The organism is Sphingobium algorifonticola (assembly GCF_004005485.1).
Taxonomy (GTDB): domain Bacteria; phylum Pseudomonadota; class Alphaproteobacteria; order Sphingomonadales; family Sphingomonadaceae; genus Sphingobium; species Sphingobium algorifonticola.
In genome coordinates this window covers 1-56308 of sequence record NZ_RZUL01000006.1, presented here as the reverse complement: position 1 = coordinate 56308, position 56308 = coordinate 1, and the positions used below count along the sequence as shown (strand labels likewise).

Here is a 56308-nt window from a genome sequence, read left to right as displayed (position 1 = left end):
TGCCGATTGCTGCGTCCACTTCTCAGCCTGGGACGGCGGGCCAACCATCGCACTGTCCAGCCAATCCTCCGCGCATTCTCCCTCAGTCGATGAAAGGACGATCAGCGATGTCTATGATCGCTAGACTTTCGATGCTGGTCACCCTTGGGCTCGGTCTGGCTGCACCGCTCATGGCCGAAGAGGCTCCGCCGTCCTCCGATGGGGTCGAGCAGAGCAGGCCTGACGACTTCTACTGCGGCGAGCGAAAGCTCGGCCAATGGTTCTATTGCGACAGGCCGAAGGCTGCGTCGCGCGAAGCGCAGACTGCACCGCCTCAGCAGAGTGCCGTCGACCGCATGGCGGCGATCACGCGGCAACTCGATGAACTGAAGGCCAAGGCAATCCTCGAACCGTCGGAGGAGAACGTCATCGCCTATGTCCGCTTCCAGCGCGAACAGCTCGACCGCGCGTCGACCTTCTCCGACACGTGGCAGCGCGCGCTGTGGCAGAATCCGGATATCGACTACACGCTGCAAAGACCGGTCTCGACGGTGGGCAAGCGGGCTTGGCTCGACAATCGCAAGGCTGACCGCGACGCGGTGCTCACCAATCTTGGTCAGCGTTACGGGCTGTTCTATTTCTACGCCCAGAGCTGCGGTGCCTGCGAGTTGTTTGCACCGATCCTGCGTTCGGTAACCGACAGCCACCGCATGGCGGTGATGGCCGTGTCGATGGACGGCGGGCCGAGCCGCGAGTTCCCGAACTATGTCGTCGATTCCGGTCAGCGGGCGCGAATGGGCGTGCCGGGCAATGAAACACCGGCGCTCGTCCTGTTCGACACGGTGACAAAGCGCACCATTCCGGTCGGCTACGGCATCTTGAGCGCGGATGAGATCATGGACCGGATCTTCACGCTCACGAACACCAAGGTGGGGAGCGATTACTGATGGAACAGGGTTCTCGCAAAGGGCGCGCGCGCGCCTTCCTGCGCTCGGCAGGCGCCGCGATGGCAATGGTCGCCGCGCTCAATCTCGCGTGTTGCGGCGTGGCGCGCGCCGACGTTGCCTCGCAGATGAACAATTTCTTCTCGGACGCGGGCGGTGCGGCCAATGTCACCGGCCCATCGGCATTCCAGGGACAGTCGGCCGGCTACTATTCGCTCGGCAATGTCTGGACGCGCTTTCCGCAAAAGAGCGTGCAGCCGTTCAATTTGCAGCTTCCGAGCGCGCGCGCCGGCTGCGGCGGCATCGACCTCTTCGCGGGAAGCTTCTCGTTCATCAACGCGTCGGAGATCGTCGCGATGCTGAAGGCGACGGCCAACAATGCGCTTGGGTTCGCGTTCAAACTCGCGATCGACTCCGTCTCGCCTGAGATCGGCAAGGTGATGGACGAGTTCAGCCAGAAAGCGCAGCTTCTCAATCAGATGAACATCTCGAGCTGCGAAACCGCCCAGGCCCTTGTCGGCGGCATCTGGCCTCAAATGGAGACGACAAGGGCGACGATCTGCGAAGCGGTCGGCAACAGTCAGGGGGTGTTCTCCGACTGGGCCGCTTCCCGCCAGGGCTGCAACAACGGCAATCGCCGCGATTCCACGATTGCGGGCAATAGCGACGCATCGATGAAGGACCAGCTGGTCGGCGAGCCCCACAATTATACCTGGGAGGCGCTCAGGAAGTCGGCCAAGTTCGGGGCGTTCGACCAGTCATTTTCCGAATATATCATGACGCTGGTCGGCACGGTCGTGACGACGCCGTCGACCGACCCCAGCGTCGGCGGCAAGGTCGTGATGTTCGGGGCGGCAGAGGAAGCGGTTGTGACGGCGCTGCTCGACGGCACGGCGGATGCGCCGCCGGTCAAGATGCTCAAGTGCAATGACGAGAACTGCTATGATGTGGGCGAGCAGACGCTGTCGGTTCCGGCATCCTCGGCGCTGCGCCCGCGCATCGCGGCGATGATCCAGTCGATGAGCGACAAGATACGCTCGGACACCCCCCTCAACGCGGCCGAAAAGCAGCTCCTGAATCTCGCCACGGTGCCGATCTTCAAGATTCTCAGCGTTCAGGCCTATGCCCATTATGCGCTGACCGATGGTGAGATCCAGACGCTGTCCGAGATCGTCGCGGTCGATCTTCTCTCGGCGATGCTCGACAATATGCTCGACCGGGTCGAGCAGGCGAAGGTCCACTACCAGACCTTCGACCAGGAAACCGCGACTCAGTGGAAGCAGCAGATCGCGGCCACGCGCGCCAAATTTAGCCAGCGCGATGTCCGACTGAACAACAAGCTGCAGGTGACGATGCAGATCATCAACCGTAGCATCATGCTGGAATCGACGCTGCAGAACTCGATGACGCCGGGCATGGCTTCCGCGCTCAATTTCTCGCGCGGGCTGAACGCGCAGGGGCTGAACTGAAGCGGGAGCGCGGCGATGCTGGAGGTCTTCACGGTCGGCGGCGGCGAGTATCTCGTCAACGTGTTCAATGCCGTCGCGGCCTGGTCCGGGGGAGGGGGCTATCGCTCGCTCCTGCGGGTCGTCATGGTGATGGGCCTCATTTACTCGCTACTCGTTGTCGCCTTCACGCTCAACTACAAGGCATGGATGAACTGGTTCCTCCAGGCGACGGCGATCTATCTTTGCCTGATGGTGCCGACGGTCAGCATCAAGGTGACCGATCGCATCAACCCGAGCCTGGCGCCGTCGACGATCGACAATGTGCCGATGGGTCTGGGCGTACTGGCGAGTTTCACGACCCAGGTCGGGGATTGGCTGACCCGCACGGCCGAGACCGTTTTCGTCATGCCGAGCGAACTCAACTATTCGACCAACGGCATGGTCTATGGCGCGCGGCTGTTCGACGCGACGCGCAATTTCGTGGTCCGCGATGCCGAATTCTCGACCAACCTCGAAAACCATTTCAAAAACTGCGTCTTCGGCGACGTGATGCTCTACCAGAAGTCGCTGACCAACCTCGCCAAGGCGCCCGATTTGTGGGCCGCGATCGGGCCAGGCTCGGAAGCGCGCTCGCAGGAATGGCTGGAGCGGCAGGGCGATGGCACGGTCCAGAATTTCATCATCACCTGCCGGCAGGCCTATCAGGCGCTTGATGGGCAGTGGGCACCGATGATCGAGGCGAACGCGCCACTCTGGGGCAAGGAAGTCTATCCCAAGCTCAGCAATGCGCTGGCCGCCGACAAGCTCAAGCACGACGTACCGGTCGTGAACGCTGCGTTCACCGGCTCGGGAAACGATTTTACCGGGACGATGAGGCAGAACACGGCGATCAACGCCTTTATGCAAGCCAGAAATAGTATGGCGGGCGGCAGCGGAGCCTCGGCGATCGACACATTCGCGCAAACGCGGGCGGACATTCAGGCACGAAACACTTACAGTTCGATCGCGCAGCAGGCGATGGCCTGGGTGCCGATCCTCAACATCGTTCTGACCGTCGTCTTCTTCGCGATGTTCCCTGTGATTTTTCCCCTCTTCCTCATGCCGCAAACCGGGGTCGGCACGCTCAAGGGCTATGCCATGGGCTTTTTCTATCTCGCCGCCTGGGGGCCGCTCTACGTCATCCTGCATATGATTTGCATGACGAGGGCAGAGTCCGCGGCCAATGGCGTGGCCGGGGGAGGGGTGACGCTGGGCAGCTATGCCGGCATCGGCGCGGTCAACGGCGAGACGGCGACGATTGCGGGCTTCATGCTGATGAGCGTGCCGTTCCTCGCGGCGGGTCTCGCGCGCGGCGCGATGTCGATCGCCGGCCAGTCCATGTCGATGCTGGCGCCTGCCCAGAACGCCGCGGAAGCGGCTGCACTCGAGCAGACGACGGGCAACTATGCCTATGGCAATGTGAGTTGGGCGAATTCGACGTCGAACATGCGCCAGGCCGATCAGTGGACCACGGCACCCAGCTATATGGGAGGCGCGCCCAGCGTGGGATGGCGTCAGGATAATGGCGCGATGATCAACGGGTTCGGCAACGGGCAGGAGGTGTTCGACACGTCCAGCGCTATCTCGCGTCTCGGCTTCACGCCAACCATGACGACAGGATCGGTGGCCGAATGGCGCGAGATGGCCAGCGAGGCGCACCGACAGGCGCAAGCCTATGAGAATGCTGCTGCCGAGGTGCTGACCGCGACTCATGCCAATCGCAGCGCATTTGGTACGTCGACCGAACGCTCGTCGGGATGGGATTCGAGCAGCGGGAGGCAGTCTAACACCTCCGTCGATCAATTCGACCGGCGGACGGGGAGCAGCACACAGGGTCTAGAGGAGCGGGATACGATCTCGCAGGGGCAACGGATATCACAGGGGCATGATCGCCAAGCCCAGACTAACGATCAGATCATGGGATCGGTCACTGCAAATGTCGGCGGAAATCAAACTGGGGGGCGGGCAGGTGGTCGCGGCGGGGCGTTGGGAAGACTGCCGGGGATTGGCGGCAGCGTATCCAAATCCGGCAGCCAGATCGATGGGCTCCGCTACGGGACGGAGGAAACCCGCGGCAGCGACAGCGCCAATACAACCTCAAGTGGCGTGCGGGACGAACATTCAAGCGGAACCGGTGCGTCGATGTCCGACGGGACTTATTCGCGCAGCGGCAGCTTCAGCCGGGCATCGGCCACATCTTCGGCGTCGGCTAGCACTGAAGATTCCCTGGCGCTTGCGAAGTCCTATTCGGAAACGGCCCGCCGCCTTGAGGAGCTTTCCCAGCAGTTGTCTCGCGACGCCAGCTATGCGGAAACACATGGCATGCAACTCAGCGAAAATCTGAGCCAGGATCTCGCGCAATGGTATCGACGCCAGCAGGTCGAGAATCCTGGGCTTGATGCGCCGGAACTTTGGGCGACGGACTTGACCGATCAGCAGCGGGTCGTGCGCCAGGAGATGATCACGCGCTGGATGCACGACAAGCAGGACGGCATTCGGGCCGAGATCGAAGGCCGTCTGCACGAACCGGATCTCGTCGACGTAAGCCGGCCGAGCATCTCAAGTGCGGCAGACGTGAGAGGGTCTTACCGGCCACATGGACCTGGGCGTCTGCCCGCGGGCCCCGGCGGGGGTGGCGATGTGGGCGCCGCCGCGATCATCGAGGCGGGCAAGACCGAACTCAGCGGCGATCGGGCTGCTGCGCAGACAATGCGAGGACAGCGCGTGCAGGGCTCTACCGATCTGCAGCAGGAAGTGAACCGCGATCACGACCGCGGTTTCTTCCAGGATCCCAAACTTCGCGAATAAAGCTTAGAGGAGGTAGAAAATCGCTCCAACGAAGCCGGCCATCAGAAGATAAGCAAGCGCGTAGCCGATCATTCCTCCGCGAGTAGGATTGCCGTGCTGATCGGTGAACATCTCGATGTCAGCCAGTTCCTCTTCAACGACGCCAAAGACGGGGCCTCCCGGGAGGTCCTTAGTCTGGTTGTATGTGTTGAGATCAAATTTGAGGATGCGCATGGCCATCTCCTGGCAGCGGAGAATAGCCGGTTCGAGCTTTATTCGCAACGGATTGCAGGGGATTATAGGGAGATTAGTTAGCTTATGAAAAAGCCATAAACCGCCATAACCTCGCTATAGGTCCATGACTGTGGCCTGCACTGGAGGCCGTCGTTTCCGGACAGAGGGCGTCCCGTATATTGGATTATGTGCCTCAAATATATCTCTGACATACTAGTGCATGAAATTGCAAGGGGTTGAGTGACCTTGGAATTTATGCCAAGGATATGCCATGAAGGTAGCTCGAACCGATAAATTGAGGTTGCTGCTCGACGCTTGGGAGCCGCACACCGTGGCGACCAGCCCGCATCTGAAGGCGCTCGGGCTGACGGCGCAAGATCTGCAGAACTATACCGCATCGCAGTGGCTGGTGTCGCTTGGCCGCGGTGCTTTCAAGCGCCCCATGGAAACCGTGACCTGGCAAGGCGCGCTGTACAGCGTTCAATCGCAACTCAAACTCCCGGTCCATGTGGGCGCTCTGACGGCTCTCGAGATGACGGGGAACAGCCATTATTTGCGCTTCGGGACGGGCAGGGCCTACCTCTTCTCCCCGCTGCACGTCGTTTTGCCGGCCTGGTTTCAGACGTATTGGGGGGAAGCGGTTCGGCACATGCAAAGCAAGCTCCTGCCGAAGGAGTTGGGCCTCACCGAGCAGCAAACCCCGGAAGGCTATCCACTGACCACCGCGACGCCCGAACGGGCGATCCTGGAGCTGCTGCACCTTGCGCCCAAGGAATTCGATCTCGTCGAGGCCGGCCAGATCGTCGAGGGCATGACCTCGCTTCGCCCCAAGCTCATGCAATCGTTGCTCGAGGCGTGCACGTCAGTGAAGGTCCGGCGCCTGTTCCTCTATCTTGCGGAGCGGGCGGAACTGCCCGTCATGCGTCATCTGAAGATGGAGCAGATAGACCTGGGGTCGGGTGATCGCAGCCTTGTGAAATTAGGGCGCTATGTACCGAAATACAGGCTGCTCGTGCCGAGGGAGCTCGTTTCGGGTGGCAGCTGAGCAATATCGCGACCAGGTTCGTCTCTTGCTGGATGTCCTGCCGCTGGTCATGGCCGAGCCGGTGTTTGCGCTGAAAGGCGGCACCGCGATCAACCTGTTCGAATGGGACCTTCCGCGCCTCTCGGTCGACATCGATCTGACCTACCTACCGATCCATGACCGGGCCCAATCCTTGCTCGCGATCAGTGAGGCTCTCGCTCGGATCAAGGCAGAAATCGAACGTCGCCTGCCACCGACCCGCGTAACCCAGACACGCCAGGGCCAGGAAGGGATGGAGGTCAAGCTCAACTGCCAGCGCGGCAAGACCCAGATCAAGGTGGAGGTCAACCCCACCCTGCGCGGCCATCTCTTTCCCCTCCGCGACTTGCCATGTTCGGACCATGTACAGGAGCGGTTTGAGGCATTCGTCGAGGCGCGATGCCTCTCGCACGGCGAACTTTTCGGCGGGAAGATTTGTGCCGCGCTCGACCGGCAGCACCCGCGCGATCTGTTCGACGTGAAGCGCCTCCTGGACGCAGAAGGGCTGGTTGACGAAGTTCGTCACGGCTTCGTCGCGGCCCTCGTAAGCCACGGACGCCCGGTGGCTGAGCTGATCAGCCCTAGCCGAAAGGATCAAAGCGCCACGTTCAAGGCTCAGTTCGAAGGAATGCCTTTTGAGCCCTTCACCTACGTTGATCATGTCGAAACGCTCGATCGCCTTGTGCAGGCAATTCATGCATCGCTCGACGCTGGCGATCGACGGTTTCTCCTGAGCTTCGAAGCCGGAAATCCGGAGTGGGAAAGCTTCCCGCTGCCCGCTATCCGTGAACTTCCAGCACCGCAGTTCAAATTGCTGAACATCCATCGGTTCAGAGACGCGCAACCAGGGCGGCACAGAGCCGGTATGGCAGCGCTGGAAGCGGCGCTTTCGTGACAAACCCTCACGTCTAAGACGGGGCAGCCCTCTCATGGTGGCCGTTACAAAATGATGGCGTCTGCTCCGCGACCGACACCGACTGCAAAACCGAGAGATGCTCACGGCATAGCGCTCCGACCCGGCTGAAGAGCATGGTGACGCGGGACAAAGCCCAGGCGATTTCATCATGCGCAACCGTGAAAGTCGTCTCATAGCGCGCATCGGTATAAGCGCGCCGGATCAGCGCAAAGCATCGCTTCTCGAACCTGTTCGTCCTCGGCCATATCGTACGCAGATCGTCATTTTTGTCTTCAGCCAAGGCGCGCAGTTCATCGAGATTGTGGGTTCGCCGTCCACCCAGAGTGAATGTCCAGGACATGCATTGGTAAAGATGTTCGCAGGTCTGGTGGAGCAGCAGCGCGGCCATCCGCAGATTACCCTCAGCGCGGTAGAATTGTGCGCCCGAGAGAAAATCTTCGGCGCGTGGATACCAGCGGCTGAACTCCGCGTGACCACGCCGGCAGCGTTCGCCGAGCATGAGTTTTCGAGGCGTCGCCAGAGGTGTTCTCTCCAGCTCGAACAGGAGAACGCCCTCGTCGATGATCCCCGTGAAATACGGCACGCCGTCGGACAGTTCGCGGTTGAGATCCTGCAGACAGTAGACGTCGAGCTGCACGGAGCGGCAGATCAGGCCCATGGCTTGTTCCTGCCGCAAGCGGGCTGCTGCAAAGTGCCAGTGGCGATCCTTGTCCGCCAGCTCCCGATGATTGACTACGGCGAGGACATGAATGCTGCCCAAAGCCGGGAGACCATCACTTGCAACCGCAGGTCGCAGCCGCGCGATCAGCTTAAGGATCCGCCCCGCTTTGCGATGCGAGGCCTGCTTGCCCCTCATCGCCTCGTCAAATTCCTGCAGAAGAATGGCCGTTAGACGTTCCAGTTCTTGCCGGCAGTCATCAGGGAGGTGCTCAACATCCTTTTCCATCCTATTTCCCTGAAGATGATGATGGAAAATGTATTCCTTGAGAGACGAAGGTGCCGTCATCTACTGGCGTCAGTCAATTGCGATTCCTTTAGGGCAGCAAACGTGGGCGCCACACTCAGGTTTGCTGAGAGTGAAGCACCTATCAGAATCGTCAACCTCCAGACTTTCGGGGCTAGTAGTCCCATATAACGAGCTTGCCCTTGACGGCGGTATTCTGCCTGGAGAACCTGTCAGTATGCGGCGCCGGCCGCACCCTCCGGCCAATTGTTGAGGACCAAGATGCGCGTCGCCGTGTTCGGGACCAAATCCTATGATCGCCGCTTTCTCGAAGCGGCCAACGAGACGTTCTTTTTCGAAGCACGGCTCGATGACACGACGGTGGCGCTGGCGGAGGGTTTTCCCGCCATATGCGTTTTCGTCAATGATCTGGTCGATAAGACGGTCATTCTGCGCCTCGCGCAAGGCGGCACCCGATATGTGGCCTTGCGCTGCGCAGGTTATAACAATGTTGATCTCAAAGCCGCCGAAGAGGCCGGGATTACTGTGGTGCGTGTCCCCGCCTATTCGCCGCACGCGGTCGCCGAGTTCACGATCGGGCTGATGCTCGCGCTCGACCGCCAGATCCATCGCGCCTGGGCGCGAGTGAGGGAGAATAATTTCGCGCTCGATGGACTGATCGGCCGTAATCTCCACGAGCGGACCGTGGCGGTGATCGGAACAGGCGAGATCGGCGCGCTTGTCGCCCGTTCCCTCCGCCTCGGCTTTGGATGCACCGTTCTGGCGAGCGACCCCGTACTGCATGAGGGGCTGGAGGATATAGGCATCCGTTACATGCCGGTCGGCGAGGCGCTCGCCTGCGCCGACATCGTCACGCTTCACTGTCCCTTGACCCCGGACACCAGGCACATCATCGACGCCGCTGCGCTTGCTTCGGCCCGCGATGGTCTCATGGTCGTGAACACCAGTCGCGGCGCGCTGATCGACACGGCGGCCCTCGTCGAAGCGCTCAAGAGCCGAAAGGTGCGGGGCGTGGCGCTCGACGTCTATGAGCAGGAAGCCGATCTGTTCTTCGAGGACCTCTCGAACGAGATCGTTCAGGACGACCTGTTTCAGCGTCTGCTGACTTTTCCCAATGTCATCGTCACAGGCCATCAGGCCTTCCTCACCGAGGAAGCCCTGAGCGCGATCGCCACGACCACCTTGGAGAGCCTCGCCGACGCCGAAGCGGGCAGGCCCTTGCTCCACCAGATCGGTCGTGAGCGGCTTCGCCCTTCAAAGACGAGCGAATGAAGGAGCTTAATCGGCCGGGGTCACTTCGACGGACTGGGCCGTGAGCCGCGCTTCGCCAAAGGCGGTCAGGAAAGCGACATCGGCGGCGTCCCGACCGACCCCGATCTTCGCCATGACCGCTTCCTTCGCCATGCCGGTCGCGTCGAGAAGATGCCATTCGCCGCCGACGAACACTTCGGCGACCGCATGGAAATCGGGCGGGTCGACGCCGAGGGCATAGACGCTCGCGATCCGTGCAGGAATGCCGGCGGCCCGGGCGAAGGTGATCAGTAGATGGGCATAATCCCGGCAAATGCCCTGCCGGCGATGAAGGTGTCGGCCGCCGTGGTCTCGGCATCGCTCGAACCCGGCACATAGGCCAGATGATCTCTGATCCAGTCCCGCATGGCGAGCAGCAACGGCCCTCCTTCCAGAGTGCCGAATGTCGCATCGACAAAGCTCTGGAAGCGGTCGGACGGACAATAGCGCGAGGCCATCAGATATTAAACGTTCTCGCCGGGTAGCTGATGAGGGGGTATCTTCTCGAGGATCGCGCAGTCGGTGAGGATGCGATTGATCTCGACGGTCGCCTCATAGTCGACGAGCAACTGGCCCTGAATACGCAGCCACACGCGCTCGCCGATGCAATCCTGAGCCGGCACGCGCGCCAGATGGTCGCATGGCGGCAGCAGGAGCGAGTCCGCCAGAACGGACTGCTCCGGAATCCGCGCCGCCTCCAGCTGGAGCAACACATCGGTTGGCCGGGCGAACTGATAGTCAAGGTGGGCGCGGATCTGGAGTTTCATGCCGACGAAACTCGGCAACGGCGCTTCGGAGCCCAACGTCCGAAATTATTTCCTATGGCGTGTCCCTTCCTCGGGCAACGCCGCGTCAGTGTCCGGCGAACATTGCGATGGCGGTCGCCAGCATGGCGAACCCCGCCAGCAGAGCGGCCGAGATCATGATCCCGCCTTTCCGCAGCGCCGCGGCGGTCTGGCTATCGCGCTGGCTTGCGGGTTCCGCGGCCGGATCTGCTTCCAGGCGGCCGATCGCGGCGCGAAGCAGCCGAGGCGCATCATCGCCGATCTTCGCCATTTCCCAGGCCAGGGACTGCAGGATGGGCGCCCAATGATCGGGCGACAGCCGCGCGCGGGCGATCCTGAGGGCCGATCGCCGCATGGCGGCGGACAGATCGAAGCCGGGCTGAATGGCGGTAAGAACGCCGTCCATGGTGATTAGCGCCTTGAAGATCAACAGCAGGTCGGGCGGCATCAGCAGCCGCTCCTCGCGCATCAGCTGCATGAAGTCGGCCACCATGTCGCCGAGCACGAGCCGCTCGCCGCCATGACGCACGATCAGCCGTTCGGCGGCCGACCGGATCCGCTCGCGCGGAACCTCTGCGCCCTTCGACCACAGCGACAGGATGTCGGCGAGCTGGTCCGGATCGCCAAGGTTGAAGGACTGGACGAAGCTGATGAACTCTTCGCGGCGCCGCGGCGAGACATGGCCGATCATGCCGAAGTCAAGCAACGCGAGCCTGTCGCCGGGCAGGCACAGGAGATTGCCTGGATGGGGATCGGCATGGAAGCGTCCATTGACCAGCACCATGTCCAGGACGATGTCGGCGCCAAGTGCAGCGATGGTGGTAGGGTCGATGCCTGCCCGCTCGAGACGTTGGCCATCGCTGGGCGCGACGCCTTCCACATAATCCATGACGAGCAGGGTTTGAGACGTCCATTGCCAGTGGATGGCCGGAATCGTCACGCGCGGTTCGCCGCTGAAGTCGGCACGCAGCCGGTCGGCGTTACGGCCCTCATTGGTGAAATCGAGTTCGCCGAGCACGGCTTCGGCGAGTTGTCGCACCATGGCCACTGGCGCGAAGCGGCGCGCCTCGGCGCTTGCCGCCTCGGCGACGGCTGCTGATTGCGCGATAAGGCGCAGATCGGCTTCCATGCGCGCGCGAATGTCGGGCCGCCGGATCTTGAGGACGACCGGGCGGCCGTCTGGCAGCGTGGCGCGGTGCACCTGCGCCATCGACGCTGCGGCAAGCGGCTGGGGGTCGAAAGTGGCGAAGATCGCCTCCGGCGGAGCGCCCAAAGCGCTTTCCACCGCAGGGCGCAGGGTTTCGAAGGGAAGGGTGGGGGCGCCGCTGTGCAGCCGTTCAAGCTCGGCGGTCCAGTCCGGCGGGAGAAGGTCGCTGCGGGTCGCCAGGATTTGACCCAGCTTGATGAAGGTGGGTCCCAGCTCTTCCAGTGCGAGACGGGTCCGGTGGGGACGGCTGAGGGGCTCATCGGCGGCCTCACCGTCCGCCTCTACGGTGTCGCGTGGCGAGAGGCCCAGACGTTCCAGGACCAGGGTCAGCCCGAAGCGCGATCCAACACGGAATATTTCAGCGAGGCGCTCCCGGTCCCGCGCAGCGACGCGCAACGTCTGCATCATATGGCCAACTACCTTCGGGTCCTTTGCGAGTGCGAGCCTGGCGCGCGGTCCGCGGCCGAAAGCTGCAGTGCCCGCCCCCCCGATAAATCCGCCCACGCGCCCCTTGGTTCCGGCCCTTATCCCATCGCGCTTTTCCGCGCATTCCGCCAGAACGGGGACGTTGAGACTCTGTCCAAGAGCGAGGACAGCCGGGATGATGGCGCGGGCTGCGGGATTCGACTGCGGTTACTGCAGCAAGGATTCATCGCTCTTGCGCAAAGCGAGGGCCGTGCCGATGCCATGCTCTAAAGGGCGCGGGCGAAGCTGTCGGCGCGCGCCATGCGCCACCAGGCGGCGAGCCGCGGATCGCGGCAACCTTCCAGCAATTCTCCCGGCTCGACGAAGCTGTAGATTTCGTCGATCGATCGCATCTCGGCGGCATTGATTCTCTGGCGCAGGCCATCGGGGGTGAACTCATCGGGTGACTGGAGGCCGGCGGCAACGACGATGTCGTGCAGTGCGTCGAGCGTTGCTTTCTGGAAGTGAGCAACGCGCTGCGCCTTTTCCGGGATGACCAGACCGCGCTGGCGGGCGGGAGACTGGGTGGCGACGCCCGTCGGACAGGTATCGGTGTGGCAACGCATGGACTGCACGCAGCCCAGTGAGAACATGAACGCGCGCGCTGCATTGCACCAGTCCGCGCCGAGGGCCGCGTTCATCGCAAGAGATGCTCCGGAGTAGACCTTGCCAGAGGCGACAAGTTTGATCTTTCCCTTGAGATGCGTGCCGACCAGCGCGTTGCGCGCCAATATGAGCCCTTCGCGAAGTGGCATGCCGACCCGGTCGGAGAGTTCCATCGGTGCCGCGCCGGTGCCGCCCTCGGCGCCGTCGATGACGATGAAGTCGATATAGATCCCGGTTTCGATCATGGCTTTCACCACGGCGAACAACTCGTGGGGATAGCCGATGCACAATTTGATGCCGACCGGCTTGCCGCCAGATAGCTCGCGCATGCGCGCGGCGAACTCGACCAGCTCGATCGGGGTCGAGAATGCCGAGTGATAGGCGGGCGAAAGGCAATCCTGGCCTTCGGCCACATCGCGTGTTCGGGCGATTTCGGCCGTGACCTTGGGGCCGGGGAGAAGACCGCCATGCCCGGGTTTGGCGCCCTGGCTGAGCTTGATCTCCGTCATCTTGACCGCATCAAGGCTTGCCCGGTCCTTGAAGTGACCAGGATCGAAATGGCCGTCTTTGTCGCGGCACCCGAAATAACCTGAACCGATCTCCCAGACGACATCGCCGCCATGTTTGAGATGATAGGGCGAGAGGCCGCCTTCGCCGGTATCGTGATAGAAACCGCCAAGCTTAGCGCCCAGGTTCAGCGCCTCGATGGCATTGGCGCCCAGCGCGCCGAAGCTCATGGCCGAAATGTTGAGGCGCGCGGCGGCGTAGGGCCGCGCGCATTGCTCGGTGCCGACGGTTACGCGGGTGTCGCGCCGCGCCGTCCGCGACGGTGCGATGGAATGGGCAAGCCACTCATATTCGTCGGAATAGACGTCGAGTTCCGTACCAAAGGGATGGGTGGCTTCGTCGCTCTTGGCGCGGGCATAGACGAGCGCGCGCTCGTCATGGCTGTAGGGACGGCCGTCGAGATCGCTCTCGACGATGTAGGACCGCAGAAAAGGGCGCAGCCACTCGAAGAACCAGCGGAAGCGCGCCGATACAGGATAGTTGCGCCGCAGCGAATGATGGGTCTGGAAAAGATCGATGGCGCCGATGATCAGGAGGGGCACGGTCAAGAGGAGCAGCCACAGGACAGGGGGATGGCGCATTCCCAGCATGACCAGCACAAGCGTGCCTACGAGGCCGACCAGCAGCAGTATGTTGCGCGACAAGGGCGCATCGCGCAGCAGCGCGTCGGCAAGCGTCGGCCGGTTCATGACAGGAGGTTCCGGATGATGCCGGCGACCTCGCGGCCGCGGCCGCCCAGGACCGCCTTTGCCGAATAGAGCGCCATCCCTGCGACCTGACCCGCCTTGACCTTGGGCGGCATGACCAGTTCGAACCTGTCGGTCACAACGTCGAGGAGCGCGGGGCCGGGCTCTGCCAGCCAGGCCTTCACGGCAGTCTCAAGCTGGTCGGGCTGTTCCACCCGCCAGCCGCGAAAGCCGATGGCTTCGGCGACGCGAGAGAAATCGGGATTGAGCAGATCGGTATAGGTGTCGAGCAGGCCTTCGACCTTCTGCTCGATCTCGACGAAATCGAGGGCGGAGTTGTTGAACACGGCAACCTTGATCGGCAGCTGCTCCTGGACGGCGGTGAGGAGGTCTCCCAGCATCATCGCGAGACCCCCATCACCCGAGAGCGCGATAGCCTGGCGTTCGGGGAATGCGGCTTTCGCCCCGAGCGCCTGGGGCATCGCATTGGCCATCGTACCGTGGCTGAGGCTGACCACGGTTCGATTCTGCCCGGTTGCGGCGATATGGCGCAGGCACCACACCATCGGCGATCCCCCATCTGCCGTGAAGATCGCATCCGGGTCGGCCAGCCGGGAGATCGTCCGGGCAAGATATTGGGGATGGATCGCGCCGCCTTTGCCGACCTGGGCGTGTTTTGCCTGATCTTCCTCCGTCTCGCGGCGATTGGCGAGGCACTCGGAGAGAAAATGCTCGTCGTCGCGCTGCAGGATGCGGGGCAGCAGGGCATCCAGAGTTGGGGCGATATCCCCAACGACGCCGATATCCACCGGATGCCGACGCCCCAGATGGGTTCCATCCAGGTCTACCTGAAGGATCGTCGCCTTTTCAGGATAGAATTGACGCCACGCGAAGTCGCAGCCGAGCAGGAGCAATACGTCGCACGACATCAGGGCATGATATCCTGCCTCGCTGCCGAAGATGCCGGTCATGCCCACATCGAACGGATTGTCGTGTTCGAGAAAATCCTTGGCGCGGGAGGTACGGGCAACGGGCGCCCTGAGCCGGGCAGCGAGCGCAAGAACCGCATCATGGGCCTTTTCGCAGCCCGATCCGCCATAAATTGCTATACGCTTGCCAGCGTTGATCGCAGCGGCGAGCCGGTCGAGTTCGGTATCCGATGGCAGAACGACGGGCTTTGCGCGGTGCACTGCAAAATGCGGCTCTTTGGGCGCTGCCGCGCTCGACACGTCGGCCGGAACGATCAGAACCGCTACGCCGCGCGTTGCAAGTGCGGCCTGCGCAGCCATGGCGGTCATCCGCCTGGCTTGGGCCGGTGTGCGTATCTCTTCGCAAAAGACGCTGCAGGACGCGTAGATCGCCTTGAAATCGACCTCTTGCGGAAAATCGAAGCCGAGTTCGTCGCGCACGATCTGGCTGGCGATGAGGATGACGGGCGCCCGGTTGCGGTGGGACTCGAACAGACCGTTGATGAAATGGAGGCTCCCGGGACCGCAGGACCCCGCGCAAGCTGCCAATTCTCCTGTGAGCATGGCGTCGGCGCCCGCTGCAAATCCGCCGGCTTCCTCATGGCGGACATGGATCCACCGAATGCCGCTCGTGCGGATGGCGTCCGTCACATGGTTGAGCGTGTCGCCGGGAATGCCGTAACAGCGGCGCACTCCCGCTGCCTCGAGGGTTTCGACGATAACCTCGGCGACTGTGGTCATGCTTGGCCCTCCCTGGGCATTGTGTCTCGGCTTCAAGGTCGCGATGGTTCGGCGTGGCAATCCTCGCGGTCCCGGCAACTGGACAACCCGGACATGAGCTTAGGGTTGCACGGCGGTAGCGTCCAACCGAGAATGGCAAGCGTGGGTTCACGCGCGGCGCCTACAAGTGAGATCGACCCTGTTTCCTTGACTTAAACGATTGGTATGGCGCGATGGCTGCTGAACCGGCGAGAACTCTTCCCCTCAGCGTCGATGCCCGGGACACCGATCGCGCTATCTTCCGCGTCGCCCAGACCATCCCGCTGGAGCCGGGCGCACAGGTCGTGCTGGCCCTTGCGAAATGGATACCGGCCTATCATGCACCCCGCGGCGCTATCGACTTTCTCGCTGGTTTCGAATTTTCGGTCGGCGGTGAGCCCTGTCGATGGACGCGCGATCCGCTGGATCCCTTTCGGCTTGCTATCGACGTGCCTGAGGGGGCAAGCGAACTGCGCGCGACCTTCCAGGGGCTGACGCCGACCGAGGCCTGGCAGGGGCGGGTGGTGGTCAGCGATGACATGCTGCGCCTCGATTGGGGCGCGGTGTGCCTCTATCCGGCTCGCGTGGATGTCGATAGCCTGGAGGTTCGCGCAGAATTGCGTCTGCCCGACGGCTGGCTCTGGGCGACAGCGCTGGATGCCCAGAGTATTGAGGGTAGCCACCTCGCTTTCGCTCCGACAAGTCTTCGCCGTCTGCTGGATTCCCCTGTCATGGCGGGACGGCACGCCCATATCGAAACGCTCGATCCGGCCGTCAAACTCACGATCGTTGCCGACCGCGCGGACCAGCTTCCCCGCGATGACGATGTGCTGGGCGCCCACCGGCGCCTCATCGCCGAGGCCGACGCTCTTTTCGGCGCCAGGCCCTTCGCCCGCTATGATTTTCTCATGTCGTTGTCAGAGCAGACCGGAACGCTCGGCCTGGAGCATCGCGCCTGCTGCGAGTGCGGTGTGCGATCGACCTATTTCAGCCAGTGGGACGTCTCCACCACCGAGCACGATCTCCTGCCGCACGAATATGTCCATGCGTGGATCGGAAAATATCGCGTGCCGAGCGGGAACCTCCATTCTGACTTCTCGAGCATGACCGACGAATTGATGTGGGTCTATGAGGGCCTGACACAATTTTACGGTCATGTCCTGGCGGCGCGCTGCGGCCTCATTTCAGTAGCCCATACGCTTGAGGCCTTTGCGCTAATCTACACGACCTATGACACGCGGCCTGGCCGGCGATGGCGCCCCCTCGCGGATACGGACATGGATCCGATTTTCACTGGACGCGAGCCGCAGCCCTGGACGAGCTGGCAGCGATCGGAGGACTATTATGGCGAGGGGCTCCTGATCTGGCTCGAGATCGACGCAATGATCCGGGAGGGTACGGGCGGGCAGCACTCGCTCGACGATTTTGCGCGCGCCTTTTTTGGGCCACCGACGCTGGCGGACTGGCAAGCGCCTGCCTCAGCCTATTCGCGCGCCGACATCATCGCCGCGCTCGATGCTATATTGTCGCACCCATGGGAGGAGTATTCGCGAGCCGCGTGGATCGGATTGCACCCCGCGCGCCTTATGCCGGGATAGCGCTTGGCGGCTATGAACTTGCCTGGCAGGGAGGCCCATCGGACTGGCTTGGCCATGATCAGCGTCATTACCAATATTTCGATTTCAGCTATTCCCTGGGCATGAAGGTCGGCATCGGCGCGAAGATCATCGACGTGCTCTGGGAGGGGCCAGCCTATGACGCAGGGCTCGTGAGAGGAACCGAGATCGTGGCGGTGGGGGAGCGGGTCTATTCGGTCGTAGCGCTGCAGGATGCGATCGACCGTGCGCAGCAGTCCGGCGCGACCATAGACCTCATGGTGAAGCGGTTCGACAGAGTGAAGCCGGTCTCGCTCGCCTGGACCGGCGGTCAGCGCTATCCGACCTTGAGACCTACGAAAGACGGGCCGCGTCATATCGATGCCCTGCTCGCGCCCAGGGCGTCTGGCGGAGTGCTGGCGCATGTGTGAGCTTTTCGCCGTATCGAGCGATCATCCCGTCAAACTCACCTACCAGTTGACCGAATTCGCGACGCATGGCGGCCGGCGGTATCGAAATCGCGATGGTTGGGGCATCGTCTTTGCACAGCCGCGGGACGCCTATCTATTCAAGGAGCCTGCGGAAGGCGCGACCAGTGCACTGGAAAATCTGGTTGGCACCGACCCCCCGATGTCGAACATGGTTATGGCCCATGTCCGGCGCGCGACAGCCGGCGCTCCGGCTCTGTGCAACACCCATCCTTTCTTGCGGACGATAGGTGGTCAGACCCATAGCTTTGCGCACAATGGCGACCTCCCGGAGCTCAGGAAACGATACACAGGGTCCGCCATCCTTGGGGACTGCGTTGGCGATATGGATAGCGAATTGGCTTTCATGATCCTGTTGGACCGCCTGAAACAGCTGAACAAGACAGACGCGACCTCCGCCCGTTTTGAGCTGTTCACCGAGTTTTGCCGCGAGATGCGAGACTTTGGCGATTGCAATTTTCTGTATGGGCAGGGCGCGCGCCTGTTCGTCCACGCGGACCGACGGCGGTATGAAGAGGCTGATGGCAGCTTAACCCAGGCGCGTGAACCGGGTCTTCACATCAGCGAAATCGAACCCGACAAACGGTCCTGGCACGTGAGGGGCGCCCATATCGAAAAGGACCAGGCCGGCCCGCAGATTCTGGTCGCCAGCGTTCCGCTGGAGGAGGGGCATTGGCAAGGTCTGCCGCGCGGTACGACGCTTTGGCTGGAAAAAGGACAAGAGATGATGCGGGCCTAGCGCGTCACCTCTCGACACCAGAATGAATCTCGATGGTTAGATGCAAACCTATCGAATGGTCTTGCGCTGGACCAGATTAACGATTCCGAGCAGCACGACTGCGCCGACAAAGGCGATGATGAGGCCCGTGAGCGAGAATTGCTGAACGCTTCCGCGAACGCCGAAGAGCGGGCCCGATAGCGCATTGCCGATAAGCGATCCCACGCAGCCGACGACGATGTTCCAGATGACGCCCATCGAGGCGTCACGGTTCATGACCATGCTGGCGAGCCATCCGGCGATGCCGCCCACGATCAGTGCGATAATCCAGCCCATGGCCCACCTTTCCAAATAATGCGTCTGTCCAATCCGTTGGCCGGTAATTTGTTCCGGGACTGAAACGCATCGCAGGATCAAACTTCTGACGCACAGATCTGATGATGCGGCAAAGAGACGTGCGGCGCTGTTCCGGCTATAAGATCAGAAACCTGGGAGGTTGGTCATGCAGCATTTTCCCGAACGCGTGCTCACGGAAGAGCTGGTGGAGGCCAGGTCAATGCTTCAAGACGTGCTCGCGACGTTGGATAGGCAGGGTGAGTGCGAGGCGGCGTATCACGTGTGCGCCGCGATCGAACGGCTCATCGGCGCTCCGAGCACGCTTGCCCAATGGTTTATGATGACCGGCCGTAACCCTGATGGCTCGCGCAGTATGGATTGACCGAGCTTAAGGTTTGGCGGGCTATCGAAAAATCCAGCCTTCTCGGGTCGCAACTTCGTTTCACTCCAGTATTGATTTCTTTTACAGGTTGCTGGCATCTAGTCTTTGCGACCCAATGGAGACTCGGTCTCCGCCTCGACCCGGGAGGCTTGTGCCCCCGGGTCTTTTTATGTGGCATGGGGGAGTGCATTTTCCGTTGCCAGCTTTCGATGACCGGGCATCGGTGTGTACGCTTTGACTTTCGGGAGGAGCGGATTAGCTTTTCGCGCATGGGCAGGAAAACGGCAGGGATCGAGCGGCGGCAGGGCGCGCACGGCAAGAAGCCCAGAACCCGCATGGGTGGTTCGCTGCTCGCCGCGGCTGTGCTTTGCGCGATGAGCGCCGCACCGGCTTGGGCGCTTTCGATCACCACGCTCAAGGGCCAGAATCTCGATGGCAGCTTTGGCCAATATGCGCCTGGCGGCGATTGCACTCGCACGCCGCGCCTGACGGTCGATGCGACCGGTTTCACCTTCACTCTTGCTTCCGGCCAGACGATCCATCCGGCGCGCTTCGAATGGGCGTTGACCTATATGGGGGACCGGTATGAGGGGAAAAGCACATGGTTCTTCCCTTTCCCGCGGAATGATGACGATCTTGGCCCGCTTCTTCTCACCCTCAATGCCGATGAAACGCCGGGACGGATCGCCATAGAGAATAATCTCGGCAAGCCGCTGCGCGAACCTTATGCTGCGCTGGTCCGGGGCTCGCCCTACGCCCGTTGCGGCCGCGCAACCGTTGCTGCCGCAGAACGACCGCCTCCGCCACGAGGTCCGGCCATTGCCGCCCGGCCGACACAGAGTCTGGAATGGAGCAATCTCGCGCAGGCCGCAGACGCGAACGGCCATTATGACATGTTCGACAAGGGCGGCATATCGTCGGTGCTAAAGAGCATGCTGGGCGCAAAAGCCGCCGTGCTCGAAAACAATCTTTCGGTTTCCACACCGCTCAGCCGTGCGGGCAATGTCTACTATATGAGCGGCAATGCGGAACGTCGTGGCGGTTACGACATGGCCTATGTGCTGCTCGATCCCGCGCAGCGCGCAGCCGAGGTTGGATTGTGGGAGGGCGGTAAGCTTACGCTCTATCGGACACTGGGCCGGCGGATCACATTGCCGGCCGACATCGCCAGGATGCGCGCTGAGCAACCACCCGAAGAAGCAGTGGCAGCGCCTGGCCCACCGTGGGAGTATCGGCCGCTGGCGGGCGGACAATCGCTTGCCCTGGGAACCCCAGCTGCCTCGACGCATATCGATACGATCAGCCTCTACTGCGACCGGGGTCGGGGCTATTTCGGGATGATGCTTTATCGAGCCCCACCAATGCATTCGCTGACACTGAGCCTTGTATTCAACGGGGGCATCGTGAACCTGCCCATGCGCTCGGTGGATGTGGCGCGAAAGATGTGGGTCAGCGATCTGGCGCCGGCCTCGCCTGTTCTTCGCATGCTGACGACTCAGAAAGACGTAGCATATCTGCGTATCAATCAGGCAAGCGAAGGCGAGGTGACGGTGGCCGGCGCTTCGCAGGCGGGTCGACGCGCTCTCTCTGGATGCATTCGGTTCTAGGCTTGGCGGTTCTAAGCTGGGCCAATTCGCTCCGCTTCATCGATACGCCGGACCGCCGCGGTATCTTGGTGATCGACCTGGAAGGACTCAAGGCTGGCGCTGGCGAAGAGTGACACCCACGCCCTGCGATCTCAACGGATCACGACGACCTCGACTTTCGCCTCGCTTGTAATTGCGCGCCATTTTCTGTCGGCGGTCCAGGCCGGCGCACCGTCGCGGATGGCGAGCGCCAGGCAAAAGCGGTCGCCGATCGATAGGAGCGGATCTGCCGGCACGGCGCTGAGGCGGCCGGCGAGGCGGGCAAGGCCTGGGTCGACGTCGACGATGGTCATCGGCAAGGGTGCGAGCATGGCGTCGACTTCGCGTTCGGGCATCCCGGCCTTGACGAAATGGCTGGCCACTTCGGCATAATTGATCGCGCTGATCCGGGCCGATGCGATCCTGGCCGCGACCTTTGCGCCGCCGGGCTCGGCGTTGAGCATTGCTAAAAGCGCCGAGGCGTCGATGACGATATCGCTCATTCGCCGCTCTCCGCCGGGCGGCGCGCCAAGAAGGCATCGACCGAGAGATCGGAAGCACCTTCTGCAAAGCGTTTGGCCAAAGCCTGTGAACGCGCCACGGCCTGCGCCGCAGTGCGCAAGATGATCCCCTCGTCGGTTTCTTCGACGAACACTGTGCCGCCGTCGGACAGGCCCATCCGCTTCCTGAGGTCAGCTGGAAGGCTCATGCGGCCATTTGGGGCGATATTGACCTGAATGGGCAATTCATGTCCTTTCAACATATATGTGGCTCGCAGAGACGAGTATGCCAAATCGTAGGAATGATGTCACTAAAGCCGCCCCATGGCTATCCTCGTCCGAAAAATGCGTATGTCCGATAAATATGATTCTCGGACGTAAGTGGGGGACTGAAATTCTCTCCATATAGCGTTATAATCGGCGAATTGATAATAGCTACGAACTTGCCGTTTAGTGCGCCTTGGGAGATAGCCGCCATGTCCATCCATAGTGTCAAAATGACGTCCGATGGCCGGATACAGATTCCGGCCCAGATCCGGCGCGAAATGGGGCTTACGGGCGGCGACACACTCAATCTCGAACTGCAGGATGGCCAGCTTTCGGTGCGGCGCCCCTCCAAGACGCTGGAGCGTATCCGCGCCAAACTCTCGCCCTATCTCGAACCCGATGCCGACCTGCAGGGCGCGCTGAAGGCGATGCGGGTGGAGGATGCGCAGCGTGGCTGACAAGGTTCTGGATAGTTCGACATTGATCGCGTTCATCCTGGGGGAACCGCATGGCGTCGACGAGGATGACATATTAGCCGACGCGTCGATCAGCAGCGTCAATCTGTCCGAAGTGATCGCGACCCTCGTGCTCAAGGGGACGCCAGAAGAGCTTGCGATCGAGACGGCCGGGGATTTTGGCCTCAAAGTGCTCCCGTTCGATGCCAAGGCGGCGGCGATCGCCGGCACACTCATTGCAAAGGCGCAACCACTCAATATCGGCTTTGGCGATTGCGCCTGCATCGCGACAGGCATGGCGCGAGGCGCGACCATCTATACGGCCGACCGCGACTGGCTGAAACTCGGTAGCGACGCAGACATCAGGCTGATCCGATAGCGATGGCGCGCGACCTCCTCCCTCTCTCGGCCGATCTTCCGGCGGACCTGCTGGCGGAGATCGAGGGCGCACGGGATACGCTGGCAGCGTCCAAGGCGGGCTCGACTCACAAGGCCTATGCGTCCGACTGGGTGCGCTTCTGCGCATTCTGCGATGCGCGCAACGTCGAGGCACTGCCGGCGCATCCTGACATCGTTGCCCTGTTCGCCCATGTCGAGGCCGAGGCGGGAATCGCGCCGGTGACGATCGGCCGGCGGGTTGCCGCCATCAACCATCATCACAAGGAGGCGGGCTTCCCCTCTCCAACCGCGCGAGACGCCGCCGGCGTGATCGCCACCATGCTCGCTGGCGTCCGCCGCAAATATGCGCGGCGCAAGGAGCAGAAGGCGCCGGCCGAGGCGGATGTGCTCAAAGCCATGCTCGCGACGATCGAGGGGATGGGGCTCCGCGCGCTGCGCGACCGGGCGATCCTGGCTGTCGGCATGGCCGGGGCTTTTCGGCGGTCGGAGCTCGCAGCGATGCAGCTCCCGGATCTCGCATTCGCGCAATCGGGCCTGCGTATTACCATCCCGCAGTCCAAGCGCGATCAGGAGCAGGTCGGCCAGGTGATCGCGATTCCGGAAGGACGGATCATCCGGCCCGTCAATCTGCTGAAGCACTGGCTCCATGCAGCGGGGCTGAGCGGCCTGGATCCGGCTACCGGCAAGCCTCGGCAGGGAGCGGTGTTTCGACGGCTGACCCGCTCCGATGCGCTCACCGACAATCCAATCACTGACAAGACGGTCGCAAGACTGGTAAAGACCGCTGCGGCAGCGGCGGGTCTCGACCCTTCGCTATATTCCGGGCATTCGCTGCGGGCTGGCTTTCTGACAGAGGCAGCGTCGAAGCGCGCGAACCTGTTCAAGATGAAGGACCATTCGCGGCACAAGTCGCTCGACACGGTCGCGGACTATGTCCGCAGCGCATCGATGTTCGAGGATCATGCGGGCGAGAAATTCCTTTGATATCGAAACAGCTTAACATGCCGCAAAAGCTTGCCTAAAAATCAGGCAGAAGATCCCGTATAGCAAGATGGCCCGGCGAACGGATCACCGGGCCACCGAATTTCAGCCGGACGCGGGGTCACGTCTTGTTGACGACGTCCTTCACGGCGCCTTTTGCCGCACCCTTGGCCTTCTGCAGATCGCCCTTGGCTTCCTGGGCGTCGCCTTCAGCCTTGATATCGGGCCGGTCGAGTGCTTCGCCCGCGGCGCGCTTCGCCTTGCCGATGGCCTCGTTGGTATGGCCTTTGATCTTGTCCGTCATCTCACCCATGGCATGTCTCCAGAATAGTTGATGCTTGGAGGAAGAACGCAGCAAGACGGATAAAGGCTGCGCCCATATACGACGAACCGTTCGGCCGAATGATAGGGCCGAAGTTCTCAGCGCCAATGTGTTGCGCCAAAGTCCCATGATTGCGGTTATTGCATGCGCCCCCCGCCAGCGCGGAAACTCGATCCCAATGTGCGAGTTTCGAGGCGATGGCATCAGAAGCAAGCGCGCGTCATCGGCGATGGATCATCAGGGGAATTGCTGCGACGGTCTTGCTCGGTTGCATTGCGCTGATTGGTCTTGCGGCATTTCCCTTCGGCCTGTTCAAGGACGCAATCGCTGGCCGGATCGGCTCGGCGCTGGGCACACAGGTCTCGATCGGCTCAATCGAGCGGCGGGAATGGCTGTCCTTCACCCCGACCATCGTGTTGCGGGACATTGCCGTCAAGCAGCCCGCATGGGCCGGCAAAGGCGACATGGTGCACGCCAGGACCATCGAAGCGAGGCTGCCAATCCTGCCGCTTCTCGTCGGGCGAGGCCCGCAGCCTGAGGGCTTCGTCGCGCATGGGCTGACCGTCGCGCTCGTACGCGACGCGAAGGGACGCGCAAACTGGCAAGGCCAGGACAAAGCGGACGATGCCAGGGATGATGCGGGGACGGGCCTTGAACGGCTCACCATTCCAGATGGCCGGATCACCGTGCGCGATGACAAGCGCTCTCTCAATCTTGCGGGCAGCTTTGTGTCGGACGCTCGCGGGTTGCGGGTCGACGCCGCCGGAAAATTCCATGAGGCGCCAGCCCGGATGACGTTGCGTGGAGGCCGGATTGCCGATTTGCCCCCCGAGGCGCCCTATCCCTTGCGCCTTGAACTGCGATCACCGCTCCTCAATCTCGCGGCCAGCGGGCAGAGCCGCGGCGCGCTCAATCTGAAGGCGATGACGCTCGACATTCATGCGACTGCGCCGAACCTCAAATATCTCGACGATGTTATCGAGGCAGGCCTTTTTGGGACACGCGCGATCGATCTGAAGGCCCGCGTTCGTCATACCGGGCGCGACTGGCATATCGAGCGCATGACAGGTTCGATCGGGCGGTCCAAGCTCGTCGCCAAGGCCGATGTGCTCAAGCGCGAAGGACGAACCAAGATCGATGCCGACATACATTTCAGTGCTTTCGATTTCGATGATCTGTCTGATGCCGAGGGCAAGGCGCGTGCGGCCACGATCGAAGCCAGGATCGGGCCGCGCGTCCTGCCCGGCACGCGCATCAATCTTGCAAAAGTCGGACCGACCGATGGGGTCATTCGGTTCCGGGCCGACCGTCTGCTGCTCGAGGGGTCGGCTTTCCGGTCGCTGAGCGGCGTGATCCGTCTCGACGGCAAGCTGCTCACGCTCGATGACGTCGTTGCTGGTATGTCGAGCGGCCGAATGTCGGGCAAAGTTTCGATCGACCAGCGCGGCGGTGCCGCCTATCCGATCCTGGCGCTGGACCTTGCGTTTCAGGACGGGCGCCTCGAAACGCTGATGGGATCACGCGATGCGACAGGCCCGCTGCGCGGACGCGTCGTGCTCAAGGGTGCGGGGGACACCATTCGTGAGGCGCTGGCCCGCGCAGACGGGCGCGCAGGGCTGCTCGTTCGCGGCGGGACGGTGAAACGCACCTTTGCCGCCGTGCTCGGGCAGGATCTGGGCAAAGCGATCGGAGCGGTGCTGCGCGACAAGGAAGCCGAGGTGCCGCTGCGCTGTCTGGCTATCGGCTTCGCCGCGCGAGACGGGGTTTTGACGCCCTCTCCTTTCCTCGTCGAGACGGGCATTTCGGTGGGCCAGGGTCAGGGCCGCCTTTCGCTTGCCGACGAGCGTATCGCGCTTTCGATCAAGGGACGGTCGCGTGACCCAAGCCCGCTCAGGCTCGCCGATCCGATCCAGGTGGGCGGGACCTTTTCCGCGCCGTCGCTCAGCGCTGCGGGCAAGCCACCCGGCAGCAAGGTCGGCGCTGGTTCTGTGCTTTCCGCGCTCGGCAAGTCGGTCGGTCGCGCGCTCGGGCTCGGCAAGGACAGGGCGCCCGCCGATGCCGCCATCCCTGCAGCCCTCGATTGCGACCGGCTCGGCCGACAGATCCTCTGATCGTTCATGAGCTGCGGCGGGGATGTGGAATTCCGCGCATAGCCGGGCGGCCACGGCCCTGCGCAGCCCCCTTGATCCGGATCCTGCTCTGTCGCTACGCCGTTCGAATAGCCTCTGTCATCGAAAAGAATCAGCATGATTTCGACTGCTCGCGCGACTGCCTCAAGAACTCGTCTGGACAGCTGGTCGCTGGTCGGCCTGCTCCTTGGCCTTGCCTTCTTCATTACCAGCGGCGCGATTGCCTATCGTAATGTCGCGACGCTGCGCGAGAATGATCAGGCAATTCGGCACACGCACGGGGTCCTGATCGCGCTCAATGACCTATTGTCTTCGGTCCAGGATGCCGAGACCGGGCAGCGCGGCTATCTTCTTACGGGAAGCGAACCGTACCTCGAGCCTTATACCGACGCCCGGCGCACAATGGCTGGCCAGCTTCGGATGGTGGCGGCCCTCACGAAGGATAATCCGGTCCAGCAGGAGAGCTTCGGGTCGCTCAAGCGGCACGTCGATGCAAAGCTCAGCGAATTGGAAGCGAGCATCGCGCTGCGCCGCGACCAGGGCTTCGATGCCGCCCTGGCCCTGGTCAGGAGCGATCGCGGCAAGACCGAAATGGACGCCATACGCAACCAGCTCGAGACGATGGCGCGCGAGGAATTGCGCCAGCGCCAGCTGCGTATCGAGGAAATGGCCAGCGCTTCCCGGGCGGCTGTGACCAGCGGTCTCGTGACGGCCGCGCTCGGCGCCGCGCTCACCATCGCCATATTCGTTCTGCTACGCCGCAACAGCCGCGCAAGGGCGCGGCAGGAATGGTTGCAGAGCGGACTGGTGGGCCTTTCCGAGTCCATGCGCGGCGAGAAATCGCTCGAAGAGCTCGGCCAGGCCATTCTTGCCTATCTGACACGCTATCTGGGATTCCAGGGCGGTGCTCTGTTCAAAGGCGACGCAGGGCATTTTCACAGGATCGCCACCATAGGCGTCCCGCCGGACGCAGACATACCGCTCGCCTTCAGCGCCGGCGAAGGGCTGCTTGGACAGGTCGCGGCGGATGGTCAGCCGATCATTCTCAGCGACGTCCCGGACCGCTATCTCACCATCGGATCGGCATTCGGCCGCGACCGCCCTCGCCATCTTGTGATCGGTCCCGCCCGAACAGACGAGAGCGTCAATGCCGTGCTGGAACTCGGCTTCTTCGAACCGGTCGGCCAATCCGCGCTCGATCTGCTCGGCGAAGCGTCGACCGCGATTGGCATCGCGCTGCGTTCCGCCCGTTTTCGCATGCGCCTGGAAGAAGCGCTCGACGAAACCCAGCGTCAGGCGAGTGAGCTGCAGGCGCAGAGTGAAGAGCTGCGCGTTTCGAACGAGGAGCTCGAGGAGCAAGGCCGGGCCCTCAAGGAATCCCAGGTGCGACTGGAGCAACAGCAGGTCGAACTGGAGCAGACCAACAGCCAGCTCGAGGAACAGGCGCAAACGCTTGAAAATCAGCGCGACGAGTTGGAGCGCGCCGGTGCGAGCCTGGCGGTCAAGGCGCGGGAACTGGAACAAGCCAGCCAGTACAAGTCCGATTTCCTCGCCAATATGAGCCACGAGCTGCGCACCCCGCTCAATTCGCTGCTGATCCTGTCCAAGCTGCTGGGCGACAATCCGGACGGAAACCTTTCGGACGATCAGGTCAAATTTGCCCGCACGATCGAATCCTCCGGCAATGATCTGCTCACCTTGATCAATGATATTCTCGATCTGTCGAAGATCGAGGCGGGGCATGTCCAGATCCAGCCGGAAACGGTGTCTGTCCAGCGTCTGATCGGGGATATCCGCCATCTCTTCCAGCCGGTCGCCGACGACCGGGCGCTGGCGCTGGAGATCGAACTTGCCGAGGGAAGTCCGGTTGCGATCGAGACTGACCGTATGCGCGTCGAGCAGATCCTGAAAAACCTGCTGTCCAACGCCTTCAAGTTCACCGAAAAGGGATCGGTTCGTCTCGAGATCGCGCCTGCGGGCGAAGAGGGTCTATCCCTCGCTGTCACCGATACCGGGATCGGTATTTCTCCCGACCAGCAGCGCAGTATTTTCGAGGCGTTCCAGCAGGCGGACGGCACGATCAGCCGCAAGTTCGGCGGAACGGGCCTGGGTCTGTCCATTTCCCGCGAACTGGCGCGCCTCCTTGGCGGCGCAATCAGTCTCCAGAGCGAACCGGGACAGGGAAGCACGTTCACGCTGGTTATCCCGCGCGCCTATGACCCTTCGCGTGTTGCGCCCCGCGAAACGGCCAGGCCTATGCCCGCTGCATCCGTTTCCAGCGCGCCGGCCGTGCCAGCTCGTCCTGCCTCGATCGCACCGGGCTGGTCGGTGGAGGATGACCGCGGCGCGATCGCCGACGGTCGCCGGCTCCTGCTGGTAATCGAGGACGATACGGTGTTTGCCTCGATCGTGCGCGATCTCTCGCGGGAACTGGATTTTCAGTGCATCGTCGCGGGCACGGCCGAGGAGGCCGTGAGCCTTGCGCAGCAGTTCCGGCCGAGCGCCATTGTCCTTGACCTTGGCCTTCCCGATCAGTCGGGTCTGACGGTGCTCGACCGATTGAAGCATGATGACGAGACACGGCACATCCCCATCCATGTCATATCGGCGGCGGACCATAGCCAGACGGCGCTGTCGCTGGGCGCTGCGGGTTATCTGCTGAAGCCGGTCAAGCGCGAGCAGCTCGCCGAGGTCCTGACCGGACTGCAGGAGAAGCTCGCGGCCCGCATGCGCCGCGTGCTCATCGTCGAAGACGATCCGGTGCAGCGCGATGCGGTCGCCCAGCTTCTCAAATCCAACGCCGTCGAGATCGTGGGCGTGGGAACGGCGGCGGAATGCCTCCAGGCGCTGCGAGAGCAAACCTATGATTGCATGGTCCTCGATCTTACCCTTCCCGATGCATCCGGCTTCGAGCTTCTCGAGACGCTGAGCCGGGAAGGCGATCACGGATTTCCGCCAGTCATCGTCTATACGGGCCACGATCTTTCGCCGGACGATGAGCAGCGGCTGCGACGCTATTCGAACTCGATCATCATAAAGGGCGCGAAATCACCCGAGCGGTTACTCGACGAGGTGTCGCTCTTCCTCCACCAGGTCGTGTCGGAGCTGCCACCCGAACAGCGCCGGATGATCCAGAAGGCCCGCCACCGCGACGCAGCGCTCGAAGGCCGGCGGATTCTCATTGTCGAGGACGATGTCCGCAACGTCTATTCGCTGACCAGCATCCTCGAACCACGCGGGGCGGTCGTGCAGATCGCGCGCAACGGACGTGAAGCGCTCGACGCGCTTGCGGCGTCGCTCGACGACCCGGCACGGACCATCGACCTCGTTCTGATGGATGTCATGATGCCCGTCATGGACGGATTGACCGCGACTGGTGAAATCCGCCGGGATCCTCGCTGGGCGAAGCTGCCTGTCGTGATGCTGACGGCCAAGGCGATGCCCGATGATCAGCAGCGTTGTCTCGAGGCCGGTGCGAACGACTATATGGCCAAGCCGATCGATGTCGACAAACTTCTCTCGCTCGTGCGCGTTTGGATGCCGCGCTGAAGGAGCCGTTATGCAGGGATCTGTCGAAGACATCGAGATCGACCTCCTTCTGGAGGCGATCTACCAGTTCTACCATTATGACTTCCGTCATTATGCGCGCGCCTCGATCAAGCGCCGTCTCCTGCAGGCGCGTGACAGGATGGGCTTTTCGAGCTTTTCCGCGATGCAGGAAAAACTCCTGCATGATCCCGCGATGTTACCGGGTCTGCTCAACTATCTGACCGTCCAGGTCAGCGAAATGTTTCGCGATCCGTCCTATTTCCGCGCGCTGCGGGAAAAGGTGGTGCCGCATCTGAAGACATATCCCTCGCTCAAGCTCTGGGTTGCCGGTTGCAGCAATGGCGAGGAGCTTTATTCGCTCGCCATTCTGCTTCGCGAGGAAGGTCTCAACCGGCGCGCGATGATCTATGCGACCGACATCAACCCGGACGCGCTGCAAGCGGCCGAAGCGGGTGTCTATCCGCTCGACCAGATCCGGAAATTCACCGAGAACCACCAGAAGTCGGGCGCCCGCTCGTCACTGTCCGATTATTATACCGCCGATTATGGCCGTGCCGTATTCGACAAGCGGCTGCGCGAGCGGGTGGTATTCTCGGACCATAGCCTGGTGACCGATGCGGTCTTCGCCGAGATGCACCTGATCTCGTGTCGCAACGTGCTCATTTATTTTGATCGCGAGCTTCAGGACCGCGCTATCGGTCTGTTCCACGAGTCGCTGGCGCGGAAGGGGTTTCTGGGGCTCGGATCGAAGGAGAGTCTGCGCTTCTCAGGCCAGGCAGCCGGGTTTTCCGATTTTGTGCGGGAGGAGAAAATCTATCAGCGGCGGGATCTGTCATGACTGAACGCCCTCAGGCCGTCGTTATCGGCGCATCCGCTGGCGCGGTGCAGGCCCTGCTGAAGGTTCTGCCTGCGCTCCCGGCCACCTACCCTATTCCCATTCTCGTCGTGGTCCATGTGCCATCCGACCGGGACAATGCGCTGGTGGGCTTGTTTGCCGACAAATGCCTTCTGAAAGTCAAGGAGGCCGAGGAGAAGGAGCCAGCGCTCGGCGGCACCATCTACTTTGCGCCATCGGACTATCATCTTCTGGTCGAGCAGGACGGAACGCTCTCGCTCTCTTCTGACGAGCCGGTTCATCACAGCCGCCCGGCGATCGACGTCCTTTTTCAGTCTGCGGCCGATGCCTGGGGAGAAGCCCTTGCAGGCATCATCCTGACCGGCGCCAATCACGACGGTGCTGCGGGCCTTCGCGCGATCGTCGAGGCGGGCGGAGCAGCGATTGTCGAAGACCCGGCCAGCGCGGAAATGCCGGCCATGCCTCTGGCGGCATTGGCAAGCTGTCCGGGGGCTAAGAGGCTCGGCCTCGAATCCATCCATTCCTATCTCCTTGAGCTGGTGGAAAAATGACGAGCACGAGCGATCCCATAAACTTTCTGCTGGTCGATGATCTGGAGGAAAATCTCCTGGCGCTGGAGGCGCTGCTCAAGCGTGACGGGCTGGCATTTCTCAAGGCCCGTTCGGGCGAGGAAGCCCTCGAGCTGCTGCTGACCCAAGATATCGCGCTGGCGCTGCTCGACGTCCAGATGCCGGGAATGGATGGCTTCGAACTTGCCGGGTTCATGCGCGGCAATGAGCGCACGCGTCATATTCCGATTATTTTCCTCACCGCGGGCAGCGCGGATCTGCAGCGCCGGTTCAGGGGGTATGACGCAGGCGCGGTGGATTTCATTCAGAAGCCCATCGAAGCGGACATTCTGCGCTCCAAGACCAATGTCTTCTACGAGCTCTATCGGCAGCGCAGCGAAATCGTCGCGCAGCGCGACGCGCTGGCGAGCATGGCCGACGCGCTGCAGGCCGCTGACCGGCGCAAGAATGAGTTCCTGGCCATACTTGGTCATGAGCTGCGCAATCCGATCGCGGCGATCGGCGCCGGCCTGCATCTTCTCGAACGCCGCGCGGGGACCGGGGTGGAAGGCGAGATCCGGGAGGGAATGAACCGGCATATCCGCCACGTTTCCCGGCTCGTGGACGACCTGCTCGATATAGCCCGGATCGATCAGGGCAAGATCTCCCTCAAGCTGGAGAGGATCTCGCTACAGGATGTGCTGGCCTTTGCTATCGAGGCGAGCCAGCCCCTTATCGAAAGCGGCGGCCACAGGCTCGTGCGCGACCTCCCTGATGCGACCATCTGGCTCGAGGCGGATTTCAGCCGGCTTGCCCAGATCGCGAGCAATCTTCTCAATAATGCCGCCAAATATACGCCGCCGGGCGGCGAGATCAGGTTGACCGCGCGCCGGAAGGGGCCATGGGCGGAAGTCGAAGTCGCGGACAACGGTATCGGTATTCCGCCTGAAATGCAGGAGAAGATCTTCGACCTCTTCGCGCAGGTCAGCAGACCGGGGAGCGATCGTCTGGATGGCCTCGGTATTGGCCTTGCACTGGTGAAGCAACTGGTTGGCCTGCACGGCGGGACACTTCACCTCGAGCGTAGCGAAATGGGCAAGGGAAGCGTGTTTCTCGTTCGCCTGCCTTGCGAGCCATGAGGGCGATCGGCCTTGGTTGACGGGTTGATCGCCCCCGATGACGCCGTCGGCGCTTTTCCGGAGAAGACGTCCGGTGCACGAGGCAAGTCGTGACCATGGCGGCAGCCCTTGCAATACTGCATGCGGCGCTGTTTCTCGCCTTTCTCGTTCATGCGCTGCTGCGCGACGACCTTAATTCGACCTCGCGCATAGCCTGGGTCCTCGCCCTGCTGCTTCTCCCGATTGCAGGGCCGATCTTTTACTATCTCTATGGTCAGATCCGTTTTGGAGGAAAGGAGGGTGCCGCCCACCGCGCCGCGGAAGCCGCGACACGGGACATTGTGCTTTCGAGTGGCGATGGCAGCGGTATCGGTGAGCTGGGAGCAGCTGCACAATTTGCGCGGGCCATAAACGGCTTCGGAGTGACACGGGGCAATCGCGCCGAGCTTCTCGATAGTCCGGACGCGCAGCGTGCTCGCCTGATCGCCGACATCGATCAAGCCCGCGCTTTCGTCCATGTCTTCTATTATATCTGGCTCGACGATGAGACCGGGCGGAGCGTTGCGGATGCGCTGATCCGTGCGGCCCGGCGCGGGGTCAAGGTGCGGGCTGGCGTCGATCAGATCGGATCGCATGCATTCTTGAAGTCGCGCACCTGGAAATCTCTTGGGGACGCCGGCATCGATCTCATGGTCGCGCTGCCGATCGGTAATCCGATCGCCATGATCTTCGCGCGGCGCCCGGACCTGCGTAACCACCGCAAGATCAGCGTGATCGATGGTCGCATCTGCCATTGCGGAAGCCAGAATTGCGCCGATGCCGCCTTTTCACCCAAGCCGCTTTATGCGCCCTGGGTAGACGTCATGGTTCGGCTCGACGGGCCCGTTGCCCGGCAGATGGATCTTCTGTTCGCGCAGTGCTGGTTCGAGTGCCACCCTCTCGATCTCAGGCCGTGGGACTATGAGACGCCCCCGTTCGATGGGGGCATGCCCGCCCAGGTCGTCGGCACCGGCCCCACGACGGGCAAGGGTGTCACCGCTCAGCTCATATCACGGATCGTGGGCGAAGCACGCAAGCAGATCCTGCTGACGACACCCTATTTCGTCCCCGGCGACGTTGTGGCCGAGGCGATCGCGGGCGCGGCGCGCGCAGGCGTGGATGTCACGCTCGTCGTGCCCGCCAGGAACGATTCCGGGTTCGTGGGTCCGGCAAGCCGGGCATATTATGGTCCGTTGCTCAGAGCCGGTGTGAAGATCATGGAGTTCAGGGGCGGTCTTCTCCATGCCAAGATCATCACCGTCGATGAAGACCTGGTATTCTTCGGATCGACCAATCTTGATTTCCGCAGCTTCGATTTGAATTTCGAGAACGACATTCTTTTGCGCGATCCGCAATTCGCCGCAGCCATGCAGGCGCGGCAGCGCGATTACTGTCTGAGCGCAGAGCAGGTCACAGCCGCCGATGTGAGGGCCTGGCCGGCCTATCGCCGGATCTGGTGCAATGCTCTGGCGACAATCGGGCCGCTGATCTGAACGGAACGCGCCAACTTTGATTCTGCGCAAAGCCAGCCTCGAAATCGAGGTCAACACTGGTGATAGACTTTCCGCACGGCGCGGGGAGAGCAGAACGGGAGAAGGCGAACATGGCAACGGCTCATGCCCAGGCTCTGGATACCAAGCATGCCGAAATCGAACGGCGGATCGCAGCGGAGATGCGGCGGCCCCTGCCCGATCTCACGATGATCCAGAAATTGAAGAAGGCAAAGCTGCGTCTCAAGGACGCGCTCTCGAGATCCTGATCTGATCTGCTGTGCCGGGGTGGCTGGCCGTGCCTGCGCTATGGCGCAAGCCGGCGTCGACGCTGGGCCAAATCTATGGCCTCGATCGCCTCGCCCGCGATTTCGCACTGGCGCTCGAGGCTCACCGGGCGGCCATGCAAATAGGTAAGGGCCAAATGGCCGTTCGGGACCGGCTCGAACCCGATTTCGACTGATCCGCGCGTTGCGCGGTGGTTTGAGAAATCGATCGTCCAGTCGGGGTTGGCGTCGGAGCGAGTCATGGCAGGCAGCCTTATCATCGCCGGGCTTAAGAATGGCCAAGTGCGATCTGACGAGAATCCTTCGACTTTCGTCGCATAAACGGCGACCGCTTGCCGGCGGAAACGACAAAGAGCGTTTCGCTGCGCTCCAGACCGTTCCGCCCATAAGCATAAGCCATGCTATTTTCTCCATGGCTTACCGCTGATGTCCCCTCACCTCTGAACGAGTAATGCGGGCCGAACATCGCGTTGGCCAAGTCCTTAGGTCAGCTTCCGTCATATATGCTGATCGAGGGCGCGGCACCGTAGCGCTCGACAGCGATTCTTTCGCACATCTTCCGCGCCTTTTCCCGCACCTGCGCGAAGTGTTCGCTTGCGATCTTTTCCGGCAGTCCCTCGACGATTCCGCCGAGATGGATCGATCCGGCGGAATGCATCGAAAAGGCGCGAAAGAGGTAGAGCGTTGCGAGCTCGTGGAGCGACTGAATCTGACCTTGAGAATGTAGCCACTCTTCCGAGGTCCCCGAAGTCGTGATCGTGAACATATGTCCCGCTGTGAGTGGCCCCTTCGCTGCGCGATGTCGAACCTCGTCTGGCGTCACGCCGGCGCCGACCACCCGGTCGATTTAGCCCTTGAGCATTGCGGGCGGCATGCCGAACCAGATGGGGTAGACCAGAGCGATCACGTCGCTGCCGGTGAGCGCGTCGAGTTCGGCGCGAACGTCCCGAGATAAGGAAGAGCCGCGCCGGTCGGGACGCTCTTCATTTTTGAGCAGCGGGTCGAAGCCCATCGCATAGAGGTCGCGGATCGTCGCTTCCTGGCCATATTCCCGAACCGCGTCGGCATAGGCATCCGCAACCGCGGCGTTGAAGCTTCCCGGATCGGGATGGGCGAGGATGATCGTGTGGCGTCCCCGCGCGGCTGGACTATCTGCCATCGCTTTGCTCCTTGTGATGCCGTTTTATGCTCTTCAGCCGCCCCTCGCCCTTCGGGAAATTACGCAGTCGGCAAGGTGGAGCGCGGGCGTAACCACTGGAGAACCATTTGGCACCAGCGCGCCTCTTCGGTAAAATCCCTAATAGGAACCGAGAGACGTCGGCCACAATGAACTGGCAATAGCGGAGGGGCCCGAAGCGCTGGATATCGGCGCGGCAAAACCTCTCCTAGCGCTGGAGAAAGATGTGAACCTCGAAAAATTCACCGATCGCGCCAAAGGCTTCCTGCAGTCCGCGCAGACGGTTGCGATCCGCATGAATCACCAGCGAATTTCGCCCGATCACATCCTCAAGGCGCTGCTCGAAGATAGCGAGGGCATGGCGGCGGGCCTCATTCAGCGGGCTGGCGGCAATCCGCAGCTGGCCGTACAGGAAGTGGACAAGGCGCTCGCCAAGATCCCGGCTGTCTCCGGCAGCGGGGCTCAGCAAAGCCCGGGGCTCGATAACGACGCTGTGCGCCTTCTCGACCAGGCCGAGCAGATCGCACAGAAGTCGGGCGACAGCTTCGTGACCGTCGAGCGCATGCTCGTCGCCCTGGCGCTTGCCACGACGACGCCGGCCGGGCAGCGCTGAAAGCGGCCAATGTTACGCCGCAGGCGCTCGAAGCGGCCATCACCGACCTGCGCGGCGGCCGCCAGGCCCATTCGGCGTCGGCCGAGGAGAGCTACGAGGCGCTCAAGAAGTATGCGCGCGACCTCACCGAGGCGGCGCGAGACGGCAAGCTCGACCCGGTCATCGGCCGTGACGAGGAAATTCGCCGCACCGTGCAGATTCTCGCCCGTCGCACCAAGAACAACCCGGCCCTGATCGGTGAGCCGGGCGTCGGCAAGACCGCGATTGCCGAGGGATTGGCGCTGCGCATCGCCAATGGCGACGTTCCCGAAAGTTTGCGCGACCGCAGGCTGATGGCCCTCGACATGGGCAGCCTGATCGCAGGCGCAAAATATCGCGGCGAATTCGAGGAAAGGCTGAAGTCCGTGCTCGACGAGGTGAAGGGCGCCGAGGGCGACATCATCCTGTTCATCGACGAGATGCATACGCTGATCGGCGCGGGCAAGGGCGAAGGGGCGATGGATGCCTCGAACCTCCTGAAGCCCGCGCTGGCGCGCGGCGAACTGCATTGCATCGGCGCGACCACGCTCGACGAGTATCAGAAATATGTAGAGAAGGACCCTGCGCTACAGCGCCGCTTCCAGCCGGTGTTCGTCGGCGAGCCGACGGTCGAGGACACGATTTCGATCCTGCGCGGCATCAAGGAGAAGTACGAGCTGCACCATGGCGTGCGCATCGCCGACAACGCGATCGTCGCGGCGGCGACGCTGTCCAATCGCTATATCGCCGACCGCTTCCTGCCCGACAAGGCGATCGACCTGATGGACGAGGCCGCGAGCCGCATCCGCATGGAAGTGGAAAGCAAGCCCGAGGAAATCGAAGGCCTCGATCGCCGGATCATCCAGCTCAAGATCGAGGAACAGGCGCTCGCCAAGGAAACCGACCAGGCCTCCAGGGATCGACTTGAAGCCCTTCGCGAGGATCTCGCCAATCTGGAGCAGCAGTCGGCCGAACTGACCACCCGCTGGCAGAATGAGCGCGACAAGATCGCGTCCGAAGGCAAGATCAAGGAGCAGCTCGACGCGGCGCGCGTCGAGCTGGAACAGGCGCAGCGGGCCGGCGATTACGCCAAGGCGGGTGAACTGACCTACAGCCGCATCCCCGCGCTGGAAAAGAGCCTCGAGGACGCCCAGGGCCAGTCGAACAATGCCCTGCTGCGCGAGGAAGTGACCAGCGAGGACATCGCCGCCGTCGTCAGCCGCTGGACGGGTATTCCTGTCGACCGGATGATGGAAGGCGAGCGCGACAAGCTCTTGAAGATGGAGGAGGTCATCGGCAAGCGGGTGATCGGCCAGAAGGACGCGGTCCTCGCCGTATCCAAGGCTGTTCGCCGCGCACGTGCGGGCCTGCAGGACCCTAACCGCCCCTTGGGCTCCTTCTTGTTCCTCGGCCCCACGGGTGTCGGCAAGACCGAGCTCACCAAGGCGCTCGCGGGCTTCCTGTTCGACGACGATGCGGCAATGGTGCGCATCGACATGTCCGAGTTCATGGAAAAGCACTCGGTCTCGCGCCTCATCGGCGCGCCTCCGGGTTATGTAGGCTATGACGAGGGCGGCGTGCTGACCGAAGCGGTACGCCGCCGGCCCTATCAGGTCGTCCTGTTCGACGAGGTCGAGAAAGCTCATGGCGACGTGTTCAACGTGCTGCTGCAGGTGCTCGACGACGGCCGCCTGACCGATGGGCAGGGCCGCGTCGTGGATTTCACCAACACCCTGATCATCCTGACATCGAACCTCGGCAGTCAGTTTCTCGCCAACCTCGGCGACGGCGAGGACGTGGAAAAGGTCGAACCGCAGGTGATGGATGTGGTGCGCGGGCATTTCCGGCCCGAGTTCCTCAACCGGCTGGATGAGATCATCCTGTTCCACCGGCTCGGCCAGGAACATATGGGCCCGATCGTCGAGATCCAGGTAGCCAGGGTGGGCAAGCTGTTGAAGGATCGCAAGATCACGCTCGATCTCACCGAGGCGGCGGAGCGCTGGCTGGGGCGGATTGGCTATGATCCGGTCTATGGCGCGCGGCCTTTGAAACGTGCAGTCCAGCGTTACCTGCAGGATCCGCTGGCCGAGAAGCTGCTTGCCGGCGAGATTCCTGATGGCGCAAGGGTCAGGATCGACGAAGGCGATGACGGTTTGCTGTTCGAGGTCGATGCAGGCCTCCGAGCGGATCGGCGTGAGCCGCAGGCTGCTTGAGCCCCCACCATCCCGGACAGGGCAAGAAACGATATGTCATTTCGTAAATCCGGGGCCATTGATGCAGTTGATCCCAGGCAAGGCAATGGCCGAACGGGAGGCGATCGGTCCGGCTTGAGCGCGACGGCACTTGCGATCATCAGGGGGGCATGAGGGTTGAGCAGTCCTTACGAAAAATTGGGGGTCGCGCCCTCTGCATCGGCGGAAGAAATCCAGAAGGCCTATCGCAAGCTCGCGAAGAAGCTTCATCCGGATCTCAATCCCGGTGACAAGGCCGCCGAGGACAAGTTCAAGGACGTTGCCGGCGCCTATGATCTGCTGAGTGATGCGGACAAGCGCCGGCGCTATGATGCGGGCGAGATCGATGAAACGGGGGCCGAGCGCCCGCCCCAGCAATTCTACCGTGACTATGCGGGATCCGACTTTGGACGCTACGCCAGCGACGCCGGCTATGCCGATTTCGGCGGCAATGACGATGTCTTCGCCGACCTTTTTCGGCGCAATGCTGAGGCCCGCGCCAACCGGCGGGGGCAGGATCTGCTCTATCGACTGGCGATCAGCTTTGCCGATTCTGTCACGGGAGTATCGCAGCGGCTTACGCTGCCGGGCGGCGGCACGCTCGATGTGACGATACCGCCCGGGATCCTCGACGGGCAGACGCTTCGCCTCAAAGGCAAAGGCGCTGCAGGGATGGGCAAGGGAGGTCCCGGCGACGCGCTTATCGAGATCGAGGTCAAGCCCGATGCACGCTTCACCCGTGATGGCGACGACATCACCATCGATCTGCCCATATCGCTGAGCGAAGCGGTGCTGGGCGGCAAGGTGCGCGTTCCCACACCGACGGGCGACGTGACGATGACCGTTCCGGCAGGTTCCAACAGTGGCAGCACGCTGCGCCTCAAGGGCAAGGGTGCGCCGCGAGCGGCCGGCGGGAGAGGCGACCAGCTCGTGAAATTGAGGATCATGCTGCCCAAGCCTGGCGATCCCGAGCTCGAGCGCTTCGTCACGAGCTGGGAAGCGGGCAAGACCCACAATCCTCGCGAGGCAGTGTGATGATCGACCTAGAGGCATTTCTGGCGCGCACGGGCATTGAACTGCGGATGCTCGAACAGTGGGTCGAGCGCGAATGGCTGGTGGGCGAGCGGAGCGAGACGTCTCTCATCTTGACCGACGTCGATGCGGCTCGCGCCCAACTCATCCACGATCTGAAGCGGGATTTCGGCGTCAACGACGAAGGTGTCGAGATCGCGCTTCACCTTCTCGACCAGCTTCACGGACTTCGGCGGATAGTCGGGGACATGCAATTCGAGGCTGAAGCCGGACGGCGTTTGAACAAGCGGCGCCTGCGGCGCATTCGCTACGAGCGATACCGGACGCGCCGCTAACGTCCCTAGCGTGACCGGGCAGCTTGTTCGGGGCCGAATTTCAGGATTTTTTGCGGCCCTCGAACCCATGCATGCCAAACCACCACTGGAGAGCGATGATGGCGCCCTTCGCCGGCTGCAGCAGCCCGATCATCATGACGATCGCCAGGGGAACGATCAGCGCCATCAAGGCCGCGACGGAAAACTCGGTATCCTTGACGAGTGCGATGATAAGCGGCGCGAGGATGTGCCCGGTCAGGAAGATCGAGACATAGGCCGGGAAGTCATCCGCCTGCTGCGGTGTCCAGTCCTCCTGGCAGGATGCGCAGAGCGCAACCGGCTTCAGGAAGCGCTGGAACAGCTTGCCCTGGCCACAGCAAGGGCAATGGCCAAGAAACCCGCGGCCGATTGCGGCCCAGACCGAGCCAGGACTAGCACGGCCGCTTTGCTCGCCCGACTTGGCTTCGCCGCCTGCGAGCCGACGGCGCAACGCGTCGAAGGCATCGGGTTCAGGCATCGCTGAACTGGCGTGGGCCGGCGGCGCGGACGCTCGTATCAACGCTATCCTCGAACTGCCGGAAATTCTCGACGAACTGGCGCGCGAGCTTCTCGGCGGTGCGGTCATAGGTAGCCGGATCGGCCCAGGTCGTACGCGGGTCGAGAAGGGTGTCGTCGATACCCGGCGCGGCCACGGGCACCTCGAAACCGAAAACAGGATCGGTACGATAGGTCACCCCTTCCAGCTCGCCCGAGAGCGCGGCGTTCAGGAGCGCGCGCGTTACCTTGATCGGCATGCGCGAGCCTGTCCCGTAGCTCCCCCCGGTCCAGCCTGTGTTGACCAGCCAGCAGCGGACGCCGCCCCTGGCGATGCGCGCTTTGAGGAGATTGCCATAAACCGACGGGTGGCGGGGCATGAACGGCGCGCCAAAGCAGGTCGAGAAGGTGGCGGATGGCTCGGTGACACCGATCTCGGTGCCAGCGACGCGCGCGGTATAGCCAGAGAGGAAGTGATACATGGCCTGGTCGGGCGTCAGCCGCGCTATCGGAGGCAGAACGCCGTAAGCGTCCGCGGTGAGAAAGACGATATTGCGCGGAACCGGCCCCAGATTATCGGCACTCGCGTTAGGAATGAAATCAATCGGGTAGGAGCCACGGCTGTTCTCGGCGAGACTGTCGTCGTCGAGATCGATCGCGCGCGTTTCGGGATCGATGACGACATTTTCGAGAATGGTCCCGAAGCGCTTGGTGGTCGCGAAAATCTCCGGCTCGGCTTGCGCCGAAAGCCGGATCATCTTGGCATAGCAGCCACCCTCGAAATTGAAGACGGCGGTATCGGACCAGCCATGCTCATCATCACCGATGAGGGTGCGGCTCGCATCGGCCGAGAGCGTGGTCTTGCCGGTCCCCGAAAGGCCGAAGAACACCGCGGTGTCTCCGTCCGGACCGATATTGGCCGAGCAATGCATCGGCATGACGCCCCGTGTCGGCAACAGATAATTGAGAATACCGAAGACGGATTTCTTCATTTCGCCCGCATAGGCCGTGCCGCCGATGAGGATGAGCTTCTCGCTCAAATTGACTGCGACGACGGTTTCGCTTCGGCAGCCATGGCGCTCGGGATCGGCGCGAAAGCTTGGCAGATCGATGATCGTGTATTCCGGCGCGAAGGCGACCAGCTCGTCGGCGCTTGGACGAACCAGGAGGGTGCGCACGAAGAGGCTGTGCCAGGCCAGTTCGGTGACCACGCGCACATTGATCCGGTGCTCGGGCTGCGAACCGCCGAAGAGGTCGGCGACGTAGAGCTTCTCTTTTTCGTCGAGCGCCGCCGCGAAGTCCGCCTTGAGGCACGCGAAACTCTCGGGGCTCATCGGTACATTGGTCTTGCCCCACCAGACGCTCGCGTCCGTCTCGGCATCACGGACGATGAATTTGTCCTGGGCCGAGCGGCCGGTATGCTTGCCGGTCGCCACCACGAAGGGTCCATCCGTTGCAAGCAGACCTTCGCCGTTGCGAATCGCTTCCTCGATCAGCTGGGGCGTGCCCAGGTTACGCAGGATCCGCCTGTCTTGCGCGATCGCTGTCTGAAGGGACAGGGCATATGGGTTTGCCATTTCGTGAAGCTCCTCTGGACGGGCAACTCCGACCAGGAGAATCCCTGAATATCCATCTAGCATATGCATGATATGAGATGTAAGATTGTAATTTGATGTCTCATGCATCATGGAGCGACTATGATCACCTCTCAGCAAATGCGGGCTGCCCGCGCGCTTCTCGGCATCGACCAGCGTCAGCTTGCCGCGCTTTCAGGGGTATCGCTGCCGACCATCCAACGGATGGAAAGCTCCGAAGGTCAGGTGCGCAGCGTGGTGGATACGCTGGTGAAGGTCATCAATGCACTCGAGGCCGCCGGAATAGAAATCATCGGCGAGAATGCGAGCAGCCACGGCGCGGGCCGGGGCGTGCGGCTCAAGGAAACGGCGGAAGGCCGCCAGCCGAAGCGCGTGCTTTCGGTGCTGTTCGATCAGGCCGAGGCGCCGCAGGCGGGCGACAATGGATCCTAGAGCCGGGCTGACCGCCTTTACGCCCAAGCTTTTCACGGTCCTGGGAGAAGGTTATTCGCTGAGCCGGTTCCGGCGTGATGCCATCGCCGGGTTGACCGTGGCGATCGTCGCGCTTCCGCTCGCCATGGCGCTGGCGATCGCCAGCGGTGCCTCGCCTGACAAGGGCCTCGTGACCGCCGTCGTCGCGGGCTTCCTGATTTCGGGGCTCGGCGGTTCGCGCGTGCAGGTGGGTGGCCCGACCGGCGCGTTCGTCGTGGTCGTCTTCAACGTGATCGCACAGCATGGCTATGACGGTCTGCTGCTCGCCACCCTCATGGCGGGCGTCATGCTCATCGTTGCGGGATATTCGGGCCTCGGCAGCCTTGTTCGCTTCATTCCGCAGCCTGTGGTGATCGGCTTCACTGCCGGCATCGCCGTCATCATCGCGTCGAGCCAGGTGAAGGATTTCCTGGGCCTGGCGATGAAGGTCGTGCCGGCCGACTTCATTGCGAAATGGGCGGCTTATCTTGGCGCAATGGGCAGTGTGCAGAGCGTGACGTTCGCTATCGGTGCAGGCTCGCTCGCACTGATCATGGTGTTACGCAAGCTGGCACCCAGATGGCCTGGTTTCCTGATTGCAGTCGTCCTGGCAGCGCTGATCGTGGCGCTCTTCCATTTGCCCGTGGAAACGATCGGGTCGCGCTTTCCGGATTTACGCAGTGGGTTGCCGACCCCTGCCCTGCCGGACATTTCGCTGGCGAAGATCCAGGCGGTCATGTCGTCGGCGTTCACGATCGCCTTTCTGGCGGGAATAGAGGCGCTCCTGTCCGCCGTGGTCGCGGACGGCATGATCGGCTCTCGGCACCGTTCGAACCAGGAACTGGTCGGCCAGGGGGCCGCCAACATCGCGTCCGCCTTGTTCGGCGGCTTGCCGGCGACGGGTGCCATAGCCCGGACGGCCACCAACATCCGCGCCTGCGCCCTCACGCCCGTGGCGGGGATGATGCATGCCGTCTTCCTGTTACTGTTCATTCTTTTCGGTTCGGCGCTGATGGCCTTTGTCCCGCTCGCCGCGCTCGCGGCGATCCTGCTGATCGTGGCGTGGGGCATGAGCGAACATCACCGTTTCCTTCAGCTTCTACGCATGCCCAACGGCGATCGCATTCTGCTATTGCTCACGTTCGGGTTGACCGTCCTCGTCGATCTGACGGTTGCGATCGGCGTCGGCGTGACGCTGGCGTCGCTGCTTTTCATGATGCGCATGAGCGCAACGGTCGAAATTGCCTCCGACGGGCGAGCAGATCAGCTTGACGAGGAAGGCGACGAAATCGGTCAACGCGATGCCTTGCCCGAGGGCGTCGAAGTGTTTCGGATCGACGGTCCGATATTCTTCGGCGTGGCCAACGAGCTGCTCGACACGTTGCGGCGGATCGGCCGGACCCCCCGTATCGTGATTCTGCGCATGCGGCGGGTACCGCTTCTCGACGCCAGCGGCGTGACGACGATCGAGGAAATCGTCCGGCAGGCGGCATCGGCAGACACGCAGATCATCTTCTCTGGTCTCAGACCGCAGCCCGAGGCGATGCTCGACCGTGTTGGCCTTGGCGCCAGGAGCGGACGGGCCATTCTGTGCGAGGACTATCCCGCGGCGCTGCGCATTGCCGCCGCCATCGTCGCGGCGCCCCGATCGGGCGCGCATCTAAACTGACCGCTTACGACAGGGACTTCCAGATGAGTGAAACGAGCGATGATTATGTCTATGACGAAGCCTCGGGCGAATGGATCACCGCGGCCGAGGCGGCGTCCAACGCCGCAGCCGACCAGCAGGCCGAAGTACGCGATGCAGTCGGTAACCTGCTTGCCGATGGCGATAGCGTCATCACGATCAAGGATCTGAAGGTCAAAGGCGCGGGTCAGACGCTGCGCAAGGGCACCGTGATCAAGTCCATCCGACTGACGGGAGACAGTCAGGAAATCGATTGCCGCTACGAGGGTATCAAGGGCCTTGTTCTAAGGGCCGAGTTCGTCCGCAAACACTGAGTGTCAGCGCGAACGACAGAAGCGCTCGAGGCGTCGGGGTTCCTTGCAGGCCCCTTTGCCTGCAGGACCCCCGCCCCTGAGCGGCTACCTTCTTATGCTGCCTGCGCCTTGCGCGCAGCAATCATCTGCGCGACCTCGTCGAGCATCGCGAGCCGTTCCTTTTTCAGGGTCTCGAGCCGCTCGTCCAAACTGGCTTCGAGACCGGCTTCGATCCGGGCGATTTCGCGCGTCGTATCGTGATAGCGGTCGGCGACGTCCCGATAGCGGGCGTCCTGCATCTTGAGGACATGCAGCGTATCTGCGTCCTGAGGGAAAGCGGCATGGAGATCGTGACCAAGTTCACTCATGAAGGGCTCCGTTTCTGGCGTCGCCTGACGGATTGACCCGCCAGCTATGCTTGTTGTGTCGCAAAAGCCTAGGGCGACGCAGCAGAGGGGTCGTTACGGGTTGTTCCTTAGTTGGCCTGGAACATGGTTCAGGGTCAAATCGCCCCGTTAGGGCTCACTTTGGCGCCGTTGCGGCCTGCCGAGGCCTTATCCGAAAGGCAGGCTCGCCTGCCGCATTGGCGGCGCTACGGTCGCCGGCGGGGAATGGGGCTGCAGGAGGCGGCGCGCCACCGGCGTCAGGGTGTAGACAGCCTGCCGCTGCGCGCCTCGATTGTGATGATCCACGCGGTAGCCCTGATAATGGCGGACAATCATGCCGGCGCGCACCAGATCCGAAACCGCGCGGCTGATATTGGTCTTGCTCGAGGTGCGAATGCGCGCGCGTGTTTCCGCTTCCACGACACGCTCCGCCTCCTCCGGTTCGGCGGGAAGCGATCCCGCTGCCTCGAGATCCCGTCGCACGCGAAGGGCCAGGGCGATCCTACCGGGTTCACGATGGCCCATGGGTGTGAGCGCATCGCAAAGCCAGTCGCGAAGCGGGATCAACGCCCCGCCCTGGACCACATCCGGGCCGGCGCTGCCATTGGGTCGCGCTGCCCTCGCGATCAGGTTCAGGACCATGAAGGCATAGCGTGGCCGCGCCGAGTTGTGGGCCAGGATCTCGAGCAGGCCCGCCATGTCGAGGGGGGTGTTGTCGGGCCGCGCATGAAGGGGTTCATGAAGCATGGAAGAATCATGCATAGCCAGAACGAAAAGTGAATCCCTTCATGCGCGGCTTGTCGTTTTTGTCGTGTATGACACTTTGCCTCGCGGTAAAGTGTCATAGATGAGCCTTTATACAGATGGTGGTACGAGGCGGCGTCTTCAGACAGCACAGTGTCGGTCAGATAAGGCGCGTTGCGACGTACCGATGGCTCGTGACGAAGGAAGCCATGCCGCCCCGCTCTGCCGGAGTATTCAGCCGTTGACGATGGTGCCGCCATTGGGATGGAGCACCTGCCCCGACATGTAACTCGAATCCTCGCAGGCAAGGAACAGGAAGGCGGGCGCGACTTCATTCGGCTGGCCGGGTCCACCCATGGGCGTGCTTTCGCCGAAATGCTCCAGTTTCTCGGGGCTCGCACCGCCGCAGGGATTGAGTGGCGTCCAGATGGGTCCGGGCGCGACAGCGTTCACGCGGATACCGTCACCAACCAGATTCTCCGACAGCGACCGGGTGAAGGCAGTGATCGCGCCCTTGGTCGCGCTATAGTCCAGCAGTTCGGCGCTGCCCTGATACATCGTCACACTGGTGCAATTGATGATGGCGGCGCCCGGCTTGAGATGCGGGCGTGCAGACTGCACGAGAAAGAACATGCTGAAGATGTTGGTCTGGAAGGTGTGACGAAGCTGCTCCTCGCTGATGTCGGTGATATCCTTGTCGGGATGCTGTTCGCCAGCGTTGTTGACGAGGATGTCGATCCTGCCGAACGCCTTCAGTGTCTGGGCGACGACATCGTCGCAAAACGCCTTGTCACCAAGGTCGCCGCGAATGGTGATCGCCTTGCGGCCTTCTTTCTCGACGATGCGCTGGGTTTCTGCCGCATCGTCATCTTCCAGCAGGTAGACGATGGCGATATCGGCGCCCTCTCGCGCATAGAGTGCAGCGACCGCCCTGCCAATGCCGCTGTCGGCGCCTGTGATGATCGCGACTTTTCCGGCTAGCCGGTCGGACCCGGCATAGCGGGGCTGCCATTGGGGCTTGGGCGAGAGTTTGCTTTCATGACCGGGCAACGCGTCCTCATGGATTCTCTCGGCGGTATCGCTCATCAGCTATCTCCTTCAGCGCAAAGAACCCATCGATGGCTCAGGAGTTCTCCCCGCAGTGAACGGGCGGCCGCATCTCGCGGCCGCCAGAACCTGAAAAGGAATGATCGATGGCGCTCAAAGCTCTGGCGCTCAACTGCACCCTCAAGGCAGATACCGGCGAGGACAGCTCGACCGACGTCATGATCGGCGTCCTGGGACAAGCTTTCGGGAAGAAGGGCGTCACCGTAAGCGAGACCGTCCGGGTCGCTGCGCTCGATATCAAGCCGGGCGTGACCTCCGATGAAGGCGATGGCGACGCCTGGCCGGCGCTGCGCGAGAAAATCCTGGCGCATGATATTCTCATTTTCGGCGGCCCCATCTGGATGGGCCAGATCAGCAGCGTCGCCAAACGGGTGCTCGAGCGTATGGATGCGTTCCTGTCCGAGACTGATGACGAAGGCCGCATGCCGAGCTATGGCAAGGTGGCGGTGGCGGCGATCGTGGGCAATGAAGATGGCGCGCATTTCTCGTCTGCCCAGCTCTTCCAGGCGCTGAACGATGTCGGCTGGACCATTCCGGCGGTCGCAGCCTGCTACTGGGTCGGCGAAGCGATGGGATCGACCGACTTCAAGGATCTGAAGAAGACGCCGCAAAAGGTGACCAAGACCGCAAAGATGGTCGCGAGCAATGCCGCGCACCTGGCCGGACTGCTGCAATCCACCCCCTATCCCGGTTGAGGCAAATGGCCGGTCTGTCGGGCAGGTTTCGCGAGAATATTGTCCTCTTTGGCGCCCTGTTCGCCAATGTCGGCATAGCTATAGCAAAGTTCGTGGCGGCCGCGATCAGCGGATCCTCCTCGATGCTGACCGAAGGCGTCCATTCGCTCGTGGACAGCGGTAACCAGGTCCTGCTGCTCTATGGGCAGGCCAAGGCGAAGCGTCCGCCCGATGCAACCCACCCGTTCGGCTATGGGCGCGAACTCTATTTCTGGGCCTTTGTCGTCGCGATCCTGATCTTTGCGGTCGGCGCGGGTGCTTCGATCTATGAGGGCTGGCTCCACATCGCCGAGCCCGAGCCACTGCGCGATCCGGCGATCAATTATGCCGTCCTTGCTGTGGCCGTGCTCCTGGAAGGCACGAGCTGGGCAATTGCGGTGCGCGAATTCAACGGCAAGCGCGGCGCGAGCAGCTGGTGGCAGTCAATTCGCCGATCCAAGGATCCAGCTGGGTTCATCGTCTTGTTCGAGGACAGTGCGGCGCTGATCGGTCTAGGCATTGCTGGCGTCGGCGTCTGGGCCAGCCATCATTATGGCGATCCCCGCATCGACGGCATGGCATCCATCGCCATCGGCCTGATCCTGGCTGGGGTCGCCGTCCTGCTCGCGCGCGAGGCCAAGGGGCTGCTCATTGGCGAAAGCGCGGATCCGGCCATCATCTCGGTGGTCTGGTCAATCCTCGACAAGCGTCCGCAGATCAGCGCGGTCAATCATGTGCGCACCATCCACACGGCGCCCGACGCCGTTTTCGTGGCGATCAGCGCCGATTTCGCCGATGATCTGCCGATGGGCGAAGCGGAAAGCCTGATCGAGGACATAGAGCGCGAGATGAAAGCCCGCGTGCCGGAGCTGACCTCCATCTATATCCGGCCTGAAAAGCAGGACGACGCAATCCGCCATCCCCCACCAATTTCCCTAAAGTCTCTCCGCTGAAAGCCGCTTTGGCGAGGTTCGCTTCGGACGCGTCAGAACTGCCTGAGACGCAGGCCGAGAAAGAGAAGGGACATACCCCGGAATATAAGACTGATTCCCAGGGCGAACCCCAGAAAGGCCAGCGCCGTGACCGGATCGGCTGCGAAAAGGAAGCAGCCGAGCACGATGTCGATCACGCCCATTACCGCAAGCCATCCGCGATGGAGACGGGCCGATGCGATCACCGCGAGCTCGGCGATGCCGCAGACAACCAGCCAGAAGCCGAGCATCCACGCGAGGGACAAGGCGCCCAGCATCGGGCTCGCGAGCATCGCGCCGCCTGTCAGCAGCGACAGAATGCCGATAGCGATGTCGATCCATCGGTTCCGCCAGCCTCGGCCCGAAATCCCCGCCCAGAGGACAAGAGCGCCCGCCGCGATGAGGACGATACCGACGATCCAGGCCAGCGCCAGACCCGCCATCACCGGTTGTAGGAACGGCATCAGTCCCAGCAGCAGCAGAGCGATGCCATAGCCGACGACCCATCCCCAGCCAGCATGGCCGGGTCGATCATGATCGCCAGCTATCCCATCGATCCGAGACCGGTAATCGGTGGCCATGATAATGTGCTCCGAGTTCAGCCATGCGCCAGGAAAAGCGGTACGGGGCTTTTTTCGAGGAGCGTGCGGGTCACGCCGCCGAACAAGGCTTCGACGAAGCGGCGGTGCCCGAACCCGCCCATGACGAGATAGTCGATGCTGCGGTCCCTGATCTCGGACAGGAGAATGTCGCCGGCTGAGCGGCCATGCGACTTTTCAAGACGGATGAGCGCATGGATGCCATGTTGCGACAGATAGGCGGCTGCCTCCCGCGCAGGCGTCTTCAGGGAGCCATCGTCGATTTCCACGATGATGACCGATTCCGAAAGCTTCAGGAGCGGCGTTGCGGCTTGCAGCGCCGCCATACTGGCGGGAGAGCCATCCCAGGCGACGATCGCCCGGCCGGCCGCATTGAAGCTGCGGATATCGTCGGGCACGGCGATGACGGGCTTGCCGGACTTGACGACGAGCTCACCGACAAGGTTAGCCATGTCCGGATAGGGAAATTCGTCCAGCTTGCGATTGACGACGATGAGATCGGCAAGACCCGCTGCATCGCTCAGGCATGGCGCAAGATCGCCGGTGACCTGCGCAATTTCCCAGGAAACATCCTCACGGTCCAGTCGCTCACGGATGCGGGATTGATTGACGTCTTCGCGGGCCCGCTCCTCCTGCAGGAGAATGGCGCTGCCGTCCTGACAATAGGGATCGCCCATGAGTGCAGGAAGAATTGCGACATCGAGACAGGTCAGATGTCCGTCGAGCGAACGCGTAAGGTCGAGCGCCGCCTGCAGGCGGGCCTCCTGGCCGACATCGTCGTGCAGCAGCAAAAGAATGTTCTTCATGGCCGTCTCCATCGCACTTGGCTTGTTGACCATCCTTCTGAGCCTGCCGCGTGCGGCCCGGTATTCGGGACTCTACGGATGCCGCGCCCCCTGCCCCGACCCTCGCGCCGGAGGCCTTTTCCGCCTTTTGAGATCGGATCTCATGATGATCATGCCGGGAATGAGCGGCAGCCAGAGCGTGAGAAGCCGCAGGAGCATCGTGCCGGCGAACGCCGGCTCGACCGGCGTGCCGAGCAGGCGAAGCGTCGCGACGGCCGTCGCCTCGAAACTTCCAAGGCCGAGCGGTATCGGCCCCAGCGTCGCGACGATCGACGCCATGATGAGCGCGATATAGGCGGTTTCGGGAGAGACCGGCTGTCCCAGCGCCCTCAGGCACGCGAAGAAGGATCCCGCATCGGCAAGAAAAATGAGGGCATTGCAAGCGGTGACGACCAGCAGGAGGCGGCGATTGGCGAGGAGTTTGGTAGGGGCCTGCGCGACCGAGCCGAGCAAGGCCCGGACCACGCCTATGCGCTCGAGACGCGGCGGCAAGGGTGCGCTGCCACGCTGCCGGAGCCAGAGCGCCAGTGATGGAATCGCAAGCGCGACAAGCAGGAACGTCGTGACGAGCCCTGCCATGAGAGGGGTTGCCTTGTCGTGCAGCCACAGCAGGCCGAGCATGGCGAGCGCGAAGACCGCATAGGCGGCGTAAAAGCCGATCATCGAGATCAGCAGCGCGGCAACGGCCGTGCCGCGCGCAACGCCCAATCCGCACAGCTGATCGACCAGCAGGATGTTGCCCCCCATGCCGGCGCTTGGCACGGCCTGGTCGGCGAAAAGCTTGCCGACGGCGATCCGGGCAAGCCGGGGGAGCGGCCGGGGTGTGCCCGCGGCTGTCAGGACGGCAGACCAGCCGGCAGCGACACTTGCATAGGTCGAAACCTGCAGAAGGACGGCCAGACCAAGCCAGAGCGGCTGCGCCCGCGTTATGAGGCGGCCGAAATTGCGAATCTCGCCGAAATGGAGAACCGCTCCGAGCAGGGCGGCGGCGATGACGACGCCGAAAAACCAGGACCGCCATCCGCCGCCTTGCGCGCCGGCAGGCTCGGCGCCGACCCTAGGCAGTTCATCTCCATCCATTGTATCAGCCCCTTCCGGGAGACTCGCCAACCCTGCGCCTTCCAGGTCCATCCGTCGTTACGTAGCATTGCGGATTGGGAATGTCGGGGCGATACCGCAGGCGGGTCTGCCGGTATTCCAAAGGGCTTGCCGGCCGAGCAGCACGAGCGCGGGCGCCCCTATGAGCGAAACACGATTCTGGACCTCATCCGCGCAGGCCGCGATCCAGGCGGTCGGCGGTTCACCGGCAGGATTGTCCGCACAGATTGCCGCCCAGCGCCTGGCGCAGGATGGACCGAACAGCCTTGGCTCCGCGCAGCACCGCCGGTTGCTGTTCGACCTGGCGCGGCGCCTCGCCAATCCGCTCGTCCTCATTCTGCTGGCCGCCTCGGCCGTTGCCGGACTGACGGGCGACCTTGTGAGCTTTACGATCATTGCAGCCGTGATCCTGCTGTCCACGCTGCTCGACATGATACAGGAGCACAGGGCCCAGAACGCGGCCGACGCCCTCCGGCAATCGATTGCGCTGCGCACACAGGTTCTGCGCGATGGCGCCTTCGTGGAGCAACCCGTCCAGGATCTCGTTGCAGGTGATGTCGTGGCGCTGAGCGCGGGTGATCTGGTTCCGGCCGATGGCATCATCCTTTCGGCCAACGCGGCGCAGGCGAACGAGGCCCTGCTCACCGGCGAACCTTACCCGGTCGAGAAGAAACCCCAGCCCTTCGACGCAGGACCGGGAGACGATGACACGAGCGGCGTCGTCTTCCGCGGCACATCGCTTGTCGCAGGATCCCTGCAGATGCTGGTCGTCGCGACCGGCAAGCGGACACGCCTCGGCGCAATCGCGGACGCGCTGCACGAGACTCCCGCGCCAACCGCATTCGAGCACGGCATCCACCGTTTGGGCATGCTGATCGTGCGCCTCACCATATTCCTCGTGCTGTTCGTGCTCCTCGCCCATCTTGCCCTCGGCCGCCCGCCGCTGCAGTCCTTTCTCTTCGCGATGGCGCTTGCGGTCGGGCTCACCCCTGAACTCCTCCCCATGATCATGACCGTCGCACTATCGCGGGGCGCGCAGCGGATGGCAGCCTCACGGGTGGTCGTGAAGCGGCTCTCCTCGATCCATGATCTGGGGCAGATGGACATATTGTGCACCGACAAGACCGGCACCTTGACCGAGGCCCATATCACGCTGGTGGGCCATCCGGGCCTCGATGGCCGCGATTGCGAGCGGGTTATCGAGTTGGCCGCTGTCAACGCCCGGTTCGAAAGCGGCCTCAAGAGTCCCCTCGACGAAGCCTTGCTTGAACATATGGCGGACAAGGCGCTCTCGGGCTGGACGAAGATCGACGAGCGGCCGTTCGACTTCGAAAGACGCCGGGTATCGGTTCTTGCCGAGCACGGCGCGGACCGCGTTGAGATCGTGAAGGGCGCACCGGAAACGGTCCTGGCGCTATGCGATCGGGCCCAGACGGCTGACGGCCGGACCATGCTTCTCGACGAAGCGCTGCGCAGGGAAATCATCGATCTGCATGATGCACGCGCCGCCGAGGGTCTGCGCCTGTTGGGTGTAGCGTGGAAGGCTGCTCCTGGGCGTACCCGTATCGAGCAGGATGACGATGGCGGCCTGATATTTTGCGGCTACTGTGTTTTTGTCGATCCTCCCAAGCCGAGCGCGACAAGCGCCGTTGCCCGGCTCGAAGCGGCCGGCATCGGGATCAAGGTGATTTCGGGCGATGCCGCCCCCGTGGTGCGCCATCTCGTGGGCACGCTCTCTCTTCCCGTCAATGGCATGATGACCGGCAGCGAGATCGCGGCGCTCAGCGATCAGGCGCTCGCTGCACGGGTCGAGGCGGTCGACATATTCGCCCGCGTCACACCCGATCAGAAGACACGGATCGTGCGTGCGCTGCGCGCAAGGGGGCACACGGTCGGCTTCATTGGTGACGGCATCAACGATGCGCCGGCAATCCGCGCGGCCGATGTGGGCCTCTCTGTGGACGGTGCGACCGACGTGGCCCGCGACGCCGCCGACATGATCCTGCTGGCCCCCGATCTCGGCGTGCTCGCGGACGGCGTGCTCGAAGGCCGGCGCACCTATGCGAACATCATGAAATATCTGCGCATGGGTACGAGCTCGAACTTCGGCAATATGCTGACCATGGCGGTTGCCTCGCTCTGGTTGCCGTTCCTGCCGCTCACGCCGGTGCAGGTGTTGCTCAACAACCTGCTCTACGATCTCTCGCAAATCGGCATCCCCCTCGATGGCGCCGACAGGGAGGATCTTGCAAAGCCCCATGCCTGGGACATGGCGGCCATCATGCGCTTCACCGCGATCATGGGCCCGCTCTCATCCCTCTTCGACATTGCGACCTTCGCCTTGCTCATCGGCGTCGCGCATGCCGGTATCGGCGAATTTCGTGGCGCCTGGTTCATCGAGTCCATGGCGTCCCAGATCCTGGTGGGGTTCGTGATCCGAACCAGCCTTCCCTTCTGGCGCAGCCGGCCGCATCGCGCACTCGTCGCCAGTGCGGTGCTGGGCATGGCGGGCGCTTTGGCGCTTCCCTTCGGTCCCTGGGCAGGGGTGCTGGGCTTTACCAGCCCGAGCGCGTCGCTCATCGCCGGGATAGCAGCGCTGATCCTCGTCTATCTGGCCACCGCCGAATGGCTCAAGGGTTATGCGTTGCGGGCTTCTCCTGCGCGAAGCCATAATATGCTGACTGCCGCCAACTTGGCCTAGCTGCTATTCGCTATGGTTTTGCCCATACGAATATGGCTTTCCGTCGCTCTGTCTTTGTAGCGTGCGTTCCGATCCGGCCAGAAGATCTCAGCCTTCCGAGCGAAGCGCTATATCCAATGGCATGAGCCGACGCAGACGGTCGAAATAGGCTGCACGCTCGGCATCGCCTGCCCGGAGCGCCGCCTGCATCTCGTCTACCAGATATTGCCCTGTCCGTCTGCCATGAAGCGCCGCAAGCCGCCGCGCCTCGCTCGCCTCATCATCGCTCGCGCTGTGCGCAGCCGTGACGGCGGCTTCGTCGTGTCGATCGTCGTGATGCATCGAACCTCCCGAACATGTCAGGAACTATGCAGACGAGGGTCCACGCGCTGCACTGCGTATTTTTACGGATGCGCAGCGCCCGAGCGCCCTGGCGCGCCGAAGCGGGCCAGGGCTTATACCGGGACTGTCAGTTGCTCCAGTCAGGCCATCAGTGCGAGAAGAGCAGCGGGAGGGCGGCGCCCGCGATCAGCTCGCGGGTGACGCCGCCGAGCACCATCTCGCGCAGACGGGAATGACCATAAGCGCCGAGCGCGAGCACATCGGCGCCGTGCTGACGGGCACCCTGTACCAGGGCCTGCGCATCGCTCTTTTCCAGTGCGTTGAGGGGCACGACATCGGCGGCAAAGCCGTGCCGCGCAAGATGGCGAGCAATGTCGGCGCCGGGATCCGAGCCATGACCCTTGGTCGAAGGGCGACCATCGAGCACGAGCACTTTGACGTGAGCGCCCGGCTTGGCGACAGCGGTCGCATCGCGAAGCGCGTGCGTCGCTTCTCGCGACGCATTCCACCCGAGCGCGACAGAGTCGAAGGTGCGAGGCTGATAGCCCTCGGGCAGGATGAGGACCGGGCGCCCCGATGCGAAGAGGATGCTTTCGATCGTTTCGCGCCGCACCGGGGGATAATCATAGGCCTCTGCCGGCCCGAAGAGAACCATGTCGGCGTAACGCGCCTGAACGGCGGCCTTGGTAAGCATGACACCTGGCTGATCGGAAATGGTGCGCACCTCGATGTTCGACAGGCGCGTACGCTCGGCAAGCCGCTTTTCCTTGATTTCGACCGCTTCTGCAAAGTCCTGCAGGATAACGAAGGGTGTTCCCCACATGCCGCCATAATCGCCCGTCGGAATGATCGAGAGCACCAGGAAAGTGAGCTTTGCATCGTGAAATTCCGCAAAACTCAGGGCATCCTTGATGAATTGCTCATCCTTGTCACCGGTATCGACAACCGCGAGCAGATCCTTGATCGCCATGCTGGCCTCCTTGCTGCTTTTCACCACTGCTAGCGAGAGGCCAACGATCGTTCATTCAGTTTATCTACGTAGTTGGGCACGGGCGCTCCGCGCCCAGTCTTGCCCCGAGGGCGCCACACAAGAGGGGCGTGAGATCGATGGCATTGCTCCCATGGGCTATGGCGTTCGTGGTCACGACGCGGCATCCCAAGCCATGGAGCGCCTGCTCGGCGCCCGATGCGAAAACGCCATGAACGGCGATACAGACGGGCGGCGCGAAGCCCTGCGCAAGGATTGCCCGCGCAGCGTCTGCGAGGGTCTCCCCGGAGGAAATCACATCATCGACAAGCACCGGGTTGTGTCCGCGCCACGCGTTGAGATTGGTCGCCTCGACACGGACATCGCGGTCCCCCCTGCGCGACTTGGAGAAAACAACATGCGGTGCGGCGCAGGCCGCCGCGATCGCGCCGGCCCACTGTTCACTTTCACTGTCTGGCCCGATCACCAGCGGGCGCTCGATATTAGTGCCGATCCAGTCCGCGAGAAAAGGGGATGCGCTGAGCGACACTGCATCGATCGTGTAGACGTCGCTCAGGCTGCGATAGCGATGGAGATGGGGATCGACGGTGATGAGGCCGTCGAAGGCTTGCGAGAGAAGATCAGCAAAGTGCCTGGACGTCAGCGCTTCTCCCACATGAAACCGCTGGTCCTGCCGCATATAGGCGAGGTAAGGCGCCACAAGCTCGATCGACCGCGCTCCGCCTTCCCTGAGGAGACGACAGGCGAACAGGAGTGGCAGTAGTTGCGCGTCCGGACGGGCGAGCGTGCAGATGATCGCGGCGGATTTGCCCTTAACGTCCGACATAAGGCGCACATAGCTTTCCTCGTCCGGGAAGCGGCGGACCTCCAGCGCGCCGAGCGCCCACCCGCCCCGCGCGCTGAGGCTGGCGGTGAGCGCTTCATTGCCTGGCATCGAGAATAGCATCGATCTCATCATGCAATGGCGATCATATCGGAATTTGCCTCGGCATAGGCCAGCGCATAGGCCATCTCACCCTGGGAATCGGCATGGAGACGCAAAAGCGGCTGCCCTGCGGCGATATCATCTCCCAGACGGACGGCGAGACGAAGTCCTGCGGCAGGCCGGTCAGGGGCGCCTGCCAGTTTTGCGAGGCGGCCGATCCGCCGATTGTCTATATGCGTGACGCGGCCGCTGTGCCGGGCAGCAATGTCCCGCGTCAGCGCGGCGCGAGGAGGCTCCCGGGCGCCGCCCTGCGCCGCGCGGATTTTCTCGAATTTGCGCCAGGCATCGCCCCGCGCGAGCGCGCATTCGGCCAAGGCCCTGCCGGCACCGGGAGCCGCCGCGCCTCCCAATTCGAGGATCGTGCCGGCAAGAAGGCAGGCGCGATCCTTGAGGTCAGCCGGCGCGTCGGGGAGACATTGCAGCACGGCGAGCACATCGAATGCCTCGAGAGCGGGTCCAACCCCGCGTCCCACCGGCTGGGTGCCATCGGTCTGAATGCACTCGACATGGATATCGAAACGGGCGGCGATCGCTGCGAGCCTTGCCGCGAGCTTGTCGGCAGCCGCGTTGCTGCGCACCTTGGCCGTCGGGCCGACGGGAATGTCGATCACGACATGACTTGCACCCGCAGCGATCTTCTTGGACAGGACGGACGCGACCAGTTGTCCTTCGGTGTCGATGTCGAGCGCCCTCTCTACGCCGATGAAGATATCATCCGCGGGACTGAGGCGGACGGTGCCACCCCAGGCGACACAGCCACCTTCGGCTGCGACCACTTTTTGCATCTGGGCCACGTCCAGATCGACGGGAGCGAGCGTTTCCATGGCATCGGCCGTTCCCGCAGGCGATGTAATCGCCCGTGACGAGGTCTTGGGCATGATGAGACCGCAAGCCGTCACGATTGCGACGATGATGGGGTCGGTTCCGGCTGAGGGCGGAATGACACCCTAAGCGCCGGCGTCCTTGGGCCAAAGGTACTCGCCAGTGAGGGGTGACTACACGAAAGTGACGTATCTGCACGGAAAGGGCGAACGGATAGCGAACGTCACGCGGCAAGTAGGGAGTTGACGGCGCGCAGCGGTCGCAAGGCGTCCGGATCGGGTTGATCTTCAACA

The 56308-nt window shown here is 62.7% G+C and carries 53 protein-coding genes and 2 pseudogenes; 30 read left to right on the top strand and 25 right to left on the bottom strand.

The window, feature by feature from the left end; genetic code table 11:
• Positions 1–107 precede the first annotated feature (107 nt).
• From ENE74_RS14610 to ENE74_RS14600, 3 genes are read left to right on the top strand one after another with little or no spacing between them, the layout of a single operon-like run.
• Positions 108–926, top strand: a complete 819-nt coding sequence (locus ENE74_RS14610; RefSeq protein WP_127691674.1) for a conjugal transfer protein TraF — start codon at positions 108–110, stop codon at positions 924–926.
• Positions 927–985: 59 nt separating this feature from the next.
• On the top strand, positions 986–2392 hold the full coding sequence (locus ENE74_RS14605; RefSeq protein ID WP_420902597.1) for a conjugal transfer protein TraH: 1407 nt from the start codon (positions 986–988) through the stop codon (positions 2390–2392).
• A gap of 15 nt (positions 2393–2407) precedes the next feature.
• Positions 2408–5218 (top strand): conjugal transfer protein TraG N-terminal domain-containing protein, encoded by a 2811-nt coding sequence (locus tag ENE74_RS14600; protein ID WP_127691673.1) that lies wholly within the window; start codon positions 2408–2410, stop codon positions 5216–5218.
• Positions 5219–5221: 3 nt separating this feature from the next.
• Here the strand turns inward: ENE74_RS14600 and ENE74_RS14595 are convergent, their stop codons facing one another.
• The gene (locus tag ENE74_RS14595) at positions 5222–5431 is read right to left on the bottom strand and encodes a hypothetical protein (RefSeq protein WP_026149934.1); all 210 of its coding nucleotides are present in this window, start codon (positions 5429–5431) and stop codon (positions 5222–5224) included.
• A 271-nt stretch (positions 5432–5702) separates the two neighbouring features.
• Here ENE74_RS14595 and ENE74_RS14590 point away from each other — a divergent pair, with 271 nt between their 5' ends.
• Both ENE74_RS14590 and ENE74_RS14585 read left to right on the top strand, forming a co-directional pair.
• Complete coding sequence (locus tag ENE74_RS14590) at positions 5703–6476, top strand: type IV toxin-antitoxin system AbiEi family antitoxin (RefSeq protein WP_127691672.1); 774 nt, start codon at positions 5703–5705, stop codon at positions 6474–6476.
• On the top strand, positions 6466–7389 hold the full coding sequence (locus ENE74_RS14585; protein WP_127691671.1) for a nucleotidyl transferase AbiEii/AbiGii toxin family protein: 924 nt from the start codon (positions 6466–6468) through the stop codon (positions 7387–7389). Before ENE74_RS14590 ends, ENE74_RS14585 begins: the two co-directional genes overlap by 11 nt.
• A gap of 13 nt (positions 7390–7402) precedes the next feature.
• Here ENE74_RS14585 and ENE74_RS14580 read toward each other — a convergent pair whose 3' ends face one another.
• The gene (locus tag ENE74_RS14580; RefSeq protein ID WP_127691670.1) at positions 7403–8416 is read right to left on the bottom strand and encodes a HEPN domain-containing protein; all 1014 of its coding nucleotides are present in this window, start codon (positions 8414–8416) and stop codon (positions 7403–7405) included.
• A 219-nt stretch (positions 8417–8635) separates the two neighbouring features.
• Here ENE74_RS14580 and ENE74_RS14575 point away from each other — a divergent pair, with 219 nt between their 5' ends.
• Complete coding sequence (locus tag ENE74_RS14575; RefSeq protein WP_127691669.1) at positions 8636–9646, top strand: 2-hydroxyacid dehydrogenase; 1011 nt, start codon at positions 8636–8638, stop codon at positions 9644–9646.
• 6 nt (positions 9647–9652) lie between these two features.
• Here ENE74_RS14575 and ENE74_RS14570 read toward each other — a convergent pair.
• The 4 genes and pseudogenes from ENE74_RS14570 to ENE74_RS14555 form a co-directional block, all read right to left on the bottom strand.
• A pseudogene (locus tag ENE74_RS14570) lies at positions 9653–10431 on the bottom strand (transglutaminase-like domain-containing protein).
• 85 nt (positions 10432–10516) lie between these two features.
• Positions 10517–12064, bottom strand: a complete 1548-nt coding sequence (locus ENE74_RS14565; RefSeq protein ID WP_127691668.1) for an ABC1 kinase family protein — start codon at positions 12062–12064, stop codon at positions 10517–10519.
• Positions 12065–12348: 284 nt separating this feature from the next.
• On the bottom strand, positions 12349–13983 hold the full coding sequence (locus ENE74_RS14560; RefSeq protein ID WP_127691667.1) for an FMN-binding glutamate synthase family protein: 1635 nt from the start codon (positions 13981–13983) through the stop codon (positions 12349–12351).
• The gene (locus ENE74_RS14555) at positions 13980–15689 is read right to left on the bottom strand and encodes a thiamine pyrophosphate-dependent enzyme (RefSeq protein ID WP_127691666.1); all 1710 of its coding nucleotides are present in this window, start codon (positions 15687–15689) and stop codon (positions 13980–13982) included. Before ENE74_RS14555 ends, ENE74_RS14560 begins: the two co-directional genes overlap by 4 nt.
• 212 nt (positions 15690–15901) lie before the next feature.
• On the opposite strand from ENE74_RS14555, the gene ENE74_RS14550 reads away from it, so the two are divergent.
• Genes ENE74_RS14550 through ENE74_RS14540 form a run of 3 tightly spaced genes read left to right on the top strand, consistent with a single transcriptional unit; the run spans position 15902 to position 18529 of the window.
• Positions 15902–17305, top strand: coding sequence for a M61 family metallopeptidase (locus ENE74_RS14550; protein ID WP_127691665.1), 1404 nt, complete (start codon positions 15902–15904; stop codon positions 17303–17305).
• A complete protein-coding gene (locus ENE74_RS14545; protein ID WP_127691664.1) occupies positions 17266–17733 on the top strand; it encodes a PDZ domain-containing protein in 468 nt (155 codons plus the stop codon). The genes ENE74_RS14550 and ENE74_RS14545 overlap by 40 nt, the downstream gene beginning before the upstream one ends.
• Positions 17726–18529 carry a class II glutamine amidotransferase gene (locus ENE74_RS14540; RefSeq protein WP_127691663.1) on the top strand — a complete coding sequence of 268 codons (804 nt, stop codon included), beginning with the start codon at positions 17726–17728 and terminating at the stop codon, positions 18527–18529. The genes ENE74_RS14545 and ENE74_RS14540 overlap by 8 nt, the downstream gene beginning before the upstream one ends.
• Before the next feature lie 48 nt (positions 18530–18577).
• On the opposite strand, the gene ENE74_RS14535 is transcribed toward ENE74_RS14540, so the two are convergent.
• Positions 18578–18844: a GlsB/YeaQ/YmgE family stress response membrane protein gene (locus ENE74_RS14535; protein WP_127691662.1), complete on the bottom strand. Its 267-nt coding sequence runs from the start codon at positions 18842–18844 to the stop codon at positions 18578–18580.
• A gap of 166 nt (positions 18845–19010) precedes the next feature.
• Between ENE74_RS14535 and ENE74_RS14530 the strand changes: the two genes are divergently transcribed.
• Both ENE74_RS14530 and ENE74_RS14525 read left to right on the top strand, forming a co-directional pair.
• On the top strand, positions 19011–19226 hold the full coding sequence (locus tag ENE74_RS14530) for a hypothetical protein (RefSeq protein ID WP_127691661.1): 216 nt from the start codon (positions 19011–19013) through the stop codon (positions 19224–19226).
• Positions 19227–19495: 269 nt separating this feature from the next.
• Complete coding sequence (locus ENE74_RS14525) at positions 19496–20833, top strand: hypothetical protein (RefSeq protein ID WP_127691660.1); 1338 nt, start codon at positions 19496–19498, stop codon at positions 20831–20833.
• 131 nt (positions 20834–20964) lie between these two features.
• Here ENE74_RS14525 and ENE74_RS14520 read toward each other — a convergent pair whose 3' ends face one another.
• Both ENE74_RS14520 and ENE74_RS14515 read right to left on the bottom strand, forming a co-directional pair.
• Positions 20965–21354 (bottom strand): type II toxin-antitoxin system VapC family toxin, encoded by a 390-nt coding sequence (locus ENE74_RS14520; RefSeq protein ID WP_127691659.1) that lies wholly within the window; start codon positions 21352–21354, stop codon positions 20965–20967.
• Positions 21351–21596 (bottom strand): AbrB/MazE/SpoVT family DNA-binding domain-containing protein, encoded by a 246-nt coding sequence (locus ENE74_RS14515; protein ID WP_127691745.1) that lies wholly within the window; start codon positions 21594–21596, stop codon positions 21351–21353. The genes ENE74_RS14520 and ENE74_RS14515 overlap by 4 nt, the downstream gene beginning before the upstream one ends.
• A gap of 231 nt (positions 21597–21827) precedes the next feature.
• Between ENE74_RS14515 and ENE74_RS14510 the strand changes: the two genes are divergently transcribed.
• The 3 genes from ENE74_RS14510 to ENE74_RS14500 are packed head-to-tail and all read left to right on the top strand — an operon-like array spanning position 21828 to position 23456.
• Positions 21828–22076 (top strand): AbrB/MazE/SpoVT family DNA-binding domain-containing protein, encoded by a 249-nt coding sequence (locus tag ENE74_RS14510; RefSeq protein ID WP_063976403.1) that lies wholly within the window; start codon positions 21828–21830, stop codon positions 22074–22076.
• Positions 22060–22452: a type II toxin-antitoxin system VapC family toxin gene (locus ENE74_RS14505; RefSeq protein WP_063976404.1), complete on the top strand. Its 393-nt coding sequence runs from the start codon at positions 22060–22062 to the stop codon at positions 22450–22452. Before ENE74_RS14510 ends, ENE74_RS14505 begins: the two co-directional genes overlap by 17 nt.
• Positions 22453–22454: 2 nt before the next feature.
• Complete coding sequence (locus tag ENE74_RS14500; protein WP_063976405.1) at positions 22455–23456, top strand: site-specific integrase; 1002 nt, start codon at positions 22455–22457, stop codon at positions 23454–23456.
• A 118-nt stretch (positions 23457–23574) separates the two neighbouring features.
• Here the strand turns inward: ENE74_RS14500 and ENE74_RS14495 are convergent, their stop codons facing one another.
• Positions 23575–23757 carry a CsbD family protein gene (locus ENE74_RS14495; protein WP_327197069.1) on the bottom strand — a complete coding sequence of 61 codons (183 nt, stop codon included), beginning with the start codon at positions 23755–23757 and terminating at the stop codon, positions 23575–23577.
• A 278-nt stretch (positions 23758–24035) separates the two neighbouring features.
• Here ENE74_RS14495 and ENE74_RS14490 point away from each other — a divergent pair, with 278 nt between their 5' ends.
• From ENE74_RS14490 to ENE74_RS14460, 7 genes are all read left to right on the top strand, one after another.
• Positions 24036–25886 carry an AsmA family protein gene (locus ENE74_RS14490; RefSeq protein ID WP_164847493.1) on the top strand — a complete coding sequence of 617 codons (1851 nt, stop codon included), beginning with the start codon at positions 24036–24038 and terminating at the stop codon, positions 25884–25886.
• 135 nt (positions 25887–26021) lie between these two features.
• Complete coding sequence (locus ENE74_RS14485) at positions 26022–29453, top strand: response regulator (protein ID WP_127691657.1); 3432 nt, start codon at positions 26022–26024, stop codon at positions 29451–29453.
• Between the two features lie 10 nt (positions 29454–29463).
• A complete protein-coding gene (locus tag ENE74_RS14480; RefSeq protein ID WP_127691744.1) occupies positions 29464–30291 on the top strand; it encodes a CheR family methyltransferase in 828 nt (275 codons plus the stop codon).
• Complete coding sequence (locus ENE74_RS14475; protein ID WP_063976409.1) at positions 30288–30860, top strand: chemotaxis protein CheB; 573 nt, start codon at positions 30288–30290, stop codon at positions 30858–30860. The genes ENE74_RS14480 and ENE74_RS14475 overlap by 4 nt, the downstream gene beginning before the upstream one ends.
• Positions 30857–31996: a hybrid sensor histidine kinase/response regulator gene (locus tag ENE74_RS14470; RefSeq protein ID WP_127691656.1), complete on the top strand. Its 1140-nt coding sequence runs from the start codon at positions 30857–30859 to the stop codon at positions 31994–31996. Before ENE74_RS14475 ends, ENE74_RS14470 begins: the two co-directional genes overlap by 4 nt.
• A gap of 95 nt (positions 31997–32091) precedes the next feature.
• Positions 32092–33507: a phospholipase D-like domain-containing protein gene (locus ENE74_RS14465; protein ID WP_127691655.1), complete on the top strand. Its 1416-nt coding sequence runs from the start codon at positions 32092–32094 to the stop codon at positions 33505–33507.
• 110 nt (positions 33508–33617) lie between these two features.
• Positions 33618–33773: a DUF465 domain-containing protein gene (locus ENE74_RS14460; protein ID WP_081260988.1), complete on the top strand. Its 156-nt coding sequence runs from the start codon at positions 33618–33620 to the stop codon at positions 33771–33773.
• 38 nt (positions 33774–33811) lie between these two features.
• Here the strand turns inward: ENE74_RS14460 and ENE74_RS14455 are convergent, their stop codons facing one another.
• The 3 genes from ENE74_RS14455 to ENE74_RS14445 all read right to left on the bottom strand — a co-directional run bounded on the left by ENE74_RS14455 (position 33812) and on the right by ENE74_RS14445 (position 34950).
• On the bottom strand, positions 33812–34033 hold the full coding sequence (locus tag ENE74_RS14455; protein WP_127691654.1) for a hypothetical protein: 222 nt from the start codon (positions 34031–34033) through the stop codon (positions 33812–33814).
• A gap of 245 nt (positions 34034–34278) precedes the next feature.
• Positions 34279–34557 (bottom strand): hypothetical protein, encoded by a 279-nt coding sequence (locus tag ENE74_RS14450; protein ID WP_081260989.1) that lies wholly within the window; start codon positions 34555–34557, stop codon positions 34279–34281.
• 81 nt (positions 34558–34638) lie between these two features.
• On the bottom strand, positions 34639–34950 hold the full coding sequence (locus tag ENE74_RS14445) for an NAD(P)H-dependent oxidoreductase (protein WP_081260990.1): 312 nt from the start codon (positions 34948–34950) through the stop codon (positions 34639–34641).
• 244 nt (positions 34951–35194) lie between these two features.
• On the opposite strand from ENE74_RS14445, the pseudogene clpB reads away from it, so the two are divergent.
• From clpB to ENE74_RS14430, 3 genes and pseudogenes are all read left to right on the top strand, one after another.
• A pseudogene (gene clpB, locus ENE74_RS14440) lies at positions 35195–37812 on the top strand (ATP-dependent chaperone ClpB).
• Between the two features lie 156 nt (positions 37813–37968).
• Positions 37969–38865, top strand: a complete 897-nt coding sequence (locus ENE74_RS14435; protein ID WP_127691653.1) for a DnaJ C-terminal domain-containing protein — start codon at positions 37969–37971, stop codon at positions 38863–38865.
• On the top strand, positions 38865–39197 hold the full coding sequence (locus ENE74_RS14430) for a chaperone modulator CbpM (protein WP_127691652.1): 333 nt from the start codon (positions 38865–38867) through the stop codon (positions 39195–39197). Before ENE74_RS14435 ends, ENE74_RS14430 begins: the two co-directional genes overlap by 1 nt.
• A 40-nt stretch (positions 39198–39237) precedes the next feature.
• On the opposite strand, the gene ENE74_RS14425 is transcribed toward ENE74_RS14430, so the two are convergent.
• Together ENE74_RS14425 and ENE74_RS14420 are read right to left on the bottom strand one after the other, a co-directional pair.
• Positions 39238–39693, bottom strand: a complete 456-nt coding sequence (locus ENE74_RS14425) for a DUF983 domain-containing protein (protein ID WP_127691651.1) — start codon at positions 39691–39693, stop codon at positions 39238–39240.
• Positions 39686–41287, bottom strand: coding sequence for a phosphoenolpyruvate carboxykinase (locus tag ENE74_RS14420; protein ID WP_127691650.1), 1602 nt, complete (start codon positions 41285–41287; stop codon positions 39686–39688). Before ENE74_RS14420 ends, ENE74_RS14425 begins: the two co-directional genes overlap by 8 nt.
• Positions 41288–41407: 120 nt before the next feature.
• Here ENE74_RS14420 and ENE74_RS14415 point away from each other — a divergent pair, with 120 nt between their 5' ends.
• The 3 genes from ENE74_RS14415 to ENE74_RS14405 are packed head-to-tail and all read left to right on the top strand — an operon-like array spanning position 41408 to position 43756.
• Entirely contained in the window at positions 41408–41737 is a 330-nt protein-coding gene (locus tag ENE74_RS14415) for a helix-turn-helix domain-containing protein (protein WP_127691649.1), read from the top strand.
• Positions 41727–43424: a SulP family inorganic anion transporter gene (locus ENE74_RS14410; protein ID WP_127691648.1), complete on the top strand. Its 1698-nt coding sequence runs from the start codon at positions 41727–41729 to the stop codon at positions 43422–43424. The genes ENE74_RS14415 and ENE74_RS14410 overlap by 11 nt, the downstream gene beginning before the upstream one ends.
• A 23-nt stretch (positions 43425–43447) precedes the next feature.
• The gene (locus ENE74_RS14405; protein WP_127691647.1) at positions 43448–43756 is read left to right on the top strand and encodes an alkylphosphonate utilization protein; all 309 of its coding nucleotides are present in this window, start codon (positions 43448–43450) and stop codon (positions 43754–43756) included.
• A gap of 92 nt (positions 43757–43848) precedes the next feature.
• Here ENE74_RS14405 and ENE74_RS14400 read toward each other — a convergent pair whose 3' ends face one another.
• The 3 genes from ENE74_RS14400 to ENE74_RS14390 form a co-directional block, all read right to left on the bottom strand.
• Positions 43849–44103, bottom strand: coding sequence for an HP1242/YdcH family protein (locus tag ENE74_RS14400; RefSeq protein WP_127691646.1), 255 nt, complete (start codon positions 44101–44103; stop codon positions 43849–43851).
• A gap of 186 nt (positions 44104–44289) precedes the next feature.
• The gene (locus ENE74_RS14395; protein WP_127691645.1) at positions 44290–44868 is read right to left on the bottom strand and encodes a hypothetical protein; all 579 of its coding nucleotides are present in this window, start codon (positions 44866–44868) and stop codon (positions 44290–44292) included.
• Between the two features lie 231 nt (positions 44869–45099).
• Positions 45100–45951, bottom strand: coding sequence for an SDR family oxidoreductase (locus tag ENE74_RS14390; protein WP_127691644.1), 852 nt, complete (start codon positions 45949–45951; stop codon positions 45100–45102).
• A gap of 107 nt (positions 45952–46058) precedes the next feature.
• Between ENE74_RS14390 and ENE74_RS14385 the strand changes: the two genes are divergently transcribed.
• Positions 46059–46667, top strand: coding sequence for a flavodoxin family protein (locus ENE74_RS14385; protein WP_127691643.1), 609 nt, complete (start codon positions 46059–46061; stop codon positions 46665–46667).
• Positions 46668–46672: 5 nt separating this feature from the next.
• Complete coding sequence (locus tag ENE74_RS14380; RefSeq protein ID WP_127691642.1) at positions 46673–47638, top strand: cation diffusion facilitator family transporter; 966 nt, start codon at positions 46673–46675, stop codon at positions 47636–47638.
• A 32-nt stretch (positions 47639–47670) separates the two neighbouring features.
• Here the strand turns inward: ENE74_RS14380 and ENE74_RS14375 are convergent, their stop codons facing one another.
• The 3 genes from ENE74_RS14375 to ENE74_RS14365 all read right to left on the bottom strand — a co-directional run bounded on the left by ENE74_RS14375 (position 47671) and on the right by ENE74_RS14365 (position 50180).
• Positions 47671–48237, bottom strand: coding sequence for an HdeD family acid-resistance protein (locus tag ENE74_RS14375; RefSeq protein ID WP_127691641.1), 567 nt, complete (start codon positions 48235–48237; stop codon positions 47671–47673).
• 17 nt (positions 48238–48254) lie between these two features.
• Positions 48255–49061: a universal stress protein gene (locus tag ENE74_RS14370; protein WP_127691640.1), complete on the bottom strand. Its 807-nt coding sequence runs from the start codon at positions 49059–49061 to the stop codon at positions 48255–48257.
• Between the two features lie 72 nt (positions 49062–49133).
• Positions 49134–50180, bottom strand: coding sequence for a lysylphosphatidylglycerol synthase transmembrane domain-containing protein (locus ENE74_RS14365; protein ID WP_127691639.1), 1047 nt, complete (start codon positions 50178–50180; stop codon positions 49134–49136).
• 160 nt (positions 50181–50340) lie between these two features.
• Between ENE74_RS14365 and mgtA the strand changes: the two genes are divergently transcribed.
• Positions 50341–52899, top strand: a complete 2559-nt coding sequence (gene mgtA / locus ENE74_RS14360; RefSeq protein ID WP_127691638.1) for a magnesium-translocating P-type ATPase — start codon at positions 50341–50343, stop codon at positions 52897–52899.
• 87 nt (positions 52900–52986) lie between these two features.
• On the opposite strand, the gene ENE74_RS14355 is transcribed toward mgtA, so the two are convergent.
• The 4 genes from ENE74_RS14355 to ENE74_RS14340 all read right to left on the bottom strand — a co-directional run bounded on the left by ENE74_RS14355 (position 52987) and on the right by ENE74_RS14340 (position 56107).
• Positions 52987–53220: a hypothetical protein gene (locus tag ENE74_RS14355; protein WP_127691637.1), complete on the bottom strand. Its 234-nt coding sequence runs from the start codon at positions 53218–53220 to the stop codon at positions 52987–52989.
• A 148-nt stretch (positions 53221–53368) separates the two neighbouring features.
• Positions 53369–54190: a universal stress protein gene (locus tag ENE74_RS14350; RefSeq protein WP_127691636.1), complete on the bottom strand. Its 822-nt coding sequence runs from the start codon at positions 54188–54190 to the stop codon at positions 53369–53371.
• A 64-nt stretch (positions 54191–54254) separates the two neighbouring features.
• Positions 54255–55154: a ribose-phosphate diphosphokinase gene (locus ENE74_RS14345; RefSeq protein WP_277601380.1), complete on the bottom strand. Its 900-nt coding sequence runs from the start codon at positions 55152–55154 to the stop codon at positions 54255–54257.
• 8 nt (positions 55155–55162) lie between these two features.
• On the bottom strand, positions 55163–56107 hold the full coding sequence (locus tag ENE74_RS14340; RefSeq protein ID WP_420902596.1) for a thymidine phosphorylase: 945 nt from the start codon (positions 56105–56107) through the stop codon (positions 55163–55165).
• Between the last annotated feature and the right edge of the window lie 201 nt (positions 56108–56308).

Bases quoted from the DNA above. Each gene is read 5' to 3' on its own strand.
- ENE74_RS14610 (WP_127691674.1), top strand. From the start codon at position 108: ATGTCTATGATCGCTAGACTTTCGATGCTGGTCACCCTTGGGCTCGGT.
- ENE74_RS14605 (WP_420902597.1), top strand. From the start codon at position 986: ATGGCAATGGTCGCCGCGCTCAATCTCGCGTGTTGCGGCGTGGCGCGC.
- ENE74_RS14600 (WP_127691673.1), top strand. From the start codon at position 2,408: ATGCTGGAGGTCTTCACGGTCGGCGGCGGCGAGTATCTCGTCAACGTG.
- ENE74_RS14595 (WP_026149934.1), bottom strand. From the start codon at position 5,431: ATGCGCATCCTCAAATTTGATCTCAACACATACAACCAGACTAAGGAC.
- ENE74_RS14590 (WP_127691672.1), top strand. From the start codon at position 5,703: ATGAAGGTAGCTCGAACCGATAAATTGAGGTTGCTGCTCGACGCTTGG.
- ENE74_RS14580 (WP_127691670.1), bottom strand. From the start codon at position 8,416: ATGACGGCACCTTCGTCTCTCAAGGAATACATTTTCCATCATCATCTT.
- ENE74_RS14575 (WP_127691669.1), top strand. From the start codon at position 8,636: ATGCGCGTCGCCGTGTTCGGGACCAAATCCTATGATCGCCGCTTTCTC.
- ENE74_RS14565 (WP_127691668.1), bottom strand. From the start codon at position 12,064: ATGATGCAGACGTTGCGCGTCGCTGCGCGGGACCGGGAGCGCCTCGCT.
- ENE74_RS14560 (WP_127691667.1), bottom strand. From the start codon at position 13,983: ATGAACCGGCCGACGCTTGCCGACGCGCTGCTGCGCGATGCGCCCTTG.
- ENE74_RS14555 (WP_127691666.1), bottom strand. From the start codon at position 15,689: ATGACCACAGTCGCCGAGGTTATCGTCGAAACCCTCGAGGCAGCGGGA.
- ENE74_RS14550 (WP_127691665.1), top strand. From the start codon at position 15,902: ATGGCTGCTGAACCGGCGAGAACTCTTCCCCTCAGCGTCGATGCCCGG.
- ENE74_RS14540 (WP_127691663.1), top strand. From the start codon at position 17,726: ATGTGTGAGCTTTTCGCCGTATCGAGCGATCATCCCGTCAAACTCACC.
- ENE74_RS14535 (WP_127691662.1), bottom strand. From the start codon at position 18,844: ATGGGCTGGATTATCGCACTGATCGTGGGCGGCATCGCCGGATGGCTC.
- ENE74_RS14530 (WP_127691661.1), top strand. From the start codon at position 19,011: ATGCAGCATTTTCCCGAACGCGTGCTCACGGAAGAGCTGGTGGAGGCC.
- ENE74_RS14525 (WP_127691660.1), top strand. From the start codon at position 19,496: ATGGGCAGGAAAACGGCAGGGATCGAGCGGCGGCAGGGCGCGCACGGC.
- ENE74_RS14520 (WP_127691659.1), bottom strand. From the start codon at position 21,354: ATGAGCGATATCGTCATCGACGCCTCGGCGCTTTTAGCAATGCTCAAC.
- ENE74_RS14510 (WP_063976403.1), top strand. From the start codon at position 21,828: ATGTCCATCCATAGTGTCAAAATGACGTCCGATGGCCGGATACAGATT.
- ENE74_RS14505 (WP_063976404.1), top strand. From the start codon at position 22,060: ATGCGCAGCGTGGCTGACAAGGTTCTGGATAGTTCGACATTGATCGCG.
- ENE74_RS14500 (WP_063976405.1), top strand. From the start codon at position 22,455: ATGGCGCGCGACCTCCTCCCTCTCTCGGCCGATCTTCCGGCGGACCTG.
- ENE74_RS14495 (WP_327197069.1), bottom strand. From the start codon at position 23,757: ATGACGGACAAGATCAAAGGCCATACCAACGAGGCCATCGGCAAGGCG.
- ENE74_RS14485 (WP_127691657.1), top strand. From the start codon at position 26,022: ATGATTTCGACTGCTCGCGCGACTGCCTCAAGAACTCGTCTGGACAGC.
- ENE74_RS14480 (WP_127691744.1), top strand. From the start codon at position 29,464: ATGCAGGGATCTGTCGAAGACATCGAGATCGACCTCCTTCTGGAGGCG.
- ENE74_RS14475 (WP_063976409.1), top strand. From the start codon at position 30,288: ATGACTGAACGCCCTCAGGCCGTCGTTATCGGCGCATCCGCTGGCGCG.
- ENE74_RS14470 (WP_127691656.1), top strand. From the start codon at position 30,857: ATGACGAGCACGAGCGATCCCATAAACTTTCTGCTGGTCGATGATCTG.
- ENE74_RS14465 (WP_127691655.1), top strand. From the start codon at position 32,092: ATGGCGGCAGCCCTTGCAATACTGCATGCGGCGCTGTTTCTCGCCTTT.
- ENE74_RS14460 (WP_081260988.1), top strand. From the start codon at position 33,618: ATGGCAACGGCTCATGCCCAGGCTCTGGATACCAAGCATGCCGAAATC.
- ENE74_RS14455 (WP_127691654.1), bottom strand. From the start codon at position 34,033: ATGACTCGCTCCGACGCCAACCCCGACTGGACGATCGATTTCTCAAAC.
- ENE74_RS14450 (WP_081260989.1), bottom strand. From the start codon at position 34,557: ATGTTCACGATCACGACTTCGGGGACCTCGGAAGAGTGGCTACATTCT.
- ENE74_RS14445 (WP_081260990.1), bottom strand. From the start codon at position 34,950: ATGGCAGATAGTCCAGCCGCGCGGGGACGCCACACGATCATCCTCGCC.
- ENE74_RS14430 (WP_127691652.1), top strand. From the start codon at position 38,865: ATGATCGACCTAGAGGCATTTCTGGCGCGCACGGGCATTGAACTGCGG.
- ENE74_RS14425 (WP_127691651.1), bottom strand. From the start codon at position 39,693: ATGCCTGAACCCGATGCCTTCGACGCGTTGCGCCGTCGGCTCGCAGGC.
- ENE74_RS14420 (WP_127691650.1), bottom strand. From the start codon at position 41,287: ATGGCAAACCCATATGCCCTGTCCCTTCAGACAGCGATCGCGCAAGAC.
- ENE74_RS14415 (WP_127691649.1), top strand. From the start codon at position 41,408: ATGATCACCTCTCAGCAAATGCGGGCTGCCCGCGCGCTTCTCGGCATC.
- ENE74_RS14410 (WP_127691648.1), top strand. From the start codon at position 41,727: ATGGATCCTAGAGCCGGGCTGACCGCCTTTACGCCCAAGCTTTTCACG.
- ENE74_RS14405 (WP_127691647.1), top strand. From the start codon at position 43,448: ATGAGTGAAACGAGCGATGATTATGTCTATGACGAAGCCTCGGGCGAA.
- ENE74_RS14400 (WP_127691646.1), bottom strand. From the start codon at position 44,103: ATGAGTGAACTTGGTCACGATCTCCATGCCGCTTTCCCTCAGGACGCA.
- ENE74_RS14395 (WP_127691645.1), bottom strand. From the start codon at position 44,868: ATGCTTCATGAACCCCTTCATGCGCGGCCCGACAACACCCCCCTCGAC.
- ENE74_RS14390 (WP_127691644.1), bottom strand. From the start codon at position 45,951: ATGAGCGATACCGCCGAGAGAATCCATGAGGACGCGTTGCCCGGTCAT.
- ENE74_RS14385 (WP_127691643.1), top strand. From the start codon at position 46,059: ATGGCGCTCAAAGCTCTGGCGCTCAACTGCACCCTCAAGGCAGATACC.
- ENE74_RS14380 (WP_127691642.1), top strand. From the start codon at position 46,673: ATGGCCGGTCTGTCGGGCAGGTTTCGCGAGAATATTGTCCTCTTTGGC.
- ENE74_RS14375 (WP_127691641.1), bottom strand. From the start codon at position 48,237: ATGGCCACCGATTACCGGTCTCGGATCGATGGGATAGCTGGCGATCAT.
- ENE74_RS14370 (WP_127691640.1), bottom strand. From the start codon at position 49,061: ATGAAGAACATTCTTTTGCTGCTGCACGACGATGTCGGCCAGGAGGCC.
- ENE74_RS14365 (WP_127691639.1), bottom strand. From the start codon at position 50,180: ATGGATGGAGATGAACTGCCTAGGGTCGGCGCCGAGCCTGCCGGCGCG.
- mgtA (WP_127691638.1), top strand. From the start codon at position 50,341: ATGAGCGAAACACGATTCTGGACCTCATCCGCGCAGGCCGCGATCCAG.
- ENE74_RS14355 (WP_127691637.1), bottom strand. From the start codon at position 53,220: ATGCATCACGACGATCGACACGACGAAGCCGCCGTCACGGCTGCGCAC.
- ENE74_RS14350 (WP_127691636.1), bottom strand. From the start codon at position 54,190: ATGGCGATCAAGGATCTGCTCGCGGTTGTCGATACCGGTGACAAGGAT.
- ENE74_RS14345 (WP_277601380.1), bottom strand. From the start codon at position 55,154: ATGCTATTCTCGATGCCAGGCAATGAAGCGCTCACCGCCAGCCTCAGC.